Annotated in this window: 38 protein-coding genes, 1 pseudogene and 1 riboswitch (2 of these 40 running past the window's edge); of the genes and pseudogenes, 22 read left to right on the top strand and 17 right to left on the bottom strand. The window is 42.4% G+C overall.

From position 1 onward, the window contains the following. The 6 genes from K6V26_RS19005 to K6V26_RS18980 form a co-directional block, all read left to right on the top strand. Positions 1–584: the 3' portion of a hypothetical protein gene (locus tag K6V26_RS19005; protein ID WP_224263562.1), read on the top strand. It extends 391 nt beyond the left edge of the window; the window shows 584 of its 975 coding nt (coding positions 392–975); its start codon lies beyond the left edge, outside the window; the stop codon is at positions 582–584. A gap of 250 nt (positions 585–834) precedes the next feature. Further along, entirely contained in the window at positions 835–975 is a 141-nt protein-coding gene (locus K6V26_RS19000) for a hypothetical protein (protein WP_162201375.1), read from the top strand. A 253-nt stretch (positions 976–1,228) separates the two neighbouring features. After that, positions 1,229–2,128, top strand: a complete 900-nt coding sequence (locus tag K6V26_RS18995; protein ID WP_224263561.1) for a hypothetical protein — start codon at positions 1,229–1,231, stop codon at positions 2,126–2,128. A 40-nt stretch (positions 2,129–2,168) separates the two neighbouring features. Beyond that, positions 2,169–5,036 (top strand): hypothetical protein, encoded by a 2,868-nt coding sequence (locus K6V26_RS18990; protein ID WP_224263560.1) that lies wholly within the window; start codon positions 2,169–2,171, stop codon positions 5,034–5,036. Positions 5,037–5,681: 645 nt separating this feature from the next. Continuing rightward, positions 5,682–6,074 carry an HU family DNA-binding protein gene (locus K6V26_RS18985; RefSeq protein ID WP_224263559.1) on the top strand — a complete coding sequence of 131 codons (393 nt, stop codon included), beginning with the start codon at positions 5,682–5,684 and terminating at the stop codon, positions 6,072–6,074. 43 nt (positions 6,075–6,117) lie between these two features. Then, the gene (locus K6V26_RS18980; RefSeq protein ID WP_010801737.1) at positions 6,118–6,570 is read left to right on the top strand and encodes an HU family DNA-binding protein; all 453 of its coding nucleotides are present in this window, start codon (positions 6,118–6,120) and stop codon (positions 6,568–6,570) included. Between the two features lie 83 nt (positions 6,571–6,653). Here K6V26_RS18980 and K6V26_RS18975 read toward each other — a convergent pair. Next, positions 6,654–7,546 (bottom strand): annotated as a pseudogene (locus tag K6V26_RS18975) (Rpn family recombination-promoting nuclease/putative transposase). 320 nt (positions 7,547–7,866) lie between these two features. On the opposite strand from K6V26_RS18975, the gene K6V26_RS18970 reads away from it, so the two are divergent. Genes K6V26_RS18970 through K6V26_RS18960 form a run of 3 tightly spaced genes read left to right on the top strand, consistent with a single transcriptional unit; the run spans position 7,867 to position 10,346 of the window. Beyond that, positions 7,867–8,424: a DUF3575 domain-containing protein gene (locus K6V26_RS18970; protein ID WP_010801813.1), complete on the top strand. Its 558-nt coding sequence runs from the start codon at positions 7,867–7,869 to the stop codon at positions 8,422–8,424. A gap of 8 nt (positions 8,425–8,432) precedes the next feature. Then, a complete protein-coding gene (locus tag K6V26_RS18965) occupies positions 8,433–9,920 on the top strand; it encodes a DUF3868 domain-containing protein (protein ID WP_122328187.1) in 1,488 nt (495 codons plus the stop codon). A 57-nt stretch (positions 9,921–9,977) separates the two neighbouring features. After that, positions 9,978–10,346 (top strand): hypothetical protein, encoded by a 369-nt coding sequence (locus K6V26_RS18960; RefSeq protein WP_224263558.1) that lies wholly within the window; start codon positions 9,978–9,980, stop codon positions 10,344–10,346. A gap of 125 nt (positions 10,347–10,471) precedes the next feature. Here the strand turns inward: K6V26_RS18960 and K6V26_RS18955 are convergent, their stop codons facing one another. The 6 genes from K6V26_RS18955 to K6V26_RS18930 form a co-directional block, all read right to left on the bottom strand. Then, entirely contained in the window at positions 10,472–11,107 is a 636-nt protein-coding gene (locus tag K6V26_RS18955; protein WP_046145471.1) for a thiamine diphosphokinase, read from the bottom strand. A 25-nt stretch (positions 11,108–11,132) separates the two neighbouring features. Beyond that, complete coding sequence (locus K6V26_RS18950; protein ID WP_007655278.1) at positions 11,133–12,176, bottom strand: PDDEXK nuclease domain-containing protein; 1,044 nt, start codon at positions 12,174–12,176, stop codon at positions 11,133–11,135. A 60-nt stretch (positions 12,177–12,236) separates the two neighbouring features. After that, on the bottom strand, positions 12,237–12,830 hold the full coding sequence (gene pnuC, locus K6V26_RS18945) for a nicotinamide riboside transporter PnuC (RefSeq protein ID WP_010801817.1): 594 nt from the start codon (positions 12,828–12,830) through the stop codon (positions 12,237–12,239). Positions 12,831–12,843: 13 nt separating this feature from the next. After that, the gene (locus K6V26_RS18940; RefSeq protein WP_224263557.1) at positions 12,844–15,045 is read right to left on the bottom strand and encodes a TonB-dependent receptor; all 2,202 of its coding nucleotides are present in this window, start codon (positions 15,043–15,045) and stop codon (positions 12,844–12,846) included. Positions 15,046–15,108: 63 nt separating this feature from the next. Then, positions 15,109–15,224, bottom strand: a riboswitch (TPP riboswitch). Between the two features lie 137 nt (positions 15,225–15,361). Then, the gene (locus tag K6V26_RS18935; protein WP_224263556.1) at positions 15,362–16,969 is read right to left on the bottom strand and encodes a SusD/RagB family nutrient-binding outer membrane lipoprotein; all 1,608 of its coding nucleotides are present in this window, start codon (positions 16,967–16,969) and stop codon (positions 15,362–15,364) included. Positions 16,970–17,009: 40 nt separating this feature from the next. Next, on the bottom strand, positions 17,010–20,405 hold the full coding sequence (locus K6V26_RS18930; RefSeq protein WP_129697554.1) for a SusC/RagA family TonB-linked outer membrane protein: 3,396 nt from the start codon (positions 20,403–20,405) through the stop codon (positions 17,010–17,012). A 996-nt stretch (positions 20,406–21,401) separates the two neighbouring features. Here K6V26_RS18930 and rimP point away from each other — a divergent pair. The 9 genes from rimP to K6V26_RS18885 all read left to right on the top strand — a co-directional run bounded on the left by rimP (position 21,402) and on the right by K6V26_RS18885 (position 31,421). Beyond that, positions 21,402–21,869 carry a ribosome assembly cofactor RimP gene (gene rimP, locus K6V26_RS18925; RefSeq protein ID WP_224263555.1) on the top strand — a complete coding sequence of 156 codons (468 nt, stop codon included), beginning with the start codon at positions 21,402–21,404 and terminating at the stop codon, positions 21,867–21,869. A 9-nt stretch (positions 21,870–21,878) separates the two neighbouring features. Next, a complete protein-coding gene (gene nusA / locus K6V26_RS18920) occupies positions 21,879–23,144 on the top strand; it encodes a transcription termination factor NusA (protein WP_007655272.1) in 1,266 nt (421 codons plus the stop codon). 21 nt (positions 23,145–23,165) lie between these two features. Further along, positions 23,166–26,207, top strand: a complete 3,042-nt coding sequence (gene infB, locus K6V26_RS18915; RefSeq protein ID WP_224263554.1) for a translation initiation factor IF-2 — start codon at positions 23,166–23,168, stop codon at positions 26,205–26,207. Between the two features lie 2 nt (positions 26,208–26,209). Further along, the gene (locus tag K6V26_RS18910) at positions 26,210–26,701 is read left to right on the top strand and encodes a CvpA family protein (RefSeq protein ID WP_224263553.1); all 492 of its coding nucleotides are present in this window, start codon (positions 26,210–26,212) and stop codon (positions 26,699–26,701) included. A gap of 51 nt (positions 26,702–26,752) precedes the next feature. After that, entirely contained in the window at positions 26,753–28,198 is a 1,446-nt protein-coding gene (gene sufB, locus K6V26_RS18905; protein WP_046146411.1) for a Fe-S cluster assembly protein SufB, read from the top strand. Between the two features lie 195 nt (positions 28,199–28,393). After that, a complete protein-coding gene (gene sufC / locus K6V26_RS18900) occupies positions 28,394–29,149 on the top strand; it encodes a Fe-S cluster assembly ATPase SufC (RefSeq protein ID WP_007655266.1) in 756 nt (251 codons plus the stop codon). Continuing rightward, the gene (sufD, locus tag K6V26_RS18895; protein WP_224263552.1) at positions 29,142–30,494 is read left to right on the top strand and encodes a Fe-S cluster assembly protein SufD; all 1,353 of its coding nucleotides are present in this window, start codon (positions 29,142–29,144) and stop codon (positions 30,492–30,494) included. The genes sufC and sufD overlap by 8 nt, the downstream gene beginning before the upstream one ends. 92 nt (positions 30,495–30,586) lie before the next feature. Next, positions 30,587–30,967 carry a VOC family protein gene (locus K6V26_RS18890; RefSeq protein WP_007655261.1) on the top strand — a complete coding sequence of 127 codons (381 nt, stop codon included), beginning with the start codon at positions 30,587–30,589 and terminating at the stop codon, positions 30,965–30,967. Position 30,968: 1 nt separating this feature from the next. Further along, complete coding sequence (locus K6V26_RS18885; RefSeq protein ID WP_224263551.1) at positions 30,969–31,421, top strand: GNAT family N-acetyltransferase; 453 nt, start codon at positions 30,969–30,971, stop codon at positions 31,419–31,421. Between the two features lie 3 nt (positions 31,422–31,424). Here K6V26_RS18885 and K6V26_RS18880 read toward each other — a convergent pair whose 3' ends face one another. From K6V26_RS18880 to K6V26_RS18835, 10 genes are all read right to left on the bottom strand, one after another. Further along, complete coding sequence (locus K6V26_RS18880; RefSeq protein WP_007655252.1) at positions 31,425–31,991, bottom strand: RNA polymerase sigma-70 factor; 567 nt, start codon at positions 31,989–31,991, stop codon at positions 31,425–31,427. Positions 31,992–32,136: 145 nt separating this feature from the next. Beyond that, positions 32,137–35,445, bottom strand: a complete 3,309-nt coding sequence (locus K6V26_RS18875; protein ID WP_224263550.1) for a DUF5107 domain-containing protein — start codon at positions 35,443–35,445, stop codon at positions 32,137–32,139. Positions 35,446–35,598: 153 nt separating this feature from the next. Beyond that, a complete protein-coding gene (locus tag K6V26_RS18870) occupies positions 35,599–37,179 on the bottom strand; it encodes a RagB/SusD family nutrient uptake outer membrane protein (RefSeq protein ID WP_007655247.1) in 1,581 nt (526 codons plus the stop codon). A 23-nt stretch (positions 37,180–37,202) separates the two neighbouring features. Further along, on the bottom strand, positions 37,203–40,499 hold the full coding sequence (locus tag K6V26_RS18865; protein ID WP_224263549.1) for a SusC/RagA family TonB-linked outer membrane protein: 3,297 nt from the start codon (positions 40,497–40,499) through the stop codon (positions 37,203–37,205). A gap of 109 nt (positions 40,500–40,608) precedes the next feature. After that, on the bottom strand, positions 40,609–41,823 hold the full coding sequence (locus tag K6V26_RS18860) for a FecR family protein (protein ID WP_224263548.1): 1,215 nt from the start codon (positions 41,821–41,823) through the stop codon (positions 40,609–40,611). A 78-nt stretch (positions 41,824–41,901) separates the two neighbouring features. Then, complete coding sequence (locus K6V26_RS18855) at positions 41,902–42,486, bottom strand: RNA polymerase sigma factor (protein ID WP_007655241.1); 585 nt, start codon at positions 42,484–42,486, stop codon at positions 41,902–41,904. Between the two features lie 145 nt (positions 42,487–42,631). Continuing rightward, positions 42,632–43,996, bottom strand: a complete 1,365-nt coding sequence (locus K6V26_RS18850) for an alpha-L-fucosidase (RefSeq protein ID WP_224263547.1) — start codon at positions 43,994–43,996, stop codon at positions 42,632–42,634. A 166-nt stretch (positions 43,997–44,162) separates the two neighbouring features. Continuing rightward, entirely contained in the window at positions 44,163–45,791 is a 1,629-nt protein-coding gene (locus K6V26_RS18845; RefSeq protein WP_224263546.1) for a RagB/SusD family nutrient uptake outer membrane protein, read from the bottom strand. Positions 45,792–45,828: 37 nt separating this feature from the next. After that, positions 45,829–49,212 carry a TonB-dependent receptor gene (locus K6V26_RS18840; protein ID WP_224263545.1) on the bottom strand — a complete coding sequence of 1,128 codons (3,384 nt, stop codon included), beginning with the start codon at positions 49,210–49,212 and terminating at the stop codon, positions 45,829–45,831. Between the two features lie 218 nt (positions 49,213–49,430). Then, a complete protein-coding gene (locus K6V26_RS18835) occupies positions 49,431–50,099 on the bottom strand; it encodes a FecR family protein (RefSeq protein WP_224263544.1) in 669 nt (222 codons plus the stop codon). A gap of 514 nt (positions 50,100–50,613) precedes the next feature. Here K6V26_RS18835 and K6V26_RS18830 point away from each other — a divergent pair. The 4 genes from K6V26_RS18830 to K6V26_RS18815 all read left to right on the top strand — a co-directional run. Then, positions 50,614–51,558 (top strand): FecR family protein, encoded by a 945-nt coding sequence (locus tag K6V26_RS18830; protein ID WP_010801833.1) that lies wholly within the window; start codon positions 50,614–50,616, stop codon positions 51,556–51,558. 156 nt (positions 51,559–51,714) lie between these two features. Beyond that, on the top strand, positions 51,715–55,074 hold the full coding sequence (locus K6V26_RS18825; RefSeq protein ID WP_007655235.1) for a TonB-dependent receptor: 3,360 nt from the start codon (positions 51,715–51,717) through the stop codon (positions 55,072–55,074). A 14-nt stretch (positions 55,075–55,088) separates the two neighbouring features. Further along, positions 55,089–56,597 (top strand): RagB/SusD family nutrient uptake outer membrane protein, encoded by a 1,509-nt coding sequence (locus tag K6V26_RS18820; RefSeq protein ID WP_195584134.1) that lies wholly within the window; start codon positions 55,089–55,091, stop codon positions 56,595–56,597. 87 nt (positions 56,598–56,684) lie between these two features. Further along, positions 56,685–57,671, top strand: the 5' portion of a protein-coding gene (locus K6V26_RS18815; RefSeq protein ID WP_122328126.1) for a DUF4091 domain-containing protein. 831 nt of this gene lie beyond the right edge of the window; the window shows 987 of its 1,818 coding nt (coding positions 1–987); the start codon lies at positions 56,685–56,687; the stop codon falls past the right edge of the window.

Raw genomic sequence — 57,671 nt, 5'->3', positions numbered from 1 at the left:
TTATGTATGAGGTAGCATCAGTAACCTCTTTAGCTGCTACAAATGATATCAGTATGACTGTTAAACGCGTTCTTTCTGCTGTTCAGCTTGGTACTGTAACAAGAGCACAAACAGAAGCTGTACCTTCTCTTTATAGAAATGCAACAATGACAATTAATTCTTTGACTTTGTATAATGTAAATCCTTCTGTAAATTTGGATGGTAGTAAGAAAGTTGGAACCGCAGAAAATGCAACAGACTTGGCTGCTTCATTTACGAATAAAACTGTTGCAAACAGCGCTTCTGTTAATATCAATGGTACAGATGTTACAGCACGTGCTTACGCTTGTCCTACCGCAGGATCTGCGACTTTATATGGCGTTTTAGAAGTAACTTATAGCGATGGGATAGGTAAAAAATATTATAATATTCCATTAACTGCAGGTTTGGATGCTAATACCTTATATCTTTTAAATGTAAAGATCGTGGGTGTTGGTTCCAATGAACCAGGTGATCCTGACGAATTCGGAGGTGCAACAGGTACGATAACTCCGGCTCCATGGTCGAACGGTTCAGTTATCAATGTTGATAATCAAGAAGGTTAATTGATCAAATCTATAAGAAGTGCCGCCAACCTTCTTGGTGGCACTTTCTTTTTTCAGGAAGCCCTGTCAACCCTCTTGACAGGGCTTTTTTGTTATAGGAAGCTTTGGCAATCCGATTTTTTCGCCTTCTTTTCCCAAAGAAGCCCTGATAATCCGATTTTCCCTCCCAATAAATTAGAATATCCACTGTCAATCGCTTACCTTTATTGCTCTCTGGAAAAAATAAAGTATTCATCCTAATTTAATGCACATGAAAAAAATTACGACACTAAATTTAAACATTCTTCATGTAGAAGAAAGTTTCGGCTACCTTAAACTGGTCAGTGCGGAAACTCCTTTACTGAATCCTGGAGGCGGAGGCGACCGCCCGGAAATTGAATCAGCCCGCTGATTCCCGCCAATAGAAGAAAAAAAGGAGGACAATGCATTAAAAAACATTGTATTCCTTTGTTGTTTTGACGCTTCGACCTTTGTAAATCTATCTCTGGTTAGGGGTGTAACTATCAATTTTCACTACTTTTCCACATTGCCACTTTTACCCCTTAAACATGAGATTCTGACCTATCCCCACTTATTTCGGCATACCCTACATTTGCAATATAAAATCGAATGAGATAGTAAATAAAGCAATAAAATATAGGGTCATGAAATTACAGAATATCTTCGCATTAATCGTTACATTGATTGGTTTCGCTGCTTGTACTTCCGAGAGCGAACTACTTGATACTCCTGTAGAGAACAGTGATTTAGTTCCGGTAACAATAAGTTTAGGTTCTATACAGACAAAAGCTTCTGTTGATTTGGATGCTCAGGAAGGGAATATAGAAAATGCTGTAATCGGTATTTTCGATAGCAACGGCATTCCGACAGTTGCTCCGATTGTATTAACGAGTTCAACAAATGGCACAACTCGTCTTCCTTTGGTGAAATCAAATGCTTATGCTTTTGTAAATGTTTCGGACGCAGATATTAATGCATTGAAAAATATCAGTAGTATGAATGATTTTAAAAATTATGCTATAACTAAACAACTTACTCAGGTAGCCGCTACTTTACCGAAGTTTGGAGAAAAAACAAGTTTTACTCCGACTGCAAATGGTAATATCGAAATTCCGGTACACCAGTTGACAGCACGTTTAGATGTAAATGTATCTGTTGAATTGACTGAAAATAATCAACCTGTTACAGATGTCGCTTTTGTGCTGACGAAACTAGAATGGTCTGGTATTGATGCAGCGTCTACTACTAATGGGAATAATGGTCAGTTCACAACCATTATCAATGGGGAGACCTACAATCAGGTAATAAATCGTACTTATTCTTATCCGGGTGTAAAACCGACTTTATCTTTACAAGGTACGATAGGCGAAGGTGGTGAAAGAAAATCATATGCTTATACCTTTAATAACGCATTGGAAAAAGACAATGTTTATTTATTGAATGTGAAAGTGAAAGGTGATCTTTCATCTCCGGCAACTGTCACTATCGAATATCAGTTGGTTGATATGGGAGAAGTGAAAGTGGATGTTCCTGCTTTTAATTAATGGAAGAGAATAGGGTAATAAATTAAAAATAGTAGATTGTATGAAAAGATATGGTTTATACGTATTAAGTTTATTTGCAAGTATATTTTTATTATCTGCTTGTGTAGATGAACAAGCTGTTAAATCTTCTACCGATGTAGAAGAAGGGCGGGAGGTCAATTTGTCTTTGCCTTTTATAACAGGAGATCCGGAAGTTATACAAACAAAAAGTGCTTTGATAGAAGGTTCTGTATCGGATCTGTATGTGCTACTTTTTGATGAAAGTGGGACACGCGTTCCTATAACGAGTAGTGAAAAGGGATATTTTGAGAATTTGAACGGATTATCAGGTTCTGTTTCTTTTCAGACTACCACCGGTAAAAGGCGCCTTTATGCTGTCGCTAATCTAAAAAGCGATGCAACTGAAAATATTAAAAAATCATTAGATAATATTGCACAAGAAAGTGATTTAGCAACGATACCAGTCCCTTTAAAAGATAATATTGTTTCTTTTACTGGTAATTCTTTTCTTGCGTCCGGTTATTATACAAGTGGTAAAGAGGCAACAAACGAACCGGAAGAAGCAGAACTTGTTTCTATTGACTTAAATGATAGTGGACAAGCTGTTATTAAAAATGATAATGGTAATACAATAGATGGTTCAATTAAATTAATTCGTTTGTTTTCGAATATAACATTTTCTATAAGCAAAGCTAGTAATGTAGATTCGTTTGAACCTATCTCGTGGAAAATTGTTAATGTGCCTGTGAAGTCCTCTTTGTATAAGGAGGGAAGTTTATCCTCAGAGTCTTCAGACTATTATTTTCCTACTTCAGTCAGCCAACGATTTGTTAATAATACATTTGAATTTGCTATGTTGGAAAATTTGCAGTCGGCTACTGATATTTCAGATAAAAATATTCGCGAAGCAGCAGACAAGCGCCCGTCAAATGCAACTTATGTAGAGTTGAAAGGACATTTTGTTGGCACAGGAAAGAGAAATGGTTACGAGAAACCTGCTAAGGTAGATGCAAATGTTACATATTTCATAAGCTTAGGTATGGGGTCTGATAAAAATACGACTGATTTTGGAGATTATAAAAGTAAAAGAAATAAGATTTATGTATATAATATTCAGGTTGCAGGAGTTGATGAAATCATAACAGAAGTACAAGAAAAGAGTCCTTATCATAGAGCTGACGGCGATGTGACTTATGTCGAAGGTGAAGTTGATAATTATGATGCACACTATGAAAGTAGTGTATATACTTTTAATATAAAAGATATAGAGGCATATGGCACGGATTTTTTGGTTAAAACACCATTTACAACAGGGTATATTAAGCTTTCAGAAGCTAAGGAAAATGATGAAAATTATGCTGAAAATTGGCAATGGATTCATTTTATGGTAAATGAAAAGTCTGGCAACTCGTATTCTGATAATAAACAACGATATCCAAATGAGAGTAATAAGTCCAAATTGATGGATGTGAAAGAATTCTCGAAGTATCTTAAAGAGAAAAATAATTATCTTAATAGTGAACTTAAAGTTACATGCTTTATTGATGAGTTTTATTATAAAAATAAGAACTGGACAGAATTTGTAAATACTGAACCACGTGTTATGCAAATAATGTGTAATATTGATAGTTATACTCATAATACTGATCATACCAGCTCATTAAGAGAGGCTCGTTATACAATTTCCCAGAAATCAATACAAACGATCTATGCTTTAGATCCAACAAAAACAGCTTGGGGTATTGAGTGGGTAAATGAAACGGATTCTATTTCTGCTAGTAATTATGGAGATAATACCAAGGGGGAAAATATGAATAATGGATATGCTAATTTATTAGCAGAAACACAGTTGATAGGTAAAGATTGGTATGCAAAGGGAGCGGATTTTAGTTCTGAGCTAAAAAAAGCTTATGCAGCATGTATGTCTCGTAATAGGGATGAAAATGGTGATACCAAAATTAGTAAAGATGAAATGAAATGGTATTTGCCTGCTATTTATCAGTATATGGATATTTGGATGGGTACATTCGGGTTGCCGAATGGTTTTGCTCTTTATCAGAAGAATGGGGACTATGATCACTTTTATGCAAGTAACAAAAAATATATTTTGTGGGCAGAAGAAGGGTCTTCGTTTGGAAATGATAATGATAAATATGAAACAGGTCGTAATTATGGAAGATCTATTCGTTGTATCCGCAATTTAGGTATGTCTAGTAAACAAGAAGCTGCAGGTACTTATCCGGATCAATATTATTCAGAGAACAATTTAGTTTTTGATATGTCAAATATGAATAGTCAATCAATTCGGGAACAGTTTTTGGAGGGAGAGTTGGATGAGCATGTTCATACTGACTTTAATGGAGCTAATACTCCCTATAAAAGATTTAAGTTTGCGAAAAATGTTGTATCCAATTTTACAGTTAAAGTTTTCAGTTCGACAGTTTATGCTACGGGAGGTAAAATACATAATGGAAGATCTGGATATTATAAGTGGAATGGTGGACCTAAGGGATACTTGAGAGATGAAAAAGATACTTTTAAGGAAAATTATACTAGTTATTATCGTTATTATAAAACTGAAAAGCAGGAAGTATGGACCGATTATACTCAGTCAATGATAACACGTACAGATTTGGCTATTAACATGAAACTAAATAATTCTCCTTGTAAATATTATTCAGAGGATGGAGATTCAAAAGGATGGAGAGTTCCTAACCAGAGAGAGTTACAAATGTTGATACGTGCTGGAAAAACCAACAATATAGCGGTGTATTCATGGACAAGTTATGCTTTTACAGAGAATCGTGTTTATATGTTTTATGAAAATATTTTACAATTAACAAGTCCGGGGAATCCCAATTATGCCAATCCTTCTTTATATATCCGTTGTGTGAAGGATATAAAGTAAAAATGGATAATAGAGTAGGTTGCGATTAATAATGAGATCGTAATTTGAACAGTGTCAGTAAAAGGAAGTCGGTTTCCATTTTGCTGACACTGTTTTTTATGCGTGTTGTATTTGATTTTTTGAGTATTACTGTAGACTGTATATTTTCTGATATTTTTATTTTCAACTCTCTGTTCCTGAATCTACTAGAATCCTCCAATTAACGGAACAAAAGTGCAATTAAAAGAAAAAAAGTGCCGTTTCGTCACGTGAAAACACATAGGTCTTCAAGGCCGTAACCTCTCGCCGTATCTTTGTTTCATAATCATTTAAAACAAAATAGTATGGCATTAAAGTATGTAATAAAGAAAAACGTATTCGGTTTTTGCCTTTTTTCAACAAAAAGTACCCGAATGTTCCCGAATAGTCCCGTATCCTTCCGTAGGTTCCCTTGGCCCCTGACCGGTATCCTATCTTTGTAACATCATCGAGAAACAAAGGTCTGACGGTGTTTGGATGAAAAAACGGTTGCGATTAGGAACATATATGGCAGTAAAACGATTTATTCCTATTTAAACCTTCTTATCCCGCACTAAACCGCTCTATCCCGTTTTCGTCGGAACAGCCTGTCGTACCTTTGTTTCGTAATCATAAAACAATAATAGTATGGCATTAAAGTATGTAGTCAAGAAAACTGTTTTCGGTTTCGATCAAACCAAGACAGAGAAGTATGTAGCCCGTCCTCTGCTGGCCGGTACAGTGAATTATCCCGAGCTTTATGAACAGGCCGCCAAACGTTGTATGGGAGTGTCGAACAGTATGATAAGAATGGTTATCGACGATTTGATCGAGGTGTTGGAATGGAATCTGCTCAATCACATGTCGGTGAAGTTGGATGATTTCGGGACGTTTCGTCCGGGACTCGGATGTAAGCCTCAGAGTGAGGAAAAGGATGTGAATGCAGATGTTTTGTGCCGTCGCAAAATAATCTTTACCACAAGCGGAAATTTCAAAAGGATACTGGATAATGCAAGTGTCCGGAAGTCCGAAAAACGATGAATTTGTAGTCTCTTTTTTAATAATCATTTAATAACAAATCAGTATGGCATTAAAGTATGTAGTTAAGAAAACTGTTTTCGGGTTTGATAAAACCAAGGCAGTGAAGTATGTAGCCCGTCCATTGTTGGCAGGTACGGTAGATTATTCCGCTCTTTGCGATCAGGTAACCAAGGTTGGTATGGCGCCCCGTGGCGTAGTGAAAATGGTGACTGACGGTCTGATCGATGCTATCATGTGGAATCTGGAAAATCATTTGTCGGTGAAGCTGGGTGATTTCGGGACGTTCCGTCCTGCTTTCGGGAGCAAGAGCCAGGATACGGAAGAGGCTGTAAATGCCGAGGTTTTGCGCCATCGTAAAATCATCTTTACCCCGGGGGCTTATTTCAAGGGTATGTTGAACGAAGTAAGTATCCAGAAGTTCGAAATCCCCAAAACCGATGAAACCGGTTCGGGCAGTAGCGAAGGCGGTGGTTCCGACCGTCCGGAAATCGAATAGGAACTATTCTTTTTCTGATTAACAAAGCAGGCACGGACCGGATAACGGGGCGTGCCTGTTTGGTTTTAGTAAATATTTATGTGTTATAGTATGGCTATTTCTTCGAGAGAAAGTCCGGTATATTGGCTGATAGTTTGCGGATCCAAGCCTTTGGCTTTCATGTTAAATGCTATAGCCTTAGTGGCTTTTAGGCTACCTTGTTCAATCCCTTGCTCAATTCCCTGTTCAATTCCTTGCTCAATCCCTTCTTCCTTGGCAGCACTTAGGACGTCGTTTTGGATCATTATATTTTCTAAGTGACGGTCGTAGGCTTGACGTTCCTGAGGGGGCATATCGTAATAGCGAAGTTTTTCGCGCGCTTCGGGAAGTCCCGGGGCTTTGGCTTCGGAGGATATTTTCCCGGTTTTCAGGTAAGTGATCCATTCTTCTAAAGGAGTTACGGCAAGTTTATTGAATTCGTTGACGCGTATCAGATAGTATTCCGGGAAAATTTTATCTGGTGTTTTTCTGATGATGGCATTCTTTTCTTTCAGACTGATTTCGAGTTCATCATGGGTGTTGAGTCCGCAGAAGCGTGAAGAACCCTTGTAAATATAGTCTTCTCCTTTTCCCATATCGAAATAGATGATACTGATGGAATAGATTTTTTTACGGATGAGTACGAGTCTCCTATATTAATATGTTCGGTAATTGCTTTCGCTACCCCGTAAAGAATGCGTTCAAGATAATAAATCTCACGTGTGTTTTGTATCTCAATGATGATGATATCGCCTTTACTGTTCTTTGCTTTGATATCGACACGGTTGAATTTATCACTCTCGTCTTCCATGTTTGCTTCACTTTCGAGAATTTCCATGATATGAATATCTTCTTCCAGAAGAGTTTTGAGGAATCCTTCGAGTACGTCGAAATTCGCTTTGTTGCGTAAGAGTTTTTTTGCGGCCCAATCGAATCGGATGTAATTTTCTTCTTTCATAGTTGTATAATATATTGATATTTATAATTATACAAATATACGACATTCTTGGAATACCATTCGCGAAAGTCACTGCTTTTTGAGAATGAAATCCAAGAAAATCGCAACTTTCCCAGATTATGTTTTGTCGGTATTTCTATCCGTAGAGGCGAGGTGAGGTGGTGTTTCTATCAAAACCGGCTAATTTGGTAGAAACACCCTATTAACTTGAAAGACTTGCCTATTATTTGGAATAAAGTAAATAACTACTTTTGTAAACGTTGAAAATCTTTCTTTTTAATTAGATTTGCAGGGTAAATGAAATTATAATAATAATGTATATGAAAAAAGTACTTTTCCTCTTTTTGCTTTTGGCAGGTATGACGAATGTCTATGGACAGAAGTTTGCGGTGAAGTCTAACTTGCTTTACGATGCAACTGCTACCATTAACCTGGGAGTAGAGGTCGGATTGAGCAAAAAGTGGTCGCTGGATTTGTCCGGTAACTATAACGGCTGGATGCTGGGAGACGAAGCTCGTTTTAAACATTGGCTGGTACAGCCGGAAGCACGTTATTGGCTGTGCGAGAAATTTAACGGACATTTCTTCGGTGTGCATGCTCATTATGCTGATTATAATGTGGGTGGTCTGAAGATTCTGGGTGAAAACATGGAAAATCACCGTTATCAGGGACATCTGTATGGGGCAGGTCTGTCGTATGGTTATCAGTGGTTGCTGAGTAACCGGTGGAGTATGGAAGCTGTGATCGGTGTGGGTTGGGCGCATTTGGAGGACGATAAGTATCCGTGTGCTGTTTGCGGCTCTATCGAGAAAAGCCGTACCAAGGATTATTTCGGCGTGACAAAAGCCGCTCTTTCCTTTATTTATTTCTTTAAATGATCGGGACAATGAAAAACAGAAAGAATATCTATATAGCAGCCGCTTTGTTGGTGGCCGGTGTGGTTCCAACAGGAGCACAAACGGGAAACAGTCCGATCAGTGTCGCTTGCAACGACCTGATGCAGAAAGGGGATTCACTTTATATCGATGCAACAATCCGGGTGAAGGGTGACCTGATCGAATCGCGTAAGTCATTGACATTGACTCCACTGTTGGAAAGTGCAGAACAGAAAGAAGGACTTCCTTCCATATTGCTGAACGGAAAAAATCGTGCAAAAGTTTATAAACGTGAAGTCGCGTTGAAGAACTTGCAAGATGAACCGCGTTATCAGGTTCTTCGGGCCAGTGACGCTTCGGAGCATACTATTCCTTATAAAATGGTGATAGCCTGGGAGCCATGGATGAAAGATGCCCGTTTCATTCTGGCACAGGATCTGTGCGGTTGTGGAAAAGAAGAAGCGGTGGGTCCGTTGCTGATCGCCGATAAGATTCGTATGGCACCGACGGAACGGTATAAGGTGCAGCCGACACTGGCATATATTTCGCCGGAGGCTGAAACTGAGAAACATCGTGCCGAAGTGGGAACAGCTTATCTGGATTTCCAGGTGGGAAAATCGCAGATCTTGCCGGATTTCCGTAATAATGCGTCTGAATTGGATAAGATCAACAGTACGATCCGTTCGGTAACGTCGGATAAGAATATCACTCCGAAGGGTATTATATTAAAAGGTTATGCTTCGCCGGAAGGTTCGTATGCTTCCAACGACCGTTTGTCGGATAACCGTGTGAAGGCTTTGCGCGATTATATCCGTTCGAAGAATGATTTCCCGCAGAGTTTCTTTACGCTGGAAAACGAACCTGAAGACTGGGCCGGTTTCAAAGCGCAGGCAGAGGCTGACTATGATATGCCGGCACGTGACGAAGTGCTTAGTATTATCAACAGTGACTTGCAGCCCGACCAGAAAGAGGCTAAACTACGTGCTTTGAAAAGCGGATCTGCTTTTAGTTATGTTTTGAAAAATATTTTCCCGTCGTTGCGCCGTTCGGAATATCGTATCGACTATACGGTTCGTGAGTTTACGGTAGAAGAAGGTCGTGAGATTATCAAGACCCGTCCGCAACAATTGAGTCTGAGTGAAATGTTTGCCGTAGCCAACAGCTATGAAACGGGAAGCAAGGAATATAATGATGTATTTGAAATTGCTGTACGCATGTACAGTTCTGATCCGGTGGCTAATCTGAATGCTGCTAATATCTCTATAGGAAAAGGTGATTACGAATCCGCTAAAAAATATCTGTCGAAAGCAGGTAATTCGGCTGAAGCAATCCATGCCCGTGGCGTTATAAAATTAATTGAGGGTGATCTTGATGGGGCAGAAACTTTGCTGAAACAGGCAAAAGAAGCCGGTGTGATAGACGCAGCAGCTAATTTGAGAGAATTACAGAAGAAAAGAGATGATAATGCTTTATTTGATAGTTTCAACATGCATAATTGATATGTATACCGTGTGGAATTATAATAAATAGAGTCTATTTTTGCATCAGAATGATTTATGGAAAAGCATAAAAATAATAATATGGAACATGCTGCACAAGTCGAATACGTTTTAGTAAACGAGATTGACAACCAGAACGGAGTGCATCTGTATCTGGAAGGAAATAAATGGTGCGCCTATGAACGTTCCGCTTATTATCTGGCTCAGTTGAAAGTGCCGGTTGTAATAAAGAAGGAAATAGTTCGTGACGGATATGACGTGATTCTGTTGAAAGCTTTTTTTGAAGTGGACGACATGCGTTTGCCTCTTGCTCCGAAGACTATTCTGAAACAAGTGGCTGACGACAAGCTCTTATTTCAGTTGAACGATCAGATCGATGGCTTCCCCGAATGGAAGGCTTGTCAGCTGAATAAATTACCAGCATAAAAGGTGAAGCCGTGAGGCTTCGGTTAAGTATACTAAGTTGTAAAATTGAGGGTGTATTAAGTCCCCGGAAGTGAGTGGTTATCCTTCCGGGGCATTTTTTTTAATTGAAAATTGAAGATTGAAAATTATGCGGGGGACTGGAAATAGACGATTAATCGGGCATCGGGGGATAAGGTGAGGGTAAACTCGGTTCCCAGGGCTTCGTTGAGGGAGCCTTGCCACCAGGATGTCAGGCGCCGTCGGGTGATGGGCCATCGGAGGCCTTCGGTGGTTATTTCTCCACAGGGATACATGGAAAAGATGGATATTTGCTGGCCGGGTGTGCATGGTAGCGTTGTTGTCCGGAGGACGGGGATGAAGCGACCGTAATCGGAGAGCATTTCCACGACTTCGAATAGAGGAGCAAAGTCTGTCAGCAAGGAGATGTTTCCGAGCGTATGGTCTTCGCGAAGTCCCGTAGCTCCGAGAATCAGTATTTTCCGGTAACCGGAAGCGTGGGCGAAACGTACAGCCTTGGTCAGGTCGTTTATCTCCTGGTCTTCCACGGTATGGATACGGTCGGCATATAGCCGGAGCATTTCCGATGGAATACTGTCCAGGTCGCCGACAATGGCCGACGGGACCAACCCCCTTTCATGAAGGTTCTGCACGGCCCCGTCGCAGGCAATGATGACGGGTGTTGCTTTTAATAATTCCAACGGCCCCGCTGTTTGCGGAAAACTGCCGTTAGCAACTACTACACAATCATATAATGTTTCCATTTGTATTTATTCCTTTCTTTAAACTTTATTCTTTTAATTCAGCTTCAATTTCTTCTATTGAAGGCAGGCTTCCCTTGAAGTCTTCCGGACATAGGCGAGTTAGTTCGTATTCCGAGACGCCAATGGGCTGACTAATTCCTTTCAATGAATATTCGGCAATAAAGCTATCTTTATTTTTACATATCAACAGACCTATTGACGGATTATCTGCAGGGTGTTTCAATAAATCATTTACTGCAGTCAGGTAAAAACTTAATTTGCCGGTATATTCTGGTATGAAATCGGTTGCTTTCAACTCGATAACAATATAACATCGTAGTTTTAGATGATAAAAGAGTAAATCCAGATAAAATTCTTTATTACCTACTTTTAAAGGTATCTGGCGGCCTACGTAGGCAAAACCAGCTCCTAACTCAATTAAAAATTTCGTGATATTGTCGGTTAAGGCATTTTCCAGTTCACGTTCTTTATAGCTATCTGTAAGTGTAAGAAAATCGAAATTGTAAGGATCTTTTAGTAATTCCTGGGCCAGATCACTCTGGACTGTTGGTAACAAACGGGAAAAATTTGATACGGAATGCCTTGTTCGTTGGTAGTCTTGTTGTTTGATGTGTAATTCTAAAATACTGCGGCTCCAACCGTTTTCAATTGTTTTGTGTATATAAAAAAATGCTTCTTCAATGGATTTGCATTGAATGATAATACGTAAATTATGTCCCCAGGGAATTTGTGAAACTGTTTCCCGTAATTGGTCAACAACTTGTTGACCAATTGTAATGTCTTGGTTATAAAATGAATACCATCTTTTGATGTATTTGATATTGGTTGTGGAAAAACCTTTCATCTCAGGAAATTCCTGCTGTAGATCTGAACTTAATTGTTTTATCAAGCCATCCCCCCACTGTGATTGTTCCTGTTTGGAAACAATTTCCTTTCCAAGCTCCCAATATAGGTTGATTAATTCTGTATTAACTTTCAATGCCGCTTTGATTTGGCTGTTTCGTATACGGAATTTAAGATCGGTGAGCCATTGCTTGTATTCAATGTCAGATTTAAGAATTACATTCATAAGGTTTTGTTTTTAATAAGTTTGTAATACCTCACAAATGTAGAGTTTATTTTCAACATTTCATATCCGTTCTTTATTTATTCCTTTCTTTTTCCAGGTGAAATATCCGACGATGGCCAATATTGCGTAGCAAATGTACAAAAACATGGTTGGATAGAGGCCACGGAGGTAATAAAGATAAACGGATACGAAATTGACGATTACCCAGAAGATCCAGTGTTCGATGATACGGCGGGCCAGCATCCAGGTGGCTACGATGCCGACGGAGGTGGTGAAGGCGTCGCCCATCGGGATGGGGGAGTCTGTGAAGTTATGAAGTACGTAATATAATAAGGCGTATATAGCTAGGATAGCGGAAGCTATCCCTGCTAATAACGGCCAGGTGATATGACGGTAGAAAATCAGGTCATCGGAGACTTTCTCTTCAGTGACGCTTTTTTTCGTACAGGTCCATTTTTTGAAACCGTAAATGCTGATGGCAACATAGTAGATATTCAGCCCCATATCGGCATATATCTTTGAGAAGAAAAAGACAAATACGTAGACCAGGGAGGTGAGGAAGCCTACTACCCACATTGCTTTATGCTGCCTGATCTCTAATAACAGGTAGAGAAAACCTGTAATGACACCGAAATATTCTAATAGTTGTTCCATAATTTATATTTTTCTAGAACCTGATTGTTACTCTGACCATGGCGTTTGTGCCGGCCTGGGTGAAATAACCGTCGTCTTTGTTGACGATCCCTTTGCTGATGTAGGTATATACCCAGGCGTTTGTTTCATATTTCTCGTTGAAGAGGTTGTTGATGGTGACGTCGACGCCGATCTCCTTGACAAACTTCGGCTTGAAAACATATCCGACACGCAGGCTGTTCACGAAATAGGGATTGATGGAACGGTCTTTGGTGGAGGTATTGTCGATGTATTGACGGCCTACAAACTGTGAGTTGAAGCTGGCGGAGAATCCTTTCAGGTTGAAATCGAACATGCTGTTGGCGATGATGCCGGGAGAGAAGGCGATGTCGGTTGTTCCCAGATAATAACTTGCCTGGCCTCCGTTATCGAAGTCATCTATATAATGAGTGAAATTCTTTATTTTGTTACGGCTCAGAGTGACGTTTCCGTTCCAGTCCAGCCAGTGGGTGATACTTACGCCTCCGGTCAGTTCAATTCCCATGCGGTAGCTGTCTTTGATATTGCTGGTCAATGCTTCACCGATTTCGCTGATTTTGCCGCTCAGGATCAATTGGTTGTTGTAGTCCATAAAATAAAGATTGGCTCCGGCGCGGAAACGCTGGCTGCCGAAGCTGTAACCGGCTTCGTAGTCGTAGAGTGTTTCGTGAGTAGGACGTTCGTTGACTGCAGCTTCCGTAAAATTGTCGCGATTGGGTTCACGGTTGGCGACGGAGAAAGAGACGAAAGCATTATGACCGCCTTTCTGGAAATTGATACCGGCTTTCGGGTTGAAGAAGTTCCAGTTTTTGTTGACGTAGATTTCCTTACCGGTATTGTCGTCACTTCCTTTGATCGTGTAATGGATGCCACGGTATTGCAGGTCGAGGTATCCGTTCAGGTAGGGGTGGAACCGGTAGTTGCCTTTTACGTAAAAGTTATAATCCAGTTTGTTCCCTCTGTTACGGTAATATTCGTAGTCAGGCGAGGGGAGTGCTTCTGCATTTTTGACCCACATGACACGGCCGAAATGGTCGCCTACATATTTATTGACAGCTGAACCGAAGCTCATCTGGAGACGTTCTGAGCGATAGTTCGCACTGTAAACTACACCGTAAAAGTCGTTGTCCAGCCATTTACGGCGGACGAGGTCGGAACTGACGATTGTGTCGCCTTTCCCGTTAATATAAGACTCGGGGAGTTTGTATTTTGTAAATTCTTCATTGGGCTTATAGTCTTCGTAATATCCCTCTCCATGTGTGTAATGGAGTGTCAGGTTCATATTCCACAGGTCGCTCAGTCGCTGACTTGCCATCAGGTGGTAGTTTTGCTGCCGGTAATTGTCTGTCTGGTTGTCGTAGAATTTTTTAACGCCGTTCTCTTTATATTCTCCGCAAGGGTTGTAGGTCCGGTCGCTTTCCAGATAAATGGAAGGGACACCGTTCCAGGCCTGATACGTTTTTTCTATATTGCCGAATGTCTGGAAGCGGACCAGAGTGTTGTCGCCGTAATAGGTGGCTGAGCCGAAATAAGAGTGCATATTGGCTGTTGCCCGGTCGATGTATCCGTCGCTTTGGACGTTAGAGTAGCGGGCGTCGAAAACGAAATGATCCCGGAGTAACCCGGTTCCTGTTTTGACTGAGTTTTTGACGGTTCCGAACGAACCTGCCGAAAGGCTGTATTCGGCATACGGTTTCAGGTCCGGCTTTTGCGTTTGCATGGCGACGGTGGCACCGAAGGCGGCGGCTCCGTTGGTCGATGTCCCAGCTCCCCGTTGTATCTGTATGTTATCGACGGAAGATGCGAAATCGGACATGTTGGCCCAGAAAACGGTGTGAGACTCGGAGTCGTTGACCGGTACGCCGTTGACCGTGATGTTGATGCGGTTGGCATCTGTGCCGCGGATACGGAAGCCCGAATAGCCGATACCTGTCCCGGCGTCCGAAGTCATGATGACGGAGGGGGATTGGGAGATGAGGTAGGGGATACCCTGACCGTCGTTTTTGCGGCTGAGTTCGTCTTTGGATACTTCGCTGTAAGCCACCGGAGTGCCTTTGGCTACTTTGGTGGCGGTGACGACTACTTCGTCCAGTGATAAGTCACGTGAAATTTTGAGAGAATCGACAGGCTCGGGACGGTTTCCCGCTGCTGCGAATGTTGCCAGAGATCCGGCACAGATAATCAATACACTTTTCATCCTTTTTACCTTAATGTTTAAAAACCTGATAAGTGAATAGGAGAGGTGTGTTGTGTGAAGAAGTATACCATGTTTTACAATTCCCTTCGACGGCATTATCCGTATCAGGTAATATGGGTATAATCTCAGCCTGCGGCACGTACTGTATCGGTACGTGGCAAGCACCCCTTTGTATTCGGGGCACAAAGATAAGGAAAGTCAGGGAATTGTACAAATGGAAAAAACCGCCGCGAATCACTTCGGGGCGGTTTCGACTCCACAATTTTCCATCAATTATGTTGTAATTATTTACTGTGGATATATCTCTGTTTATTTGTTATTCAATAGTGGTGTACCAATTGCTCTTCATCCAGTTCAAAGGAGCGTACCAGCTGTCTTCCTTACCTCCCAGATGGGCATTCAGGTTGGCTGAGTTATAGTCTTTTTCGTCAGCCGGATACTGGATGCGGTCCAGAGGAAGCGGAGTTGCGACAGATTGTGGGTCGCGTTTGAAATAAATTTCCGGATATCCGGTACGGCGGACAACATTCCATGCTTCATATTCCTGGATAGCACCGTGATGGATCCAACGCTGTGTAAGGATACTTTTTTGCGGATTGCTGGCGTCCCATTGTGTTTCGGCATATGCTTCAACTTCGGCTGCTGAGGGAGGAGTTAACGGATCACGGTAGGTACCGGTTGAATTCAAATCAAAATAGAATTCAGTGGAAAGTTTTATACCGTTGATATATTCGCTCTTGGCATTACCGGTAGCCCAGTTGTTGGCATAGGCCTCCGCCTTCATGAAAGCAACTTCGGCTGCTGTCATCCAGAGTCCCGGGAATCCGGGGTTACGGGTGAAGGTCGATGTATCCAGGGCTGCGTAATATTTAGCCGTACCATGTGTAGAGATACTCATATTCGTTTCCTGTTCTGTGAGTGTTTCAGACGGATCGAGGCCGATATATTCGTTATTCCAGTTACTGTCATACAAGACTTCCAAACGTGGGTCCGGATTATTGGTGTTGGCATTCAATGCGCGTTGCATTGGGCCGGACATGCGGTTGTAAGTTGAATTCTCGATTGCGTTTTGCAGGTCGCGGTCAAAATCAAACTGGTCATCGTCGGTTTGTGGCACTGTGATATTATCAGAGTTTAGATCTACCATCGGATAAGTACCGGGATTTTCCAACATGGTTTTGATCGCAGCACGTGCTTCACTTACCAGGTCACCGTTAGAAGCCAGGTGAGTAGCTACACGTAAACGCAGGGAGTTCACATATTTACGCCATAAGGTGATATCGCCGTTGTTCACATAGTCTTCTGCATTCAGGTAAGTACTGGCATTGGCTGTAAGCGAACGGCCGTTGAGATATGTGTTGACTTCGTCCAGGTCGCTCAGGATCATTCTATACAAATCGATATCCGAGTCGTATTTAGGTTTGGAAGCTTCTACGTCTCCTGTTGCCCATAATGTGCCGGCTTCAGAGAATGGTACTCCACCCCAGGAGGAACAAACTTCATAAAGTTGTTCTTCCATTACTGTACGTCCCAGCAAGAAGAAGATACGATAGTCTTCTTTTTCTTCTTCCGGAAGGTTGTTGAATTCGGTTTCCAACACTCTGTACTGGGTGACAGTGTTATAGAAGTTTTTCCAACGTTCGTTGAAATACCCCTGACCAGCACCGGCAAAGCGGTCTTTACTGTTTGTATGACCGATCACTCCGGAGAATAGGCCGGAAGTGGTGGAAGATACATAATATCTGTAATAGACCGGATTCATCCATGTATTAGAGGCTTGCCATACTCCAACCATCAAGGCCGGGCATGATACCGTCTGTGTCTTTGACGGGTCCTGATATTGATCCGTGAATTTGTCGTCACTACAGGAAGACGTTGCCAGAAGGGCAGCACATCCAAGTGCGAGTGCATATATTTTTTTCATAAATCTTTCAATTTTAATATTCTATATTATTTTTCGTCAATTAGAAGCTTGCACGTAATGAGAAGCCGAATGAACGTGTTGTGGCTGTTGAACCACCAATCTGTGCCTGCGTGATCCAGGTTGTACCGTCTGTACATTCTGCATCGAATTCTTTCAGGCTCTTATAGAAGTAGAACAGGTTACGACCGTATACGGAAACCATCAGGTTCTTGCAACCGAATTTGGAAGTTATGTTTTTCGGTAATCTGTAACCAAGGCTCAGTTCACGCATCTTTACATATGAATTCTTCTGTATTGCGTTTTCGTAGGTGATGTTTCCGGAATATCCCCAACCGTATTGGTTGTAATATGATTCACCGGCAGTGATGATCGTATTGTTCGGAGTACCGTCCTGCTTAACACCCGGCTGGATTACACCGTTATCGTAAACCATGTTACCGTTAACTGTAGATCCGGCAGGCTGGTCTGTCAAATGACGTTTTGAAGGGTCTGACAGGTCGTTGCCGTCTGCATACCAGGTAAGACCGCCACGTGAAGCGTCACGGTTATCCAATGTACAATCCAGGATACCGAGTTCGGTCATATACTGGTAAGGCAAGTTCAATACGTCACCACCAATACGGAAGTCGATAGTGGCATCCAGATAGAAATCTTTATAGTTCAATGAAGTGCTGATGCCTCCGACAACTTTCGGCATGGCGTTACCTGCTCTCTGGCGTTCTGTATAGTCTACGATATACAGACCGTTATCGCCAACGACTTTGTTTCCGTTCTCGTCTTTTACCGTACCGTAAACATACCAGTCACCCATCGGGCGTCCTACTCTGGATTGCAGCACTGCGGCTCCGTTATCTACTGTAGAATGGTCGATAGAGTTGATACCGTCTATCAGTTTCGTTACTTCGTTCTTGTTCCATGACCAGTTGGCGCGAATGTCCCAGTTCCAGTCTTTAGTCTGGATAACTGTACCATACAGAGACATTTCAACACCGGCATTCTTTAATTCACCGACATTCATCCAGATGGAAGTACCTCCTGAAGATGCTGATGTTGTAGTCTGAAGGATCTGGTCTTTTACTGTATTCTGGTAATAAGAAAGTTCGAAGCCCAAACGGTTGCCGAGGAACTTGTTTTCCCAACCCAATTCGAATTCGTATTTCTGTTCCGGTTGTATTTCATTGTTTCCAAGTGCCTGTGGAACCTGATTGTAGATATAACTGCCTACAGCGCTCTGGTTGTAACCGGTAGCTGCTTTATATATTTCCGGGGCGTTACCTACAACACCGTAGCTAAGACGAATTTTACCATAATCCAGCCATTCGGGTTTATTATCTTTCAGCAAAGATGAATAAATGACGCTACCGTTCACAGAAGGATAAACGAATGTGTTGGATCCGGGGTACAACGTAGATGTTTTTTCCTGGCGCACAGTTCCTTCCACATAAGCCCAACTGTCGTAACCGAAAGAAGCTGTAGCAAAGAAGGCTTGTTTTAACAGCGATGCTTTTTTCATCGATGGATTTGCCGGTGTTAATCCGGAAGAGTTCAGGTGGAACCAGTTTTCAACACTCAGACCTCCGCGGGTACTCACTGAGGTGTCGAACTGACTTTCCTGACGGGCAGACCAACCTGCGGTTGCAGCAACATTGTATTTTTCAGCAAATGTACGGTCAAACATCAACATGATATCACCGTAATAGATCTCATACTTTGAATTTTTCAATGAATAGGATCCGGTATAGTTGCCCGGCTGTCTGAATACGTTCGGAGTTTCTGTTGAGTTCTTATTCTCAATTACATTGTACGTCAAGTCTGTTGACAGACGGCCGCGTGCGGTCAAACCCGGAATGATTTCCCAACTTGGCGTTACACTCGCGATGAAACGGTTATTGTCTTCCAACTGTTCTTTACCTAAGATATTCCAGAAATACTCTGAAGACATCTGATAGTTGGCCGGATTCCAGTCCCAGGCTTCATCAGGAGTCAATGTATTGCTGGTATAAGGGACGTTCATGTATCCCAAGCTGGTAACAGTGCTGTTCTTCATTGCTGCGATGTCATCATATCCGGTGAACATACCTGCATAGTTTGTCAACAAGCGGCTGATACGGTAAGCGCGGTTTTTAACATGCTGGCGCATGTAGTTTGCCGAGTAATCCACTTTTAAGTTTTTCAGGATATTGGCGCTACCAGAAAGAGCAAAGTTGTGCTTGTTGTTGTGCGAGTTCAACTGTGTCGGCGTATTATCCATATAGGTATAGGAGAAACGCAGGTTGCCTTTTTCCGTTCCGTTGGTAATGGCCAGGTTATAAGTCTGGTTGATACCTGTCTGGAAAACATCATTCCACTGGTTGTGGTCGATAGGTGCGTAAGTACGAATAGCCCCGTTATAATTGTATAATTGGGTGGTATAGTCGTATGGACGTCCCCATGAATAATACGTATTACGCGGAGAGATTACCTGGTTTCCGTTACGGTCTGTACGGGTATTCTGGAAACCGGTTTGCTGTTCGAATTCACTAGCGGTGGCCAACAGGGCATTGTCGTATCCCGGACCGAATTCTTTCTGGATGCTCGGCATGTAGGCTACTTTGTCAAAGCTTACATTTGCACTGAAGTCTACACCGAGACCACTCTGGCCTTTACCGCTTTTAGAGGTAATCATCACAACACCGTTGGCTGCTTCAGATCCGTACAGGGCAGATGCGGCGGCACCTTTCAGGATAGAGATGCTTTCGATATCTTCCGGGTTGATGTCTACCATACCGTTGGATTCTACACGCTGGTTGGTCCAGTAACCGTCTTTGTTGGCGTCGCCGTTGTGGATGGGCACACCGTCCATTACGATCAGCGGCTGTGTCGTACCGGTGATAGAAGACAGACCACGTACGGAGATGGATACGGAGGAAGTACCACCACCCGGAGCTGCCTGGATGCGCACACCTGAAGCCTTACCGTACAATGATGTGGCGAAGTCCGGAGTACCCGTTTTGATCAACTCTCCGGCATCGATTGTACTTACGGCATAACCTAGTTTTTTGGCGTCTTTCTTGATACCCATGGCGGTAACGACTACCTCGTCCAGTTTTTGAGTATCTTCAGCCAGTAGGACTGATAAGGAAGATTGACCGGTGTATGTCACTTCCTTTGTTGCATACCCGATGAAAGAAATCTGGATGACGCTTCCGTTCTTTACATCGCTCAGGCTAAAATTACCTTCTGTGTCGGTAATTGTGCCGTTTGTGGTTCCTTTCACGACTACAGATGCTCCGGCGATCGGGCCGAATTCATCTTCTACGGTACCGGTAACTTTCCCGTTCTGCTGGGAAATCGCGGTTTCATGCTTCTCTGGCGCAAAGTCAGCGGATGCACTTACGGGAAGTGTCATTGCTCCTGCGACAAGAATCAAGCTGACAGGTTTGAAGTTTTTCAACATAATAATTGATTTTATTAATAAATGAGGCGTTCTCTTTGTCCCCCTTCTTTTTCTTTTACTCTATTTTGTTTAAAATGTGTATAGAAAACTTTAGATCCTGACGTTTAATAGTTGGCGAATTCATAGTCCTAAAAGAACTCACGTGCTTTTATTATGTTGATGAATTGGGTTTAATTTGCATATTATCAGATAGTTAAATGTATATTGGGTTTGGTGTGTATTCGGCCTGTTGGAATTTGAAAAAATCAGAGGTATATCAGAATGAAAAAAATTAGTCCGTTTATGTCTGAATTATTGAAAAAAGCGCCTGTTTTTAACATAATCCCCCTGCTTCATGAAGAAAATTAACAGTTTGTTCCCGGATAACAGATTGTTCTTCTACTGCGGTTCAATATTAATCTCTAAGCTGCTTTTTGTAGTTATATTACATATTTATAGTGATTTATGGAAGATATTTATACTGCCTGAAAAGGTCGTGTTGTGCAATGTTTTCTTTTTTAACAATATGTATCGCTTTAATGTTTATTTTATATATTGATAAATAAATCTTCGCGATTTTTGGGATTGAGATATAAAAAAGTATTATTTACGATTAGTTAGGGATATAATTGTTGGCGATATGTTAAAAAACGGACTGTCAATCATTTTTTTTAAACAAAATGCAATATAATGAAACAATTATTCTATATATTTGCACTGTAATAATTGTATAGAGTTCTTTTAGAACTATGTTATATATCAATGAATTGAACTCATTTCTTGCCTTGTTTTTTATGTTTTCACCTGAATCCATCCATTGTTTTAATTTCCTAAAAGATGTAACCTATATTAAGTATTGAGATAAAGAGAGTTTATCTTAGGCTGCAAAACGAACTTTTCTGATAAAAAGATTGTATTTGTTTGAAAACTCACTGATTATTTGTATATTTGCGGGCGATTAAGCGAAGATGAGGAGGGGGCGGGTAGTCCCCTTCTTTTGTTCTTAACAGTATGTTTATGATTGAAAAGGGAGTAATAACTCAGTTGGTTGAAGAGAAATTGGCTTCTTCCGACAATTATTTGGTTGACGTAGTAGTTAAGCCGGGAAACCTTATTATTATTGAGATTGATAATGATGAGGCAGTTTGCATTGATGATTGTGTGGAATTGAGCCGGTATGTAGAGGAACATCTGGACCGGGATGTGGAAGACTTCGAGTTGGAAGTCGGTTCGGCAGGGGTTACCTCTCCTTTTAAAGTACTTCGTCAATATGTAAAAAATATAGGGAACGAAGTGGAGATGCTGCTGAAAAGCGGTGTGAAACTGACCGGAGTATTGAAATCGGCCGATGAGAACGGTGCAATAGTTACCGTTGAAAAGCAGGTAAAACCTGATGGTGCCAAACGTAAAGTTACTGTCCGGGAAGATCAATCCTATACATTCGAAGAAATAAAATATACAAAATACCTAATAAGATTCAAGTAAAGAAAGATTATGGCCAAGAAAGAGGAAACAATCAGTATGATTGACACACTTGCGGAGTTCAAGGAGTTGAAGAATATAGATAAGGATACGATGATCAGCGTGCTGGAAGATTCCTTCCGTAACGTAATCGCTAAAATGTTCGGTACGGATGAGAACTACGACGTAATTATCAACCCTGAAAAAGGTGACTTCGAGATCTGGAGAAACCGCACGGTTGTGGCTGATGACGAACTGGAAGATCCGAATCTGCAACTTACGTTGACCGAGGCCCGTAAGATCGATGCCGACTGTGAAGTAGGAGAAGAAGTAACCGATGAGGTTCATTTCGCCGATTTCGGACGTCGTGCTATCCTGAACCTGCGTCAGACGCTGGCTTCAAAGATTCTTGAATTGCAGAAGGATAGTTTGTATGCTAAATATAAAGATAAAATAGGTACAATCGTAGCAGCTGATGTATATCAGGTGTGGAAGAAAGAGATCCTGTTGCTGGATGACGAGGGTAATGAGTTGCTGCTCCCGAAATCAGAACAGATTCCTTCCGATTTCTATCGCAAAGGTGAAACCGTACGTGCGGTTGTACAAAAGGTGGATAATTATAATAATAATCCGAAGATTATCCTGTCCCGTACAGATAAAATGTTCCTGCAACGTTTGTTCGAACTGGAGGTTCCCGAAATTAATGACGGTTTGATCCTGATCAAGGCTATCGCGCGTATCCCGGGAGAAAGAGCAAAAGTGGCCGTTGAGTCATACGATGACCGTATCGACCCGGTAGGTGCCTGCGTAGGAATGAAAGGTTCTCGTATCCACGGAATTGTGCGTGAGTTGAGAAACGAGAACATTGATGTTATTAATTATACATCCAATGCGTCGCTGTTTATCCAGCGTGCATTAAGCCCGGCTAAAATTTCCTCTATACGAGTGAACGAAGAAGAACATAAGGCAGAGGTTTATCTTCGTCCTGAAGAAGTATCACTGGCTATCGGTAAAGGCGGTTTGAATATTAAACTGGCCTGTATGTTGACTGAATACACGATCGATGTATTCCGTGATGTGGAAGGAGCCGACGAGGAAGATATTTATCTGGATGAATTTACAGATGAAATTGATAGCTGGGTAATCGACGCACTGAAAAATATCGGTTGCTATACGGCCAAGAGCGTGCTTGCTTTGAGCCGTGAAGAACTTATTGAACGTGCCGACCTTGAAGAAACAACAGTCGACGAGGTACTTGCTATCTTATCTGCCGAATTTGAAGATGAAAGTCAGGAATAAAGTATTACGACAAAGTTAGATATGCCTATAAAATTAATACAAGTACAAAGAAAATTAAACGTAGGGATCAACACGGTTGTTGAGTTTCTACACAAGAAAGGTCATCCTGTTGAGGAGAATGCAAATCCCAACACGAGGATCAGTGATGAACAGTATGCTTTGCTCGTAAAAGAGTTTGGAAAGGATCTGCCTGAGGGTGGTTTTGAACGTCCGCGGGTAGAACGTCCTCACAGAGAGAAAGAGAGAGAGGCCGCTTCTGTGAAAGAAGAGAAGACCTCGGAAATAAAGACCGTGATCCCGGAAGAGTTCAAGCCTAAAATCGTAACGAAAGGCCGTATCGACCTGGACGGACAGCATAAAAAAGTTCAGGAGACTCCTGAAGTGAAAGAAGAACCGGTAGTAGCCAAGCCGCAGTCTGTCGTTGAACCGCAGCCTGCCGTTAAGCCTCAGCCGGAAGTCAAACCGCAGCCTGTTGCAGAACCGCAACCGGTTGTCGTTTCTGCTCCTGCTCCTGAAAAAAAGACAGCAGAAGCCCCTGCAAAACAGGAAAAACAGGAGGTTGCTCCTGTTGAAAAGCCTGTGGAGAAAAAAGAAGTAAAAGAGATAGTTGTGGAAAAAGAAAGAATCGAAGAGAAAAAACCGGAAGTTAAAGTGAAGCCGGAAACGACGACAAGCTCTTCTGAAGAAGTGAATAAAACGGCCGCAGAGGGTCAGACTTCTGCTGAATCGGAAGACAGTAGCTTGTTCCGTTTGAACACTCCGAAGTTCGAGTCGAATATCAAGGTAACCGGCAAAATTGACCTGAATGCCTTGAACCAGTCTACTCGTCCTAAAAAGAAAACAAAGGAAGAGAGACGGAAAGAACGCGATGATAAACGCGAAAAGTTCAACAACAATAACAGACCCGGACAACCGGGATTCCATAAAGGACCGAAAGATCCGAATGCCAAACCGGGTGCACCGGTGAAGCCGGGAGCTCCTGTTAAACCGGGCGAAGCCAATGCGGATGCGAAAAAGAAACGTAACCGTATCAAGAAGGACCGTGTGGATGTGAACAACACTCCGGGTACGAACTACAGCCGTCCCGCTAACCAGCATCAGCGCGACGACCGTGGCAAACCCCGTCTGAAAAAGCCGGTTAAGGCCGAAGTAAGCGAGGAGGATGTACAGAAGCAGATCAAAGAAACCCTGGCTCGTCTGACGAACAAGGGAAATAAGAATAATAAAGGTGCCAAGTACCGTCGTGATAAACGTGATGCAGCCGTTAAACGCGAGCATGAATTGCTGGAACTGGAAGAACAGGAAAGCAAGGTATTGAAGCTGACCGAATTTGTTACGGCAAACGACCTCGCCAACATGATGGACGTGCCTGTGACGAAGGTTATCGCTACTTGTATGAGTATCGGTATTATGGTTTCAATCAACCAGCGCCTGGATGCGGAAACGATCAATATCGTGGCCGATGAGTTCGGGTTTAAGACTGAATATGTCAGTGCGGAAGTGGTGGAAGCCATCAATGCCGACGAAGAAGACGATAACGAAGAAGATTGGGTAGCACGTCCGCCTATCGTAACAGTGATGGGACACGTCGACCACGGTAAAACGTCTTTGCTGGATAATATCCGTAATGCCAATGTGATTGCCGGTGAAGCCGGTGGTATCACGCAGCATATCGGTGCTTACAATGTGAAGCTGGCCAGCGGACGCCGTATCACCTTCCTGGATACTCCGGGTCATGAAGCGTTTACCGCTATGCGTGCCCGTGGTGCCAAGGTAACGGATATCGCTATTATTATTGTAGCTGCCGACGATGCCGTCATGCCGCAGACCATTGAAGCGATCAACCATGCTTCGGCTGCCGGTGTACCTATCGTATTTGCTATTAATAAGGTAGATAAGCCGCATGCCAACCCTGAAAAGATCAAAGAAGAACTGGCTAACATGAACTACCTGGTGGAAGACTGGGGTGGTAAATACCAGAGCCAGGATATTTCGGCCAAGAAAGGCATGGGCGTTGAAGAGCTGCTTGAAAAAGTATTGCTGGAAGCCGACCTGCTGGATCTGAAGGCTAACCCGACAAGACGTGCAGTCGGTTCCATCATCGAATCATCCCTGGATAAGGGACGCGGATATGTTTCTACCGTATTGGTTGAAAACGGTACCCTGAAAATGGGTGATATCGTCTTGGCCGGTACACACCACGGACGTATCAAGGCTATGTTCAACGAACGTAACCAGCGTGTGGAAAAGGCCGGTCCTTCCGAACCGGTTCTGATCCTCGGATTGAACGGTGCGCCTCAGGCCGGTGATACATTCAATGTATTGGAGACTGAACAGGAAGCACGCGAGATTGCAACCCGCCGTGAACAGTTACAGCGCGAACTGGGTATCCGTACACAGAAAATGCTTACGCTGGACGATATCGGCCGCCGTATCGCTGTGGGTAACTTCCAGGAACTGAATGTAATCGTGAAGGGTGACGTGGACGGCTCCGTAGAAGCATTGTCCGACTCTCTGATCCGTTTGTCTACCGAAGAGATCCAGGTGAACGTGATTCACAAAGCTGTCGGTCAGATTTCCGAATCGGATGTGGTACTGGCTGCCGCTTCGAATGCGATCATCATCGGATTCCAGGTTCGCCCGTCTGTACAGGCTCGCCGTAATGCAGAGAAGGATGGCGTTGAGATCCGTCTGTACTCTATCATCTACGATGCGATCGAAGAAGTGAAGAGCGCTATGGAAGGTATGCTTTCTCCGGAAATCAAGGAAGAGATTACTGCTTATGTGGATGTACAACAGGTATTCAAGATCACGAAAGTGGGTACGGTTGCCGGCTGTATGGTTAAAGAAGGTAAGATCAAGCGCACGAACAAGATCCGCCTGATCCGCGACGGTATCGTTATCTATGCCGGCGAACTCGGATCGCTGAAACGCTTCAAGGACGACGTAAAAGAGGTTGTGGCCGGATTGGATTGCGGTTTGAATATTACGAACTTTAATGATATCCAGGTAGGCGACGTGATCGAGTCGTACGAAGAAACTGAAATAAAGAAAACTTTATAAACATGAACTGGTTAGACATTGTACTAGTATGTCTGGCAGGAATTGGATTTGTGAAAGGCCTGTTTGATGGAGTCATCAAACAGGTTGTTTCGCTTATAGCCCTGGTTGTTGCCATCTTTTTTTGTTCGAAGGCGGCAGCCTGGTTGAAGGGATATATCGTTACCCTGAACTGGTTTCCGCCTGAAGGGGTGACCATACTTAGTTATGTGGCCGGTTTCCTGCTGATCGTGGGAGTGATCATGCTGGCAGGTGAAATCATGAGCCGGGTTGTCGGAGTTACGCCCCTCAGTGTGCTGAACCATCTGGGAGGAGGAGTGGTCGGGCTTTGTTTTATGTTAGGATTTGTCAGTCTTATACTGAATGCACTCGAAGGCATAGATAGGGGATCCGTGCTGATCCCGCGTCAGGCTAAGGTGGAATCCCATTATTATAACCCGGTTAAAGAGATTATTCCAACCATTTACTTCGATAAATTGTTTTGGGGAAAAGAGTAAATATCTTGAAGGTTTGTTATCCGGCAAGATGTATAATATATATAAATGTATATGGAAGATTCGAATAAGATAATAAATGAGGTAACGAGCAGCGACTATAAGTATGGTTTTGTTACTGATATAGATACGGAGATGATCCATCGCGGTCTGGATGAGGAGACCGTCCGTATCATCTCGGCCAAGAAGAATGAGCCTGACTGGCTGCTTCAATTCCGCCTGAAGGCTTTCCGCCACTGGCAGACGCTGGAGATGCCCACATGGCCTCATCTGACGATTCCGCCGATCGATTATCAGGATATAATCTATTACGCCGCTCCGAAGAAAAAGGAAGGTCCGAAAAGCCTGGATGAAGTAGACCCGGAGTTATTGAAGACTTTCGATAAGCTGGGTATTCCTTTGCACGAACGTGCTCAACTGGCCGGTATGGCGGTCGATGCCGTTATGGACAGTGTTTCTGTAAAGACAACCTTTAAGGAAACGCTGGCAGAGAAAGGGATCATCTTCTGTTCGTTCAGTGAAGCGGTGTTGCATCATCCGGATCTGGTACAACAGTATCTGGGAAGTGTAGTGAGCTATCGTGATAATTTCTTTGCGGCATTGAACTCGGCAGTCTTTTCTGACGGTTCATTCGTTTATATACCGAAAGGCGTACGTTGCCCGATGGAGCTGTCCACCTATTTCCGTATCAATGCAGCCAATACCGGACAGTTCGAACGTACACTGATCGTAGCCGACGATGAGGCATATGTAAGTTATCTGGAAGGATGTACCGCCCCGATGCGCGACGAGAACCAGTTGCATGCTGCTATCGTTGAGATTGTAGCCAAAGAACGTGCAGAGGTGAAATATTCGACTGTACAAAACTGGTATCCGGGCGATAAAGAAGGTAAAGGCGGTATCTATAACTTCGTGACCAAGCGCGGCCTGTGCAAAGGTGAAGGCAGTAAGATCTCGTGGACACAGGTGGAAACCGGTTCGGCCATTACCTGGAAATACCCGAGTTGCATCCTGGCCGGCGATAATTCTGTCGGTGAGTTCTATTCGGTTGCTGTAACCAACAATTACCAGCAAGCGGATACTGGAACGAAGATGATCCACCTGGGTAAGAATACGAAAAGTACGATCGTGTCGAAAGGTATTTCGGCCGGTCATAGCCAGAACAGTTATCGTGGCCTGGTGAAAGTATCTCCGCGTGCGGAAGGTGCCCGTAACCATAGCCAGTGCGACAGTCTGCTGCTGAGTTCTACCTGTGGCGCCCATACATTCCCTTATGCCGATATACAGAATGAAACGGCCGTGGTGGAGCACGAAGCTACAACGAGCAAGATCAGCGAAGAACAATTGTTCTATTGCCAGCAACGCGGTATCTCCGTCGAAGAGGCCGTCGGTCTGATCGTAAACGGCTATGCCCGTGAGGTAATGAACAAGCTCCCGATGGAGTTTGCCGTCGAAGCACAGAAGCTGCTGACCATCTCCCTGGAGGGAAGCGTTGGATGACTCAGCTAAGGCGAAGGCATGCGCTTAAGCTAGCACGCGCAGTGCGTCCTACCTATGACGCATGATGCGTTCTACATTAGCGCGCACGGTGCGTCATAGGTAGAACGCACACTGTCGCCTTATCGTATCTGTTGCCTATATCCGGGAAGGGGAACTGCCGGGAGAAGGGAAGTATAATATATAATAACTATAAATATGTTAGAAATAAAGAACTTACATGCCAACGTGAATGGCAAAGAGATATTGAAAGGTATCGACCTTTCTGTAAAGGCTGGTGAGGTACATGCCATCATGGGTCCGAACGGTTCGGGAAAGAGTACACTCAGCAGTGTGCTGGTAGGTAATCCGGCTTTCGAGGTAACTCAGGGCGAGGTGATCTTCAACGGGAAGAACCTGCTGGAGTTGGAACCCGAAGACCGCAGCCGTGAAGGTATTTTCCTGAGTTTCCAGTATCCGGTGGAGATCCCGGGTGTAAGCATGGTGAATTTTATGCGTGCCGCCTTGAATGAGCACCGTAAATATAACGGTCTTGAACCGGTTTCCGCAACCGATTTTCTGAAACTGATGCGTGAGAAACGTGCTATCGTCGAACTGGATAACAAACTGGCGAGTCGTAGCGTGAACGAAGGTTTCTCCGGTGGTGAAAAGAAACGTAACGAGATTTTCCAAATGGCTATGCTGGAACCTAAACTGGCTATCCTGGATGAGACGGACAGCGGTCTGGATATCGATGCGCTCCGTATCGTGGCGAATGGTGTCAATCAGTTGCGTACACCGGAAAACGCAGCAATCGTAATTACTCACTACCAGCGTTTGTTGGATTATATCAAACCCGATGTGGTACATGTATTATACAAAGGGCGTATCGTAAAAACAGCTGGTCCGGAACTGGCCCTCGAACTGGAAGAAAAAGGCTACGACTGGATCAAGAAAGAGATGGGGGATGAGTGAGATGAGAGCCGAACAACAATATATCGATCTTTTTACCAGATATGAGGACCTGGTGTGTCGTCATAGCGCAGCGGTGATGAATGCTCCGCGTGCTGAGGCACTGGCCGATTTCGATCGCCTGGGTTTTCCTTCGGTAAAGAGTGAAGATTATAAATATACAGATGTAGCGCAGGCTTTTGCCCCCGACTACGGGGTGAATATCAATCGCTTGGCTATTCCGGTCAATCCGTATGACGTGTTCCGTTGCGATGTCCCGAACCTGAGTACTTCCCTCTATTTTGTCGTGAACGACACGTTCTACGATAAGATGATGCCGAAAGCGCATCTGCCGGAAGGAGTATACGCCGGCGGCTTGAAAAACTTTGCGGAGCAATATCCGGAAGTGGCAGCCCGTTATTACGGCAAAGTGGCAAAAAGCAGCCATGACGGTATCATCGCATTGAATACGATGCTGGCACAGGACGGTTTCGTGCTTTATGTGCCGGAAGGTGTGGCTGTGGAACGTCCTATCCAGCTGATTAATATATTCCGCAGTGACGTGGATGTTATGGCAAACCGCCGTATCCTGGTTATTATGGAACCGCGTTCGGAAGCCAAATTGCTTATCTGCGATCATAGCATCGACGATGTGGAATTCCTGGCTACCCAGGTCGTTGAGATATTTGCCGGCGAAGGTGCTTACTTTGATTACTATGATCTGGAAGAAAGCAGCATTTCCACTTCCCGCTTTGCCTCGGTCCATGTGAAACAGGAGGCTTCCAGCAATGTCCTGGTAAATGGTATTACCTTGAATAACGGCCTTACGCGTAACAACTATTATATTGAACTGAACGGCGAATATGCAGAAACAACCCTTTGTGGAATGTCCGTTATGGACCGTGAGCAACAGGTGGATACGTATAGCCATATTACGCATGCTGTGCCGAATTGTACCAGCAATGAGTTATTCAAGAATGTTCTGGATGACCATGCAGTCGGTGCATTCAGCGGCCGTATCCTGGTAAAGGAAGGTGCCCAAAAAACGGCTGCTTTTCAGACAAATCGCAACCTCTGTGCTACCCGTGAAGCCCGTATGTATAGTAAGCCGCAATTGGAGATTTATGCGGATGATGTGAAATGTTCGCACGGTATGACGACCGGGCAGTTGGATGAGAATGCATTGTTCTATATGCGTAGCCGCGGTATACCATTGAGCGAAGCCCGTATGATGCTGAGTGTAGCATTTACGTCGGATGTGATTGACCATGTGCGTCTGGATGCTTTGAAAGACCGTTTGCATAAGCTGGTGGAAAAACGTTTTCGTGGAGAACTGGCACGTTGTGCCAATTGCCGTATCTGCAAATAAGATATTATCTGATTTTAGAAAGGCCCGGATAGATGTTATGTCTGTCCGGGTTTTTTGTCTATCTTTGTATTTCACCAATCATTTATTATCATATGCAATTGAGTCATATAGCGATTTGGACGAAAGAATTAGAACGTTCCCGTGAATTTTATACAACGTATTTTAATGGGAAAAGCAATGAAAAATACGTGAATCCCAAGAAAGGGTTTGCTTCTTATTTTGTGACTTTTGAGGGAGGGGCTTCCCTGGAAATTATGCAACGGACAGATATTACAGAAGAGAGGGCTGGGCTGTTTATAGGTCTTGCCCACTTTGCTTTCTCTATCGGTTCAAAGGAAAAGGTAGATAGTATGATAGAACTGTTTCGTGAAAATGGTTATACAGTACTCGGTGAACCACGAACGACGGGAGATGGTTTTTATGAGGGGGCCATTGCTGATCCTGACGGAAATATTGTAGAAATAATTGCCTGATATGGAGATACGTATTGAACAAACGACAGACTATCCTTATGATTTGCTTCTGTTAGCGGATCCGAACCGCGAGTTGGTAGATAGTTATCTGAAAACATCCGATTGTTTTGTCGCTTTGTGTGAAGGACAAGCCGTAGGAGTGATTGTTGTTCAGAAACAGTCTGTAAACGGGGCAGTAGTGTTGAACCTTGCCGTAGGTGAGTCTTTCCAGCGGAGAGGTATTGCACGCCGTTTGCTTCGCTTTGTCTTTGATGAATGGGCGCGATCGAATCGAATCGCTCTGTTGAAAGTCTGTACCGGTACTTCTGCTCCCGGTCCCATGATGTTGTACCAGCAGGAAGGTTTTGACCTGAAAGAGTTGGACCGTGATTATTTTGTACGTAATTATCCGGAACCGATCTGGGAAAATGGCATTCAGTGCCGCCACCGGTTAATCCTCGAAAAAAAACTGTAACAACTAATTTATATAAAATAAATACAGGAAAACCGGATAATAATCTTTCAGGTTGGTATGTAATTTCTTCAATGCTTTGGAAATATGGTACTCGACCCCTTTTGTGGTTATTCCCAACGTTTCCGCAATCGTTTTATGAGATTTGTTTTCATAACGGCTCATAATGAATACGACTCTGGTTTGTTCTGGTAAAACGGCCAGGGTTTTATTGACTATTTCTTGTGCTTCGGCAGTAAATAGTTCGTCGGGATCACAGGCTTCCAAAGTCGATATGCGGGTATTCAGTTCCCATTCGGCATGATTCAGTAATTGTTCGTTGACATCTTCTCTAACCTGCAGGTGCTGCAAATAGTTCAGGCATTTGTTTTTTATGATAGTAAGAATATAGGCAGGCACATTCGAGTCTTTTTCCAATGAATGACGATTCTCCCAGTAATACATCAGGGCTTCGATAGTAAAGTCTTCAGCAACAGCTATATCCCTTACATACGTATTAGCAAAGCGGATGAACCGGCCCTGGTAATCTGTAAATAATTGATTGAATGCTTTTAAGTCTGTTGTATTCTCCATTCCCCGAAATTTGTAATCGGTCGTAAATATAATAAAAATAATGTTACCGTTTCTCTCTTTGTTTGGGGGATTCTTATATAAAACAAAAGAACGACCTTCAATTGTTCTGAAAGATCGTTCTTTTATTTGGATTAGGCTTTATTTTTCAATGAACATCCTCATTCATTAATTTAGCCCAAATATTTCCCGGATACAGCTGAATAGCCTGATTAAAATCATTTTTTGCTGCCGACGGATTCTTCAGTAGCAGATGTATCAGACCGGAGTAATAGGAGATATTGCTCTGTTGTACGTTCTGATTGGCTTCACCGAACTTAGCATATGAATCCATCAGGTTTTGTTGCATGCGTTCCAGTGTTTTTTGCATATTGCTTAAAACAGCATCTGCTTTTTCATTTTTATTTAATTTCCTGAGAGATTTTATTTTGTAGTAATTCAGATCTGTCAGGTAGTCCCTGAAGTGTGTTTCAGCAGATTTTTCAAAACATTCCCTGGCTTTGTCTGCTTGTTTCATAGCTTCGTATGCAATACCGGATAAATAATATACCTTGGCTTCATAACCACCCCGGGGAGACGGAGCTACTTCCAAATTGGCAGGATACTGATTAGCCAGGTCGAATTCCCGGATCGCTTCTTTATACTGTTTTCTTTTTAGAAGTTGCATTCCTTTCAACATATGCGAATCAACATAGATGTCGTGTACCTGTCCGCCGCCTTCCCATAAATGGAAATGTCTGGTATCCATTATTTTTATTGCTTTATCATATTTTGCTGTGGCATTATAGAGTGTAAGTAACCGCATTACGGCATCGTCATGTTTCATGACGGTTTTCAGATGGGATTCCAGTCTTTTTAATCGCTGGGTTGCCGGAACATTCGCCTGCTCATATATTTTATCCGATTCTGTTAGTAATAACGGATCATTCGGGTTAGCATTGATTGCTCTGTCATAATACTTCATGGATTTTTCCAGATCGTTCAGACATCCGTATCCGAAACCAACATTACGCGCTGCGATAGCGAAGGCAGGATCAGCCTCTGTTGCGTGTAGCCAGTGTTCTAGACCACTCTCTTTTTGTCCCAGGTAATAGAGTAAGTTCCCCAGGTGATAGTGGAGGAGTGCATCATTCGGTCTTTCCTGCAATAGCGTTGTGAAAAGAACTATTTCTTCGATCCGGAAAGGATAGTTGTTCAACGGCGATAATGATGCGGCTTTATCCAGACAAGCCTGGAACTCTGTTGTATTCTTTCCTTTCAACAGGTTATATGCTTTGTAATAATAAAGTAGCGGATAAGAAATATAGGGTTCGCCTAAAGAAATGGCACTGTTCAGTAAGGTCAGTGCATCTTCTGTGGCTCCGATTGTCATGTAATTGTTCACGACCTCCAGCAATTCCTGTACGGCAATGATCCCTTTGCTGTTATGATTCGTTCCGGCTTTTAGGAAAGAAGCACCTTGTGAAACGGATAAGTTGGTTTCGGCAGCACTCCAGTAATCGAGCGGATCGATCTGCTGGATATAACGGATCGTTTCCTGTGCTTCCTCTTTCTTACCCTGCATCCGAAGAATGTAGGCTTTGAGAGTAAGTGCCTGTAAGTCGCGTCCTCCTACGTAAAGCGATTGGATAATCATGTCCATAGCCCGCTTGTAATCCTTGTCTTTCACTGCCAGGACAGCCAGTTCATAGAAAGAACGATGTTTGAAGTCGGGAGTCCAGGTAGCAGCCCAATAAGCATCCGTCGCTTTGCCGATATTGTCTGTCATCTGATATAGATACCCCAGATAATAAAGCGCTTCCGTGTTCTTTACCGTTGTATAATCGTGAGACAAACGTGTCTGGGCACGTAATAAATGTTGTTCCGCTTTTTCCCATTTCCCCTGACGGATATAATGTTTCCCTACTTCGATATTTACGCGGGCATCCATCGAGTCACGTAAAAGAGCTTCGTTATAGAAATCCATATAATCCAGACGGGCATTGTTGAACTGGTCGACGCGGAGACCAGCTAGGTAAAGCTCTTCATTTGTTTTATATTCTTTGACTGGCTTGGTGCCGTCGATGACTTTAGGAAGCGGTTTTTCTTCCTGTACGATCGGACGGTAATCGACCAGTAGGTTACCTTCAGCATCGTAAAGTGCAGTATAAAGTGCCGAGGGATCTGACGGATCGGGCACGGATACCTGTTCGAGGAAATATTTGTCCGGATCGATGTTGATCCGCCTATCCATTATTATCCGGTCTTTATATTTTACGACAACACGGGCATTTTCGTACAAAGTAGTTGCGCAATAACCTACACGATAGTTGTTGCCTTCGGTCGGTTCAAAGTTTACGGCTGCATCATTCGTGGCATTCTTTACGCCTTTGATACCTTTTATCGGATACCATATTTGGCTGAATTCGCGGATTTCGCCCGGGTTTATCCAGCTGTAATCCGGTTGGTTATCGGAATAACCGCCTACCATCAACTCCAGGTAATGTCCGTCGTTGTCGGATAGTATTTTGTTCCACATCTCGCCGTTCGCGTTGTTTCCCCATAAGAAGAATTTCTTTCCGGGTACGATATGGCGGTTAGCTACATGTACTGTTCCTGCATCTTTTCCATAGTCGTAACCGGCAAGGAAAGACATTTCGCTTCCCCAGGCAAAAATTGAACGGGAGTTTCCTGTAAAGTTTTTCCACCAGGATAAATCGTCATTTTCCCCACTGCCGAGGTTTGCTTCTCCGATCGGCCAGTTTGTGAAGTATACTTTATGGTGGTCGGCTCCGAATTGTACATCAGGCGGGAATATCACCTGATATTGATCGTTACAATGGACGGATACATTTGCCCAGTACAGCATCGACTGGATCATCGGGGTCGGGTTGATCACTTTGATTTTTGCTTCCACCCAGGAACGGTTGGGGTATACCGATACACCTACCGACCATTTTAGCCGGTGACGTAATTCTGTTTCTCCCACCCAGATTGTCTTGCTTCCGTCTTCATTTTCTTTCATTGTCCAGTTGATGGGCATGTAACTGCTGGCACGGTGATGGTCGGGGATATTCCATTCGACACCTCCCGAAAGCCAGGCACCTAACATACCGATCAAGGCTGGTTTTACTCCTGTTTGGGTGTAAAAGAAAGGATAGTCGTTGGTTTTGTCGGAGGCGGCAAAAATACGACCGCCGATCTCCGGAAGAATGGCAATGTCGACATACTGATTGTCCAGCCGGAGTACATTGTAATCTTGCTGGACTTGCTTTTCTGTCAGGACATCGTAAAGGGGATAAGGATAAATATATCCTTCCGCTCCCTGATAAACGCGGCCGGTAAAAAAGATCGGATCAATTTCCGGGGCACCGATCTGATAGGTCGGAATTTTCTCTGTTACAGATTTCATGTTAACCTGTTGTCCCCAAAGGGTACCGGCACACAATAATAGAAGTGGTAAGAATTTAGATTTCATGGTTGCTATAATTAATAATTTAAGAATGTATACATAAAAAGAAATTAAAAACATGGGTGAGGAGTAAAACTGCCCCGAGATCACTCCCGGGACAGTTCTTAATAAGGCTTAAGCCTTAGAAAAATTTGACTAATACCTTATTTGTAATGTAATTCAACGTGTTAGGTTTGAATTCTGCTGTTTGTCTGTTGAGGGATAAGGTAAATAAATTGACTTTTCACCTTGCCATGTAGTTGCATCAGGAATTAATACAGTTTCTGCAATAGAAACACCAGGAGCTACTTCAATCGGAGTATTGGTTTTACGTTCGTTGAAGGTCTGTTCCAACAATTCCATACGCATCTGGTCGTCACGGCGAGTTACCATACCAACCCAGTAGCCTGCAACTTCCCAACCGTGTTCTTTAAATGCAGCATCGGCAAAAGCAGAACCGCTTAATCCGGATACCGGTTCCAAACCTGCACGTTCTCGTACTTTATTCAAACATTCATAAGCCATGGCATTAGGAGTACCATCTGCACGTGCCTGTGCTTCAGCGTACCATAGCAACACTTCTGAGTAGCGGATCAAACGGTGGCGATGGTCATTGGTCATCCAACCGGTATTGGCTGGTTTCGTATAATCATAATCACCACCATCTTCACCGATTGTAAAGATACAGAACATAGGATGTTGTTCCGGTATATCCTTATCCCACCAGTCCAGTAATTTATTTCCTGCTGTATTTTTCTTCAAGATTTTAGGGTTATAGGTTGCATCTTTACGAGGACCTGCTGGGAATTCTTTCCAGAACTTAATTTCACCCCAACCATCACCCCAACCACCGAGCGATTCGAACAGGTTACTATCTGTCATCTGAGAGTCTTCAACCCATGTAAATGCACGAGAGTAGTTGATACCTACAACCGTTTCGTTTGTATAATTATGACTCGGAGCGTATACATATTTATATTCCGGTTCCAGAATATATTCATACGTACCTGCGTTTACACCATCGATAACAGCCTTAGCCTGTTCTGCTGCGGAAGCATAATATTGCGTTTGTTTCAATGGCCAACCTGCCATTGCCATATAAACAGCAGCCAAAGTCGCTTGAGAAGCTTGCTTCGTGATATATACATTAGCACCTTCATATTTGCGCGGAGCTGCAGAATAATCAGTTGGAAGTGTTGCAATACAATCTTGCAAGTCCTTTACTATTTGAGTATACACTTCTTCAACAGAAGCCAGTGGACGTTCATAATTCACTTCATTATCCAATACTAAAGGTATAGGTCCCCAACGACGAACTAACCAGAAATAGTTGACTGCACGCCAGTATTTTGCCTGACCGATTGCAATGTTGACTTCTTCCTTTGTGGTTGGAGTCCTTTCTGCATTTAAAATAATGTAGTTTGCAGCCTTGATAGCTGTATAAGAGGTTTGCCAGGCGGCTTCTATTCCTTTATTCGCATCGGTCGGATGGAATGCATCAACCTCTGCATAGGCTTGTTTATTACTGCCTGGATTAGTAGTCAAATCGTCACCCTGCCAACTGGGAATGGTAGGATTGGTATTGGTTTGGATCATACATATCTTATTATATAAAGCATAAGTAGCCATATCCAATTCTTCCTGAGTGGAGAAGAACGTCGAGGGAGTTAATTGTCCCTTCGGATCTTCATCCAGGAAATCATTACAAGAGGTTGACAGTAAAGCCAGACCTAAAGCATATACTATATATTTAGTTTTCATAATATTATATCTTTATTTAATGGTTAGAAATTCAAGCGAACACCAAATGTATAAGAACGAGTCAACGGATAAGCTCCTAAATCAATACCGTCATTTACGTCGACGCTACCATTACCAATGAAAGAGATTCCTGCCGGATCCATTCCTTTATAGCTGGTAATCGTAAACAGATTCTGACAACTGAATGTAAAGCGAAGATCAGCAAACTTTGCTACTTTTTTCGGTAAGTTATAAGATAAACTTAGGTTGTCCAAACGGAAATAGTTTGCAGATTCCAGGAACTTCGTGGAAACGGAGGCTGATTGATAATCATTGCCTGTAACAGAAACTGAAGGATAACGGGCTGAAGTTCCCTTCACATCATAGTTGTTATTTAAGTATTCACGTAACGTGATGAATGCGAAATCTCCAGTCATAGCAGTTCCCGTAAAGCGAACCAAATTCAGGCGGTCGGCTCCAAACGAACCTGTAAAGAATAGATTCAAATCCCAATTTTTCCAACGGAGCGTATTATTCCATCCTAATGTAAAATCAGGAGTGGATTTTCCAATGAAAGAACGGTCGCTGCTATCTATTATGTTGTCATTATTTATATCTTCAAACGAATCTTTGCCTTCTGCATCCAGACCAGTCCATTTGTAACCGTAGAAAGCACCGATAGGTTGTCCTACTTCCACGCGGGTTACACCATCTGTCGGGATCATACCTGCTGCCGGAGAAATTCCGGAAACGAAGTCTAATCCACCTAAGTCTTTTACTTCATTCTTCAGATAAGTACCGTTGAATGTTGAACTCCAGCTAAAATCAGGAGTGTCGAAGATTGTTGCATTGATAGAAAAGTCAATACCTCGGTTGCTTACTTCAGCCGCATTTACCCAATAAGAACCACCGCCATCATAATTCGGAATGGAGCGTTGCAACAAACCGTCTTTTGTTCTCTTATCAAAATAATCAAATGAGATATTCAGACGGTGATTCAATACAGAAAGGTCTACGCCTAAGTCGAATTGATGTGTTGTTTCCCATGATAGATTCGGAGTAGCCACTGTTGTTCCTACCCAATAACCTGTGTATTGAGAAGCACCTCCGAAAGCATACATCGCTTTAGACATCAATCCTAATGTTGCATATGGGTCAATAGCCTGGCTACCGATCAAACCGTAGCTGGCACGAATCTTCAAATCCTGGAATATGTTTTGATTTTCCATAAAACCTTCATTACTTAAAGACCAGGCAGCAGCAATAGATGGGAACCACCCCCACTTGTCATCAAAGAATTTGGAAGAGCCGTCGGCACGGATTGTCCCTGTCAACATATATCGGTCTTTATAGTTATACATTACGCGGCCTACACCTGACATCAATGCCCATTTAGAATAACTGTTGTCTGAAGTACGGCTGGAAGCCATATTAACATTCCACCAACCAACACTTTCGGTCAACAAACCAGAACCGTTTAATGTCATATAACGATATTCGGACTGAGTCGCTTCGTAAACAGCAGTTGCAGTAAGAGCATGGTCATCCCATTTGTTTTGATAAGTCAAATTGTTGGTCGTTTGTAACGTCATCCGGTAAGCATCACTATTTCCCATACCGTTATTGCTGTTAGTAACCTTTTTGGTTGAGAATGAATATCCTTTCTGATCATTATAATCTATACCATTACTAGTTGTAAATGTTAATCCAGGGAGAATATTAAATTTTAAATCGATGCGGGCATTGACAATATCGTTAAGAGTTTCTCCTACTTGTTCTCTCAGTATTCCCACCGGATTATTTTGGGTCAAAGCACTGTATGGATCTCGGGTATATGTACCATTTTCATTTAAAATACCGAGTACTGGAGAATAGTTCATTGCTACATTAATAATATTACCTTTTCCAGCATTGAAGTCTCCGCTTTTTCTTACATTATGAGATGCATTCACATCAGCGGTAACATGCAACCAATCCAATACTTGAGAGGTGATATTGGCACGAGCTTGATAACGTTTGTTTGAATTCTCAATAACGACGCCTTCTTGTCCTACATAGTTACCGGAAACTAAATATTGAATTTTATCGCTACCACCGGAGAATGTCAGTTTGTAATCTTGCGTAATACCTGTCTTATAAATCTCATCCTGCCAATCTGTACCAGCCGTTCCATTTTGAAAAGCAGACAATTGATCGGAAGAGAATGTATTGGCTCTATAAGTATTATATAATGTAGCAAATTCATATGGATTCAGCGTATCATAACGTTTAGCGACTGTACCGATACCGATTTGTGCATCGAGCATCACCTGCCGTGTGTTGGCTTTACCTGTTTTTGTCGTAATCAAAACAACACCGTTGGCTCCACGCGAACCGTAGATAGCCGTAGAAGATGCATCTTTTAAAATCTGCATAGACTGAATGTCTTCCGGGTTCAATCCTGTCAGACCACTTTCACGAACAATGCCGTCGATTACATACAACGGATCATTGCTACGGTTGATAGAACCTGAACCGCGGACACGGATCTTAACCGTACCGCCCGGTACACCACTATTCTGTACTTGAACACCTGATACGCGTCCTTGCAATGCATCAGAGACCTGTTTGATCGGTTGGTCTTTAAATGATTTGCTGTCCAAAACGGATACAGATCCGGCCAAGTCTGCTTTACGGACTGTACCATAGCCAACAACTACAACCTCGTCAAGAGCTTGATTGTCCTCTTCTAATACAATGTTGAACAATGTCTGGTTGTTTATTTCGATTTCTTGTGGCAGATAGCCGATGTACGACACTTGCAGAATAGCATTTGCCGGAACATTTTCCAATGTGAATTTTCCATCTAAATCAGTAATAGTTCCGTTTGTGGTTCCTTTGACAAGGATATTAGCTCCAGTTACTGGTCCCATGTTATCCCTTATGGTACCTGAAATTGTACGAGTGTCTTTCTGATTTGTTTCAGTGTTTACAGGTACTTCTTTCTTTGAAATGATTATCTGACGGTCAGATATAGAATAGTTATTTTCCGGCACGGAAAATAACTGATTGAGTATTGTATCTATCTTTTTGTTTTCAACATTGATAGACACTTTGCGGTTCAAGTCGATTGATTTGTCGAGATAAAAGAAAATAAACTCACTGCTATTTTCTATTTCATTAATAACTTCTTTAACTGTCTTATTATTGTAGTTGATAGAGAATGATGCTTCCTGAGAATATGTTTCTGAGGCAAAGCATGATCCGACGGTTAAAAATGCAAAAAGTAAAAAAAATTTCATGGCGCGTATTAGTCTTTTTTGTTTGGTTTTCCCTTGACTAAACCAGGTTTGCTTATTCATATTCTGTAACGATTTAAGTTTATAATACGGTTTAATACTAGTGATTTGATAATGGGTAAGTCCTAGACTTTTACCCAGCTTAATTTAAGGTCCCATATTAATTTGAATTTTAATGTTTAACAATAATGTTTATAAATTCATTTGTTTGTTCTATTTCAATCGGCGCAGCATTCCGCAGTGCATTGAATACCTTGTCCAAATCATCTTTCAGATCCAGCTTACCGCTACAAGTTAGTTCACTAACTTTATCGTCCCAGTGGATTTTAACCCCATAGTACTTACAAAGTTTTTCGAGTACAATATTCATCTTTTGATGCTTGAACTGGTAATAGCCATCTTTCCAGGCAACATAATCCTGGGTATTAACAGTTGAAGTATAAATCTTGTCATTAGAATTGTCGTACGAGAACAACTGGTTCGGACTGATAGTGTTTTTCTTGCGGCCTTTTACCTGTACTTCCACTTTCCCTTCTACCAGTACGACATTGCTGTAGGATTCGTTTTCATAGGCTGAGACATTGAACTGCGTTCCGAGGTCTCTGATTACCATCTTTTTTGTCTTCACGATAAACGGTCGTTTTTCGTCATGAACCACATCCAGATAAATTTCACCTTCAACGAAGATCTCCCGACTATGATCTGAGAATTTGTTCGGATAAATAACTTTCGAACCGGAATTTACCCATAATTTACTACCATCTGCAAATGTGACGAAAGAACGTTTGCCGACAGGGACGATCAATTGGTTGAACGATTGAACTTCTTTCTCTTTTTGTTTTTCTTTCCCTACTTCTATATCTTGTGAATTAACGCTAATACTTCCTTCTTCATTATATTCGAGTTGAGTCTCTTTCCCTTCAATCGAGAGCTTTTTATTCTCTGAAAGGATTAATTGAACATTTTCCGAAGCATCATCTGTTGAGGGGATCGATTCGATAATCGCTTCATAATTAATTTCGGATTTATTGGAATATATGCTATACCATCCATAGGTAAGTATAGCCAGTAAAGACGCGGCTGCTACAGCTGTTATTTTCAGGAAACTGTTCCGGCGTTTCTTTAAGTCATACTTATTATTTGCTGTCTGAATACGTTTCCAAAGCTCTTTTTGTTCTCCTCCCGGTAAAAAATGAGCTTCTGTAGATGTTTTTATATTTTTTAGGAAAGAGTGTGCAATCTGCATCTCCTGTTTAAAGGATTCGTTTTCGTCCTGAAGTTGTTGCCAGAATTGATGGTCCTGAGTAGTCGGATGTAATATCGATTCCAGGAAATAATCATCATTCAACAGCTGATGGGCTTTATATTTTGTATAATCCTTATTCATTTCGGAGGTGCTTTTAGAATGAGGATACATCAATTCTTTTTTTATACTCACTTAAAAAAAGAAATTTTAGAAAATATTTTATTTTAGTGAAATAGCGAGTATTAATAGGAATACTTCAATGGAATCGTAATTTTGTCTTACTTTTTTGAGTGAACGCTGAATCAGGTTCTGTGCAGATTGATAATTAAGGTTCATCAGTATGCATATTTCATCCATACTTAATTCTTGGATAAAACGGTAATAGATAATTTCTTTTTGACGGGGCGTTAAAAGAGCAAGGATCTCATTGATCATTTTCTGCTGATTGGCATATTGTTCATTATTGATGAAATCTTCTTCGACGGTAGATTCTAATGAAAATTGAATGTTTTCCGGTAATTCCCGGTCATAAAAAGATTCCTTATATAGAGTGCGTATAAGGCAGTTTTTTACAGAAACGAATAAGTATACTTTGATATTATCAGGAGTGATGAGGCTATTCCTGTTTTTATACAGCGAAGTGAAAACTTCTTGTATACAATCTTTTATAATTTCAGGGTCAGAAGTAAAACGGAGGCCGTACCGGTATAAAATTTGTACATAAGTAGTGTATATCCAGCTGTACGATTCGTTATCACCGGAAACAAATTGACGCCATTTTATTTTACTTTCATCTACTTGCATACTTGTGTTTTGTGTAGCAAATATAAGACAATTATACTAAAATCAAAGGTTCGGTCTATCGTTTATGAGAAATAAAAAAGCTTTGGGAATAAAAATAAAGACCTCTGATAGAATATTTTCTCAAAGGCCTTTAATTCAAATTTATTTAGAGCGTTTCGAATACGGAGAAATTTATTATCTGAGGATCCGCTTTCGATTCGGTCACAACTAATTTTATCGCTTCAACTGTTTGGGAGTCAAATCTGTTAATATGTTTATGTCCGATGCTGCTACCCGAAGATAACTCGATCCATTCATTTTCTTTTTTACCTTTCAGTAAATATTTCAGTGTCCGTTCCCCTTTGGATATATCTTCCTGTATGACGACACGGTTTATGCTGGTCGGTTTATCGAAAGAAATGGTGTATTCTGATCCGGTACCAGCTATTTGTTGTAGCGGTGTTCCATATTGGCGTGCAATCTCATGGCCAAGTGCTTCGACCTGACGGACGTCGGCTTCAGGGATAAGACCTTTATTATCGACAACCAAACCTAAAAGCATATTCGTGTTTCTTCCTACACTGGTCTCATATTTTGTTAGTAGTTCGGGGAGAGTGAACATCATGCTATCCTGTCCGGCCGTCCAGAACCAGCCTCCCTGGAAGGAACGATTCCAGCGCAGGGTGAAATCTGATTCCCCCGGACACCAGAACGGGGCGAAAGGATCGCCGTTCAAGCCATTTATAACACGCGTGCCGTCGGCATTGGTTGTCGAATCGGCAGTAGACCAACACGGATAAGGGGCGACACCTTCCTCATTGCCTACCCATCTGATCAGGTTGGGATGACCGTACGGACCCTGGAAAGCGATGGCATTGGGTTGTAGTTTCTGTACCAGGGATAGTACGTCTGCACCGCCCTGGTCTTTGGAAAGCACGCCGCCATCAAACCATATTTCAAATAATTCCCCGTAATTGCTCCATAACTCGGTCAATTGCTGCGTTACGATTTTGTTGTATTCTTCCTGAGTGACCGGACCGCCTTCCTGGACAACGCCGGGATTGTCTACATACAGATAACCGTTTGCCGTTGTGCTGGCATAGATTCCCGGTTTGATGTTATACTTTTTACAGGAAGCGATAAAATCGGCAACAATATCACCTTCGCCGTTTTTCCAGGGGGATTGTTTGATACTGTAATCATGTGCTTCCGTTGGCCACAGGCTGAACCCACTGCAATGCTTGGCTACCAGTACGGCATATTTGGCTCCCAGTTTGTGCGCGGTTTCCAGCCATTGGTCGGTATTCAATTCTGTCGGGTTGAAAATGGATGCGTCCGGATGCGTTCCCCATTTCCTGAAATTGTAGTCCGGTTGGTAAACAGGCATATCAAAATGGATCAATACGCCGACTTCGGCATCGGCCCAGGCCAGTTGCCGTGCGTTTGGGGTGACAACGTTCGTCGGTTCGTTGGATGAACAGGAAACAAGAACTGACAAGGCTGCCAGTAATCCTACAAATGTTTTTTTCATGATTGAGTCAGATTATATTTCAGATGCAAGTATAGTGAAAAATAATATGCCAATATGCTAATGTGTCAATATGCCAATAAAATACCATGGATCTAAAATTCTTAAAACTGGTACATTAGCATATTGCCTTATTGGCATATTGGCACATTAGCTCATTGGCACATTATTAGTTTGTCCAACCCGGATTCTGCGGTAACAGATTAGGATTGTAAGTAAACTCGTCTGTCGGGATCGGATACAGGTATAAACGATCGTACCATGTACGTGTCATACCCGGATAGAGAACACGGTATTCGCCGGTTGCCGGGTCACGCGGACCCAGGTAAGTTTTCTGGTTTTCCAGTAATTTACCGGCTTTCCATCTGCGTAAGTCATCCCAGCGAAGACCTTCGCAGGCTAATTCTACGCGGCGTTCACGACGTATTTCATTGAGAAGCGGAGAGATCGCTGTTTCCCATTTTGGCCAGTTCGGGTCGGTGAAGCCAACATCGACTGTTAAATGTTTCATACCTACACGGTCACGCAGTTTGTTGATCGTTTTATCCAGAACAACCTGATCACATTCTCCCAATTCGGCTTTAGCCTCCGCATAGTTTAGTAGAACTTCACCATAGCGGTAAATCAGGTCGTCCAGTGTACATTTAATAAATTCATTATCTTCTGCTAATGGAGAATACATCTTATACAAACGGTAGCCAGTGAATGTCATGTTGTTAAAAACCGGAGAGTTTTCATACTCCTCCGAACCGTCAGCCAATATAGCGATAGGGCGGTCAGGGGTGTAAACACATTGTTTCAATCGAGGATCGCGATTTTCGAATTCATCCATGAATTTGGCATCTCCTTTGTAACGATCGCTTAATGCAATCGGTTTACCGTCATCACATAAGAATGATTCTACAAAATCTTTGGTCATGCCTGTACCGGCTTCGCGAACTGTACGCGGGCGGTTATTCATACGCTTATCTGTAACATAGGCAGCAAAAAAGATCGCTTCTTTATTATTCGTATAATCCTGCTGATTGAACAAAGCATGGTAGTCATCTTCGATATTACCTGTTGTATAGATGTCGAAATTACCACTATTGATAACTTTTTCGGCAGCTTCAACACTGGCACGAAGATATTTTTCTGCATTTTCAAGATTTCTGTATTTTCTCCAGGTCCCTTCAAATAGACAAACTCTTGATTTTAATAATAGTGCTGCATATTTACTAAGTCGTGTGTCGTTCATGGTTTCCGGCAACCATGCACTGGCTTTGTCCAGACAGGCACAGATAGAATCGACAACTACTCCACGATCATTACGCGGGTTATATAACTCTTCCGAAGAAGTGGTCAGATCTGTTGTCAACCAGGGTACATCGCCGAAGCGGAGCACTTTCTCGTAATAAAACTTTGCTTTGAAGAAGTAAACCTCACCTACATATCGGTCGATATTCTCTTGAATACCTTCTACTGTGTGGTAACGTGCTAGGAAATAATTACAGCTTCTGATGTTGGCCCAATCGCTTTTAGACCAGCCTCCTCCGGCTGTAGGGATGGTATAATCACTCCAGATGAAAGCATCTTTCGACTGATGTGCTTGGTTGTCGGAAGCATTGTCGTTACCATATGCTCCTGTATTGTCTAATGTGGTATAGAACTGGTTGGCAAAGTTTTTCAAGTCGCTTTCTGTCTTCCAATAAGTCTCGTCATTGATCTTATCTTCGGGATATAAATCCATGAAGTCATTATTACAGGCTGAAAATCCGAGTAATAAAGACAAGCTCGCTATATAATATACTTTTTTCATTCTGTTTTTAATTTTAATTATTCTACAATCTTCCATCTTAGAATGTCAGGTTAGCACCAAAAGAGAATGACCGGATAAATGGATAAGCATTTACTGTAGCCAATTCAGGATCGAAAGTGTCGGGCATTCCGGAGAATTCAAACAGGTTGTCTGCATTGAAGTAAACTCTCAGCTTGGAGATTTTAGCCTTTTCCGTGATATATTTTGGAATCGTATAGCCCAGTGCTAACTGTTTACAGCGAATATAAGCACCATTCAACATAAAACGTGTTTGATTTTGATTGGTCGCATCTGCATTAAAGCGAGCGCGCGGGAAGAATGCTTCGCGATTATCTTCTCTCCAATAGTCATAATTCATTTTTTGAGGAACAGACCATTGAGAACCATAATGCGACAAATAGAATGTCTTAGATGGTATAATATCACGTTTCATAGTTCCCTGGAAAAATAATGTGAAATCGAAGCCTTTATATTCGGCCGTACCGCGAATACCGAAGTTATAACGTGGTGTTTCATTACCGATAACTTTCAGGTCACCAGAATTATTGACCGTGTTTTCGCCTCTTGTCACTTTGCCGTCACCATCCAAGTCTGCAAATTTAATATCACCGGCATATTGCGTAAAACCTACAATTTTTGACTGATCCCATGCAGAAGCTTCTTCGTCCGATTGGAATAAACCTTCTGTGACGAATCCCCAGATTTCACCCAGTTTCTTGCCCTCATAATAACTATCGGACAAGTTCTTTGTCGGGTTATCATATTTGGTAATTTCAGCCTGATAGTCGGATAAAGATAATGTTGCGCTATAGGCCAAGCCATTTTGTAGTGAAGACTTCCATGTTAAAGCTACTTCCCATCCTTTGGTCCTCAAGTCGGCAGCATTCATTTGAGGCTCAGAAACCCCTAAGATGGAAGGCAGCGTCTTTGATTTTGTCAACATATCTTCTGTTGTTCGTACATAATAGTCGAATTCTCCGGTCAACTTGCTGTCAAACATGGAGATGTTAAAACCTAAGTCCCATTGTTTAACTGTTTCCCAGGTTAACTGATCGCTTACCAATCCAGGGGCATATACACCCATCTGCTTTTCACCGTTAAACAAATAGCCTACTTCACCTGTGGAATAAGTAGAAATATAAGGATAATAAGAGGCATATCCATTTTGATGTAACACCTGATTACCTAAAGCTCCATAAGAACCTCTGATCTTGAAGTCATTAACGATGTGTGCGATTGGTTTCCAGAATTTCTCCTGTGAAAGTCTCCAACCCAATGAGAATGTCGGGAAGAAAGCAAAACGATCATCTTTCGGGAAACGTGAAGAACCGTCGTAACGACCATTTACCTGTACCAGATATTTGTCGTCGTAAGCATAGAACAGACGGAAGAAAGCACCACGGATGGCCCACTGGTTCATATAATCACTGGTTGAGCGGTCACCAGTTGCCAGGTTCAGGAATGGAATATCGTTGGCGATCAGATTGTTTCTGCTCAGCCCTACACCTTTATAAGTTGCATTTTCCTGGTTGAAACCGATCATTCCTTCCAAAGCATGTACTTTATTGAATTTCTTCTTGTAAGTAGCGTATGCATTGAATACGTCATATTGAGATTCATTCTTCGTATAAGATACCTGATTCGGAGAAGTATGCGGGAAGATTGAACCCGGATTTCCGTCAGCATCATAGTCAATGTATTCACGTACATGGTTCTTGAAAGAATAGTTATAGTAATTATATGTATAATCGACGTTAATTTCTAAACCTTCAAGTGGGTTTAGTTTTGCAAATGCCGTTGCATACATATTATTGTTTCTCATTTCGGCAGAACCACCTTGTGATAACCAGGCTGCCTGATTCGTAAAGTAACCGTCGCCACAATAACCGGCAAAATGGCCGTCCGGATGATAAACAGGCATTAAGGGGCGGCTGTCGCCCGGAATGGTTGCTCCCAAAGAGTTGTTACCATATTTATTTTGTGGACCGGTATTCATTTTTACCATTGACAGAGTAGCTCTCAAGCCAACCTGCAACCAGTTGTTTACCTTGTAGTTTACGTGTTGCAATACATTGAAACGTTTGTAATCTTCATCTGTCCATTTAGAGATACCGTCCTGCTGGAACATACCGGCCGATGTCATATATTTGGCTGTTTCGCTACCGCCTTGTACACTGATGTTGTACTGTTGCATCGGATAACTTTTCTTATTCAAGGCTTCATACCAGTCGGTATTGCCACAATAACGGTATTTGCTGGCTGCATCGTCCGGATGATGGAATACCGGAAGATTATTGACCGGATCATTGTAATAATTTCGGACATGCTCCATAGTAATGTCATCGAAATAGTTACTACCGTTGCTTGTCGTGTTGGCATCATTCATCCATTGTGTATATTCCATGGAGTTCATATAATTGGCATGAACGGTCGGAACGTTGATGGAATAGTTTGCGCTCAGTGAAACGACCGGTTTTTGTGATACGAAACCTGTCTTGGTGGTGATTAGGATTACACCGAAAGCGGCACGTGCACCATAGATAGACGCGGAAGCCGCATCTTTCAATACGGTTACATCCTTTACGTCCTGCGGGTTGATTAGGTTCGGATCCATTTCGATACCGTCTACCAGGATCAGTGGTTCTCCCCCTGATAAGTTCGTTGTTCCACGAATATTGAATTTAGAACCTGTTCCCGGAGCACCGTTGGAGGAGCTGATATTCAAGTTGGCGATTGCGCCCTGCAAACCGGCTCCCAGGTTGGTCAACGGGCGGTCTTCGATCACTTCCGAACCGACGGTTGCCACAGAACCTGTCAAGTCTGCTTTTTTCATGGTACCGTATCCTACGACAACGACTTCTTCCAATGTCTCGGAGTCTTCCTGTAAGATGATTTCCATTCTTCTTCCGGCGTTAGCTTTCACTTCTTCTCTGACATAGCCGATGAAAGTGATTACCAGCGTAGAGCCTGATTTTGCGTTAATAGAGAAATTCCCTTCTACGTCCGTTGTAGTTCCGTTGGTTGTCCCTTTTTCGACAATGTTGGCACCGATAACGGGGTCTCCATTGGTGTCGATTACTTTACCTCTGATTGTACTACTTTGTTGCGGAGCAGCAGCCATAGTCTGTTTGCCAAGTACGATATGGTTTCCTTCTACAGAATATGTGATACCCGAATTAGCCAACAATTCTTCCAGTACTTTGGAGACAGGCTGGTTTTTAGCCTTTAACGACACCTTCTTGTTTACGTTTACCTGGTTGTTGTAGATAAACAGGTAATCAGTCTGGTGTTCTATCTCGTTCAGTACTGTTTCCAGTTGAACATTTTTCTTGTTAATACTGACCCTCGCATTTTGTGAATGTGTATTTTCTGCAAAAGTGCAGAACACACATACTAAGAGCAGGAATGTCGTGATTCTCATAATTCTGAAAATTTTTAAGGGTCGCGGTGCCCGATAATTACACCTCGACAAAGTGTTTTCTTTCATACTTTGTTGTGATTTGAAATTAATAAATTAATAATTTAGTTTGTGTTAATTGGATGTCTGCCGGCTATTGCCCCCCAGCTTTCACCGGCATTACGGTTAACAAATTTTTTATCCCATAAGCATTTTAATTTAGGTGAAACATATTGTTAAAATCATTTGATATAAATAATGTGATTGTCGTCATCCCGTTCATAGGCAAACTTTATATCTTTTTGTAAAACCCTCAATGCATAATCAACGCCGTCGGTTTGTCTGAACTTTCCTGTATACAAGTATTTTTGTACTTGTTTGTTTGTGATATAGATGTTTATCCCATAGTATTTCTCAAAATCTTTCATGATCGATGCAAATGTCTCGTTTTTGAAACAGATCAGGCCTTCCCGCCAGCGGTAAGGCGTATAATCGTCTACCGGTTTCACCCGCAGTTTGCCATCATGCAGATAGGCTTTATTGTGTGGTGTGAGCATCAGGCTTTCGTTTGCATCGGTCAGGGAAGAAATTCTCACACTTCCTTCCATCAGGGTTGTTTCAAATATTTCTGTTTCCGAATAAGAGTCGACATCGAATTTAGTTCCCAATACCTCTACGTTATAATTGTTTGTTTGCACGATGAACGGTTTGCTTTTATCTTTTGTCACATCGAAATAGGCTTCGCCGTCCAGTTTGACCAGACGTTCCTTTTCGTTAAAGGTGATTGGGTATTGAATGGTAGTCCGTGCGTTCAGCCAGACATTTGTTCCGTCAGCTAATGTAATATTGATGCGTTGTCCTGCCGGGACAGTGATTGTTTGCAATGCTATCGGAGTCTTTTCCGTTTGCATTTGCCGGTAGATAAAACTCCCGCCAAGCGTAAGGGCGATGACTGCGGCTATTTTGATTAACTCAGTTCTAAAAGAACTAAGGTTTATCTATTTCTCTAGAAAGAGTTTTAATATTTCTTTGGAAGGATTCAAAAACAGGCCCGGCAGGATAAAAAAAGAAATAAAATGTAAAGTATCATTTTATTTCAGCTCTATTGGGCGGATCGGATTTCTACCGCAGAAAGTTTCTTTCGCTAAAATTCCCCACTGTTTTTGTTTATGTGGGGAATTTCCCCCACTACAAAGGGGAATAATCCCCACAGCAATGGGGAAAAATACCCACTGCAATGGGGTGAGAGTTAGACTTCACAAACAAATTTGATAAAATCAGAGCTGTTTCTGTCTTTATTGACACCACTGGAAACAATATCATATAAAGGAAAAATTGAGTTTGTAATATTTTTTTATATTTTTACTAGGGATATGCAAGTCTGAACTGCTATTAGTATAGAAGGGTAATCCTAAACGATATAAAATGAACAAAGATATATTATATAAATTTTTTGAAGGCAACGCATCATTTGAGGAGGAAGCGGCTGTAAAACAGTGGATGGAAGAGTCTGCTGAGAACCGCCTGGCCTTTTTGAAAGAACGGAAATTGTTTGATGCCATGTTGCTTTTGGGGAATGAAGAAATAATTAAGAACGGAAAGAAAAGATTTTCTATAAACCTTAGTTCTCTTAGAACTGAGTTAATCAAAATAGCCGCAGTTGTCGCAATCACTTTGGGAGGAAGTTATTTTTATTATCAGTCTTCGTTGGAAAAAGAATTGATGGCGATGCAGACAATCACTGTCCCGGCAGGCCAACGTATCAATATCACATTGGTCGATGGCACAAATGTCTGGCTAAATGCCAGGACTTCACTGTCATATCCGGTGAAATTCGGTAAAAATAATCGCCAGGTGGTCTTGGATGGAGAAGCCTATTTCGATGTGACAAAAGATAAAAGCAAACCGTTCATCGTGCAAACGGATAATTATAACGTAGAGGTATTGGGTACCCAATTTGATGTAAATGCCTATTCAGAAACAGGCGAGTTTGAAACAACGTTAATGTCGGGTAGCGTAAAGGTAGCTTCAGCAAGCGACTCCACGCAAAAAATAACTCTGAAACCGAACAATAAGGTTTTTCTGCAAGACGGTAAATTGCATGTAACCGCTGTGGACGACTATAATCCTTACCGATGGAAAGAAGGCTTGATTTGTTTTAAGAATGAAACGTTTACATCCATTATGAAAGATTTTGAAAAATACTATGGATTAACAATTCAGGTGAAAAACAAGAATGTCTTTAAATACGTTTACACAGGTAAATTCCGACAGACAGACGGTATCGATTATGCGCTGAGGGTATTGCAGAAGGATATCAAGTTTACTTATCAGCGAGATGACGAGAACCAGATAATTTATATAGAATAAGATTATAAGAATGATATTATTAACTTTAAAAGAATGCTTATGAATATACATGATCACTAGCTGAAAAATGCCGGCAAACGCTGGGGGGCAATTACCGGCATTCAATCAACACAATTCAATTAAAAACTGTATTAACTTCAAATCATCAACAAAGGTATGAAAAAAAACTCTTTGTCGGGTAGGTATTATCCTAAAAGCCCGAAACTTAAACAAATCTTTAGAATTATGCGAATCACCACGTTCCTACTCTTAGTATGTGTGTTCTGCTCTTTCGCAGAAAATACACATTCACAAAATGCCCGGGTGAGTATTAGTAAACGTAATGCCCAGCTGGACGAAGTATTAGGCGAAATCGAAAAACAGACCGATTATCTGTTTATCTATAATAATCAGGTAGATGTGAACCGCAAGGTCTCTGTCAAAGTTAAAAATGAGCCGGTATCGGCAGTCCTTAGAAATATCCTGAAGGATTCGGAAATCGATTTTGATATGGAAGGTACGCATATCGTACTAACCAAAGTAACAGGAAAAACGGATGCTGAAATCCAGCAACAGGTAAGAAAAATCGATGGAACGATACTCGATTCAAACGGCGAACCGGTTATCGGGGCGAATGTGATAATTAAAGGTACGACTAACGGTACCGTGACAGATATCAATGGAGAATTTTCCATCGAGGCCCAATCCGGCTCAGTTTTGGAAGTTTCTTATATCGGTTATCTGACGAAAGAAATTACAATTACCAATCAGAATACGCTTCGTGTTATATTGGTGGAAGATACCAAGACTCTGGATGAAGTGGTCGTAATCGGATATGGTACACAGAAGAAAGCCGACCTTACCGGTTCCGTGGCAAATATCAGTACCGAGAAGCTGAGTACGCAGAGTAATGTGAATATCGGGCAGGCCCTTCAGGGTAAAATTGCCGGGGTCGATATCGTATCCCAGGGGGGGGCTCCGGGACAGAGTAGCCGTATCATGGTTCGTGGTATCGGAACTTTGAACAATGCCAGTCCGCTGTATATTGTGGATGGAATGTATATGAGCAGCATGGACCATCTGAATCCGAACGATATTGAAAGTATAGATGTACTGAAAGATGCCTCTTCTGCTGCCATCTACGGTTCACGTGCTGCCAATGGCGTTATTATTGTTACCACAAAATCCGGTTCCAATACGGAAGGAAAACCGATTATCGATGCTTCGGTGAATGTCGGTGTGCAAACTCCGTCCAAATATCTGGATATGCTGGGAGCGGAAGATTGGGCGCGCCTGACAACTGTTTCCCGTCAGGCTATCGGTGCCAGTCCGCTTGAAATGGCAACCGATATGAAAGAAAGTAATGACTGGCAGGATGAAATGATGGGACCTGCCTTGATGCAGAATTATAACCTGACGGTCAGAGGCGGCACAAAGTATTTTACTTATTATACAGGTCTTGGTTATGTCAATCAGGACGGAACAATAAAAGGTACGAATTATCAACGCTATAATGCCCAGTTTAAATCGGAATATAAGCGTGGTTGGTTTACTTTTGGAAACAATGTCGTGTTCAGTTCACAACAGAATAATCCTTTGTACGGTTTTGCACGCGGTGGTTATCTGGGTATTATCCTTCAGTCTATACCGACTCTTCAAAAATATGATCCGACCAACGAAAAGGGAGGCTATGGTAAAGTGTATGGTGATGCAACCGATATTCCTAATCCGTTGGGTATCCTGGATGAAAACCTGACGCGCAGGACATGGAATGCATATAATGCTTATATCAACCTGTATGCAGAGGTTAAATTGCCTTTAGGATTTAAATACCGTCTGAATGCAACTCCTGATCTCTCCTTTGAACGGAATACATCTTATGAAAATATCTATGATTTCGGTTTGCGTAATAACGCTGTATCCAATATGACCGAATATCGTTATCAAAAGAATAATTTCCTGATTGAAAATCTGTTGACGTTTGATCAGACATTCGGCAAACATAAGATCAGTGCTTTGTTGGGATATTCTTATCAGAATTATCATACCCGTTATATACTGGCTTCCGGTAAGGGGTTGCCTGAAGGAATAACTGAAGTAGGTGCTGCTACACAGGACCGTATGAATGATACATGGTCGAAAGAGAGCGCGTTGACCTCAATCATTTCCCGTGTATTCTATTCATATGATAATCGTTATTTGATTACAGCGACTTATCGCCGGGACGGTTCTTCCAAATTTGCCAAAGAGAATCGATACGGACATTTCCCCTCCGTTTCGGTCGGTTGGAATATCGCGGAAGAACATTTTATGGAACAGTCGAAGAGCTGGATGGACCAGTTGAAGTTGAGAGCGGGATATGGTATCCTGGGTAATCAGGAAATTGACGACTATATGTACACCAGTGTTATTACATCCAATATTAATTATCCGGATGGTAACGGCGGTTTGATCAGTGGTGCATTCCCGAAAGATTTTGCGAATCCGGCAATTAAATGGGAAGAAACGGAAATGACCAATATCGGTGTAGATATGGCTTTTATGAACTCACGGTTGATGATCACGGGTGACTGGTATCGTAAGAATACTAAAGATATATTGTTGACAGTGCCTATTCCTATTTCGACAGGTGGTGCAAACGACCCCGTCCGTAATGCCGGTAAAATTAAAAATACAGGTGTGGAATGGACTGTGGGTTGGAATGATGCCCCTTCAAAAGATTTTTCTTATGGAATTACCTGGACCGGTAATGCGATGAAAAATGAAGTTGTAGAAATGGGTGATGCCAACCAGGTGATTGAAGGTGGTAAAAACCGTACCAATGTAGCTACGACCCGTACGTTGGCCGGCTATCCGATCGGTGGTTTCTGGTTGATCCCAACAGAAGGTCTGTTCCAGAACCAGGCGGAGATAGATGCATATGTAAAGGATGGTAATTTGATTCAGCCGAATGCAAAACCCGGAGATATCCGTTTCAAGGATTCTAATGGTGACGGAAAAATTACGGATGACGATCGTGTCTATTGCGGCAGTCCGTTCCCGACACTGACTATGGGATTAAATCTGAATGCAAGCTACAAGGGATTTGACCTTTTATTGGGCATGCAGGGTGTTTTTGGCAATAAAGTGTATAATGGAACCCGTTTAGAGTTGGAAGGTGTAAATAAAGGAACGAACTTCCTGGCTTCTACGCTCGATTACTGGACTCCGGACAATCCCGGTGCATCGCATCCTCGTTTAGTTTGGGATGATCCGAACCAGAACACCCGGCCTCAGAGTGATCGTTTCCTTGAAAACGGTTCATTCTTCCGTCTGCGTAATGTCCAGTTAGGATATACATTCCCGAATCGTTGGTTCCAGGATAAAATACAAAAACTGCGTGTATATGTGAATGCGGAAAATTTGTTTACAATCACAGGATATAGTGGTTACACTCCTGATATCAATAATGCAGACAATGCAACGTCCCGTGGTTTCGATAACTTTGTTTATCCGACAAACAGAGTATTCATGTTGGGACTTAATCTTACATTCTAAAAAATCATGTCATTATGAAAACATTAAAATTAATCATATTCGTTTTTATTTCCATTGCACTTAATGGTTGTGAAGGCAAACTGGATCTGACTAATCCGAATAAGCCGACCGGAGAAACTTTCTGGAAGACGGAAGCCGACTTCAGACAGGCTATGGCCTCTTGTTATACACCGCTAAAAAACTGGAATGGCGGATATTATGGAACCCGTGGACTGATGACTCGCATTTCACGTGCGGATGATATTGAGTTCCGTAATGATATTCAGGAAATATATTCAATGCATCGTTTCACGAATGATCCGAACAATGCAGTGGCAAATAATATCTTTTATCAGTTCTACAATGCTATTTACAGGGCTAATTCTATTTTGCAAGAAATAGACGGTAAAGATTTTACAGAAGAGTTCATCGACCAGATTCGTGGTGAAGCTCTTTTTATCCGCGGCATGTATTATTTTCAGTTGGCAAAGGAGTTTGGTGATGTTCCTCTGCGGTTAACAGCTTCTCAGGACCCGGCTACTTTCCAGTTGGCTAAATCGAGCCAGGCAGAAGTGTACGGGCAAGCCGAAAAAGACTTTATCGAGTCAGCTTCTCTGCTGCCTTTGGCAAATGATAAAGGGAAGCCGACACGGGGAACTTCGTATGCTTATTTAGGTAAATTGTATGTGTATATGGAAAAATGGCAGGATGCTAAAAATACCCTGGAACCATTGACTAAAGCTCCGTATACGTATAAACTGGTAGATGATTTTACCTGGAATTTCGATGAGGAGCATGAAAACAATGCAGAAAGTATTTTTGAGATCCTCTATGAGCCGGTAGGCGGATCGGACCAGTGGGATAATGGTGAAACAGCCAATTCTGCCCAGTCGACCACCATTGCTGTTGAATATGCGGCCGGTGCTGTTGGCGGATGGTTTGAGGCAAAACCGACCCAGAAGATGATGGATATTTTCAGGAAAGAAAGAGCGGCAAACGGAGAGTATGATTATCGTACATTGACATCTGTTGCCTGGGATTATCCTGGCTGTATGTATTATATGAAGCCTATTCAGGAAGTATTATCCGGTGAAGACCTGGCTTCTTACTGGATTCTTAAATATCAGAATTCCAAAACCCGTGAACAGGAAGTGGAAACAATTCCTTCCTATATCAACGAACGTGCCATGCGTTTTGCCGATGTGATCTTGTTATTGGCTGAGTGTGAACTGAATCTGAATAATACGGTACAGGCAATCGGTTACATAGACCAGATACGTACCCGTGGAGGTAACTTGCTTCCTTATTCCGGCAAGACAGATGCTGCATCGGTTAAGGAAGAACTGATCCATCAGCGTGCTATCGAGTTCTTTAAAGAAGGGGAACGTTTCTATGACCTTCGCCGTTGGGGGTTGCTTGAACAGGAGTTGAAAGCGCAGGACCCAATCCGTTTTGCCAGCTTCCAGAAACGTCATTATTATTTGCCCATACCGGCTAAAGAGATACAAACCAACTTGTTGTGTACTCAGAATGGTGACTGGTAATTGAATGGAATAAGTTGACAGGATAAGGCCGTTACCGTCTGGCAACGGCCTTATTTGTCTCTGATAACAACGTAAAAACATATTTGTATGAAATCGAATAAAATAATAGTTGCTATATTTTTAAGTATCAGTTTTAGTATACAGGGACAGGCGCAATCGACGGTAGGAGTCACTCATTCCGGCCAATCTACCGGGCAAACACCTTTTCCCGTAGATACGTATGCAGAATTGCCTAATCCGGCAACAACGGATCCGGCATTATGGAAAAATGTAAAAGGGACAAGTGTAAGTTGGGGTTCTACCGATATACGGTATAAAAAAGAAGAACCGGCACCAGTCGGCCGGATAAGTAAAGAGATCGAACTGACGGCATGGAAGGGAGAACGTGTTGCTTCCCAGTGGGTTGTATGGGGTGATCAACCTTTACATAGTCTATCCTTTTCTGTAACGGAACTGGTTCATAAAAATAAGAAAAGCAAGATTGGTCAGGATCGGTTGTTGTCAGGTTTTGTTCGTTATGTAATGACAGACGAACTGAATAAGGATGGAATGGGGGGATGTGGCTCCCGTCCGGATGCTGCTGCATTTGATTCGTCATTGGTTGCCGATCCGATAGATCACCTGACAAAAGTACTTTCTTTACCGGAGCGTACTACTCAGGGAGGATGGGTGCGCGTATGGGTTCCTCAAGATAGTCCGGCTGGTATTTATGAGGGCAAAGTGATTCTGAAAGACGGGGATAAAACACTCGGGGAACTTATTTTAGAAATCAATGTGAAAGATCGCATCTTACCTATGCCGTCCGAGTGGACTTATCATCTTGACTTATGGCAGAATCCGTTCGCAATAGCACGTTATCATCAGGTTGAACCCTGGAGTAAGGCTCATTTTGATTGTATGCGTCCTTATATGGAGATGTATCGCCAGGCGGGAGGAAAGGTCATAACTGCCTCCATCATGCATAAACCCTGGAATGGGCAAACGTACGATTATTTTGAAACGATGATTACCTGGATGAAGAAGGCAGACGGCAGCTGGTCTTTTGATTACACTGTTTTCGACCGGTGGATAGAG

The sequence above is a fragment of the Parabacteroides goldsteinii genome, assembly GCF_020091425.1.
Lineage (GTDB): Bacteria > Bacteroidota > Bacteroidia > Bacteroidales > Tannerellaceae > Parabacteroides > Parabacteroides goldsteinii.
This window is presented reverse-complemented; position numbering and strand designations above follow the sequence as displayed.

Bases quoted from the DNA above. Each gene is read 5' to 3' on its own strand.
- K6V26_RS19000 (WP_162201375.1), top strand. From the start codon at position 835: ATGAAAAAAATTACGACACTAAATTTAAACATTCTTCATGTAGAAGAA.
- K6V26_RS18995 (WP_224263561.1), top strand. From the start codon at position 1,229: ATGAAATTACAGAATATCTTCGCATTAATCGTTACATTGATTGGTTTC.
- K6V26_RS18990 (WP_224263560.1), top strand. From the start codon at position 2,169: ATGAAAAGATATGGTTTATACGTATTAAGTTTATTTGCAAGTATATTT.
- K6V26_RS18985 (WP_224263559.1), top strand. From the start codon at position 5,682: ATGGCATTAAAGTATGTAGTCAAGAAAACTGTTTTCGGTTTCGATCAA.
- K6V26_RS18980 (WP_010801737.1), top strand. From the start codon at position 6,118: ATGGCATTAAAGTATGTAGTTAAGAAAACTGTTTTCGGGTTTGATAAA.
- K6V26_RS18970 (WP_010801813.1), top strand. From the start codon at position 7,867: ATGAAAAAAGTACTTTTCCTCTTTTTGCTTTTGGCAGGTATGACGAAT.
- K6V26_RS18965 (WP_122328187.1), top strand. From the start codon at position 8,433: ATGAAAAACAGAAAGAATATCTATATAGCAGCCGCTTTGTTGGTGGCC.
- K6V26_RS18960 (WP_224263558.1), top strand. From the start codon at position 9,978: ATGGAAAAGCATAAAAATAATAATATGGAACATGCTGCACAAGTCGAA.
- K6V26_RS18955 (WP_046145471.1), bottom strand. From the start codon at position 11,107: ATGGAAACATTATATGATTGTGTAGTAGTTGCTAACGGCAGTTTTCCG.
- K6V26_RS18950 (WP_007655278.1), bottom strand. From the start codon at position 12,176: ATGAATGTAATTCTTAAATCTGACATTGAATACAAGCAATGGCTCACC.
- pnuC (WP_010801817.1), bottom strand. From the start codon at position 12,830: ATGGAACAACTATTAGAATATTTCGGTGTCATTACAGGTTTTCTCTAC.
- K6V26_RS18940 (WP_224263557.1), bottom strand. From the start codon at position 15,045: ATGAAAAGTGTATTGATTATCTGTGCCGGATCTCTGGCAACATTCGCA.
- K6V26_RS18935 (WP_224263556.1), bottom strand. From the start codon at position 16,969: ATGAAAAAAATATATGCACTCGCACTTGGATGTGCTGCCCTTCTGGCA.
- K6V26_RS18930 (WP_129697554.1), bottom strand. From the start codon at position 20,405: ATGTTGAAAAACTTCAAACCTGTCAGCTTGATTCTTGTCGCAGGAGCA.
- rimP (WP_224263555.1), top strand. From the start codon at position 21,402: ATGATTGAAAAGGGAGTAATAACTCAGTTGGTTGAAGAGAAATTGGCT.
- nusA (WP_007655272.1), top strand. From the start codon at position 21,879: ATGGCCAAGAAAGAGGAAACAATCAGTATGATTGACACACTTGCGGAG.
- infB (WP_224263554.1), top strand. From the start codon at position 23,166: ATGCCTATAAAATTAATACAAGTACAAAGAAAATTAAACGTAGGGATC.
- K6V26_RS18910 (WP_224263553.1), top strand. From the start codon at position 26,210: ATGAACTGGTTAGACATTGTACTAGTATGTCTGGCAGGAATTGGATTT.
- sufB (WP_046146411.1), top strand. From the start codon at position 26,753: ATGGAAGATTCGAATAAGATAATAAATGAGGTAACGAGCAGCGACTAT.
- sufC (WP_007655266.1), top strand. From the start codon at position 28,394: ATGTTAGAAATAAAGAACTTACATGCCAACGTGAATGGCAAAGAGATA.
- sufD (WP_224263552.1), top strand. From the start codon at position 29,142: ATGAGTGAGATGAGAGCCGAACAACAATATATCGATCTTTTTACCAGA.
- K6V26_RS18890 (WP_007655261.1), top strand. From the start codon at position 30,587: ATGCAATTGAGTCATATAGCGATTTGGACGAAAGAATTAGAACGTTCC.
- K6V26_RS18885 (WP_224263551.1), top strand. From the start codon at position 30,969: ATGGAGATACGTATTGAACAAACGACAGACTATCCTTATGATTTGCTT.
- K6V26_RS18880 (WP_007655252.1), bottom strand. From the start codon at position 31,991: ATGGAGAATACAACAGACTTAAAAGCATTCAATCAATTATTTACAGAT.
- K6V26_RS18875 (WP_224263550.1), bottom strand. From the start codon at position 35,445: ATGAAATCTAAATTCTTACCACTTCTATTATTGTGTGCCGGTACCCTT.
- K6V26_RS18870 (WP_007655247.1), bottom strand. From the start codon at position 37,179: ATGAAAACTAAATATATAGTATATGCTTTAGGTCTGGCTTTACTGTCA.
- K6V26_RS18865 (WP_224263549.1), bottom strand. From the start codon at position 40,499: ATGAATAAGCAAACCTGGTTTAGTCAAGGGAAAACCAAACAAAAAAGA.
- K6V26_RS18860 (WP_224263548.1), bottom strand. From the start codon at position 41,823: ATGAATAAGGATTATACAAAATATAAAGCCCATCAGCTGTTGAATGAT.
- K6V26_RS18855 (WP_007655241.1), bottom strand. From the start codon at position 42,486: ATGCAAGTAGATGAAAGTAAAATAAAATGGCGTCAATTTGTTTCCGGT.
- K6V26_RS18850 (WP_224263547.1), bottom strand. From the start codon at position 43,996: ATGAAAAAAACATTTGTAGGATTACTGGCAGCCTTGTCAGTTCTTGTT.
- K6V26_RS18845 (WP_224263546.1), bottom strand. From the start codon at position 45,791: ATGAAAAAAGTATATTATATAGCGAGCTTGTCTTTATTACTCGGATTT.
- K6V26_RS18840 (WP_224263545.1), bottom strand. From the start codon at position 49,212: ATGAGAATCACGACATTCCTGCTCTTAGTATGTGTGTTCTGCACTTTT.
- K6V26_RS18835 (WP_224263544.1), bottom strand. From the start codon at position 50,099: ATGCAAACGGAAAAGACTCCGATAGCATTGCAAACAATCACTGTCCCG.
- K6V26_RS18830 (WP_010801833.1), top strand. From the start codon at position 50,614: ATGAACAAAGATATATTATATAAATTTTTTGAAGGCAACGCATCATTT.
- K6V26_RS18825 (WP_007655235.1), top strand. From the start codon at position 51,715: ATGAAAAAAAACTCTTTGTCGGGTAGGTATTATCCTAAAAGCCCGAAA.
- K6V26_RS18820 (WP_195584134.1), top strand. From the start codon at position 55,089: ATGAAAACATTAAAATTAATCATATTCGTTTTTATTTCCATTGCACTT.